Below are 57,671 nucleotides of genomic sequence, written 5' to 3' on the forward strand. Positions count from 1 at the left end.
AGCTCTTCTTTTAAATCCAGTGGGGCATCATTTTTCCTATCAACCATGTACAGAGCATACCCATTTTTATTGGCTTCATTTCACAGCTTTAGGTAAATGGAAGTTAGTGAGTAAGCCTGAGTATTTTCATTCAAATTCTTTTGAAAGATCTGTCAAACGATTAAATCAGTTTACGGTTCATATACCTAAATTTCATCGATTGACTTTTGAAGATAGAACTTATTCTTTATTACAACGCCTCATCTTAATGATGGATCAAGACGGAGAATCCGTACGTTGGAAGGAACAGTCTAATTTTCAAGATATCTTTCAACTGTTCAAAGAAATGGATGAAACGGTTATTAAATCAGCAGCAGGAATTATCGCAGAAAAAGCGGCTATGTATTTACGTGGAAATTACCAAAATCATATAAATTACTCAACTTTAGGTAAAGCTCTTCGCTATAACCCCACCTACATTTCTCGTTGCATGCAAAAGGTTTTTAACTGTACTCCACTTGAATACTTGACCGATTACAGAATTGAAAAAGCAAAATTATTACTAATCAACACGGATAAAACAGTCTCTCGAGTGGCTGAGGAAGTAGGGTTTAATAATATTTCTTACTTTATAAAGTGCTTTACGAATTATGAAAAGATAACTCCTAAGTTATTTACGGAGAAATACCGGTCTCTTACTACACATCGTTGGGATTTGAAGGAGATGGATTAACAACTACTTGAAGAGATACATGTCATGCGGGTTTTTTGTAACCTAACTATTAACACTATTTAGTAGAATGGATTTGTTACTAAACTCAGGAGCAATAAAAACAAAAATGCGACACCTCAAATGAACTGCCCCCTATCTGATAGAAAGGAATAAAAAAACAAATTTAAGCAGTCAAGTAAATAACCATTAAAAAATGGAAATCCATTGTTGCATCGTGGATTTCCAATTAGAAATTATACTGTGTCAATAAGAACGAATTGCAAAAAATTGAAAATAAATAAACACTACATATTTTTTGCTACAACTCTTAATCTTTTTGGTTGCTCTTCTTTGGATCTGCTTCTTTATTTGAAGCAATTTGTTTTCTTTTTGTTGTTTCATCAAGTGCTTGACCAACTTCACCTGTGAAATTTATTTTATGTTCTGGAATGCCTTGACTCTTCATTCATAAATCCCTCCCTTCCTCCCATTATTATCCTCGTCAATTCTTTGATGCATACATTACACTTTATTTTGAGATAAAAATAGGAGAAGGGCTGGTAATTGTTTTTAGGTCATAATCTTAAAAATTAAAATTATCAGGGTCTGGACCAATGCGTCGATCTTCATTAAGTGAATTGATTTTCTCTAGATCATCGTGAGTTAATTCAAAGTCAAAGATGTTTGCGTTTTCAATGATCCGGTGTTCTTTCACTGATTTAGGGATGGTCACGACCTCATTTTGTAAATCCCAGCGTAAAATGACTTGGGCTGCAGTTTTGTTGTATCTATCACCAATTTCCTTTAGTAGCGGATGATTGATAAGCTCTCCTTGCATTAGTGGAGACCATGCTTCTAATTGGATCTCATGTCTTTTACAATAATCACGAAGTTCAAGCTGGGATAAACGTGGATGGTATTCAACTTGATTGACCATTGGCTTGATTTCTGCATCAAGCATTATGTCCTCTAAATGATGAATTTGAAAGTTACTGACACCAATCGCACGAATACGGCCATCCTGATACAATTTTTCAATGGCTTTCCATGTTTCCTTATACTTCCCTTTTACAGGCCAATGTACCAAATATAAATCCAAATACGCTAAATCTAGCTTTTTTATGCTAGTTTCAAAGGCTTTTAGTGTAGATTCATATCCTTGGTCACTATTTTTTACCTTTGTTGTAATAAATAGCTCTTCGCGTGGAATGCCGGATTCCTTGATGGCCATTCCTACCCCTTCTTCATTACCGTAACCAGCTGCTGTATCAATGCTTCTGTAGCCCGCATTAATGGCCGCTTTTACAGCCGTTCTTACTTCTTGTCCCTCTTCTACTTTCCAAACGCCTAACCCAAACCAAGGCATTTTCACACCGTTATGTAGGACTGTAAAATCTTTTAAACTTTTGATCATTTCTCCCAATCCTCCTTTAGTTTTTACTTTTTCATTTTCTCATGGTTTCTGTCAAAATCAAACAATTTAGACTTGTGTAAATGTTGTTACAACGATAATGCAGATCTTATTAAATGAACATATTAAGTAAATAAAAGAAGGTTATCGCTTGGTTTGATCGAAAATAATAATTTAATGAAATAAGCAAATATAGTTAATCGTAATGGAGGAGCTAATGAAAAGTTTATTTGAGACAACTCTTCTGCATTTAAAGCTAGATAAAAAAGATGTAAAGTTCATTGGTGAAGGATTTGGGAGCCTTGTCTTGGAGGATCAGTATGGAATCATTATTAGAGTTGCCAAAAATTTAGACACAGCAAAACAATATGTAAAAGAATACAACATTCTTCCACAGCTCCAAGCCAAACTATTTCCTATTAACATTCCAATTCCAAAGTGGTATCACTATGATACTGAAAAAGTGCCATATGGTATCATTGCGTATGAAAAATTAGCTGGGCCGACACTTATTCCGAAAGTGATTTCGGAGGAAAATAAAAAAAGGATTGCCAAGCAATTAGCAGCATTTATAGCTCTAATCCACCAGACTCCTACAGATCATTTTAAGGATTACTGCCCTCAGGAAGAAAACGATCGAAATCAGCTTACCAATTTACGTGAAAACACATATGACGCATTGAGTACGAATTTATTAAAAAAAGAAATGCTGATGATGAATGATTGGTGGGAGGATATGTTGCAGGATCAAACATTTTATTCCCACAAATCTGTGCTTTGTCATGGAGATCTATGGTATGAAAATATTCTTGTGAATCATCAACAAACTGACATCACTGGGATCATCGACTTTAGTGAAGTGAAAATTGGTGACCCAGCCATTGACTTGGTTCCTCACCACTATATTGGAGAGGATTTTTATTCCTATGTTTTAAATGAATATAGAACTGCATTTCCTAATGATCCGACTATCGATGAGCGTGTAAAAAAACACAGATGCCTGCGGGAGCTGAATGGATTAGCATATGCGATCAAACATAATGTAGATGTTGAGATACAGGATTCTATCGCTAAAATTCGTGATGTCATTTTAGGAACACAAAAAAAAGAATTTAAGTAAGAAAAGCATCATTTGATAAAAGGGGAATAATGTCTAGAACCGTAAGTGCATGATACATATTCCCCTTTTACTATTGGTTGATTAGAACCCCTTCTTTGTTTACCTGGTCGGTAAGTATTTTACATAAATGGCTTGGGAAGAATTTACTGTCTTACAACCTTCTAGATCCTCTTCATGCAGTAATCCTAGTTGGATTGCTGATTTTATTTTTCCCTCATCTGGCTTTTTTTGTATAAGTTCGATCAGATTTAATTCTTCTAATCTTTTAACGGTTTGTTCTTGTTTGAATTTTACTGTATCTCTTATTTGTCTTTGTATTTTGTAATCCCTCAGGATCATTTCTCCTTTAGCATTTTTGCCCACCGACAAATCAAAATAATTATTAAAAACTTTCTTCAATTCCTCAAGTTCTGTTTCCACTTCTTTTTTCTTATGATTGAGTTCAAGGTAATGAGCAAGCATCTCTCTTGTGATTACAGTTTCATTCGTCACCCTTATCCCCTCATTTCACAGATGATATTTCATCATATTGTTAGATGAAGTGAGATATTCGTCAAAAGAACAAATGTTCTTGTGGTGTTCATTCTTAAAAAAAGCGACGTTTGACTCATTCGCTTAATAATCATGATTCATGAACACGTGGAAAATGCGTGTTATTTTTACTTTCAAAAAGTGCAGCATCATTTTTTGAAGAGTTGCCCGCAGATTTAATTTTGCTTTAAATGATCAATCCTCTGGTCCAGCCTTTCCAAACTTTCCAATGCACGTTTTATACTGAGAGTGCGGGTGTGATGTAAACCGCCTTCTTCTTCATCTTTTTCATCCGCTAATTTAATAACAGTTTGCAGAGGGGTTCGAATGACATTTCCTCCAGGTAAAAATGAATCCGTATGAAATAATATGGCGAGAGCGATTTCTTTTGCTTTGATGGGGTTTTCTCCAAGTCGAATTAATAATTTATGAGCTCGTTCAGCTCCTTTGATCGCATGAATATCATTCTGTTTATATAAGTCGTAGTTCCACTTACCATCCTTATACCAGGTGTAATGGCCAATGTCATGAAGAAAACCTGCCTTTGCTGCACTATCAACGTCCAATCCTCTTTCTTTCCCTAAACGAAAAGAGTGATAAGAAACAGCAATTGCATGAGATAAACCTGAACGGATTACATACTTTCGAGTAATATGATGATTAAAAATATCAACCAATTTTACATCACGCATTGAACTTCTCCCTTATATGCCTACTCATTTTTTACATTACTATATTTCCTTCTAGTCTGATTTGCCATACCTTCTTAAGGAAAAAGCCCACAAAAGGCAGCTTGGATCTTAAATGGACATACAGATCTTAAGTCAGCTGAAGTTTCAAAAATTATTTTACCGGTATTAAATTGAATTGAATGAGAGCAAGTAGTTATTTTGAATATGACATATTTCAGATTACCTTTTAATACCTTGTATTATCATAAACATAAAACGATGCAAATATAGGGAGAGGAAATTATGGCTATAAGCCCCCCATTGTTACAAAGAGGAGATACGATTGGATTGGTAGCACCCGGAAGTCCTCTTGATGCAAGTATTATCAATGCCAGAGTCCAATATTTGAGAGATTTAGGGTTTAATATCGTTTATGGCAGGCATGTTTATTCTTATGAGGGCATCACAGCTGCACCAGCTCAACAAAGAGCCGAAGATGTCATGAATATGTTCAGAAATCCGAGCGTCAAAGTGATCTTATCCACTAGAGGAGGGACAGGGGTTCAGACCATTCTTCCGTACCTCGATTTTGAAGTCATAAGAGCGAACCCTAAAATAATATCTGGTTATAGTGATATAACCGTACTGTTAAATAGCTTGTATCAATCTAGTGATATCATTACCTTCCACAGTCTAATGCTAATTGATTTTAGAGTAGAAACACCTGCTTATAATTTCAATCAATTCTTTGCAGCAACTTCTACATTGACTTCTCCTAGGACGATTCAAAATCCACCGAATATGCCCCAAATGAGTTTAGTACCAGGAAATGTAACTGGTCCAATCGTAGGTGGGAATTTGACTTCGTTAGTCAATACTCTTGGTACACCATATGAACTGAATACACAAGGGAAAATCCTTTTTTTAGAGGAGACCCATTCACCTAGTAATACGATTTTTCGGTATTTAACTCAATTAATGATGTCAGGTAAATTTAAAGATTGTCTTGGAATTATTATGGGGGAATGTACGAATTGCCTTGTATCTTATGGTAAAACATATAATGATTTGATTAATGATTTGCTAGTTCCCTTAGGTAAACCACTGATGATCAACCTTGCTACCGGGCATGGCTTTTATAAAGCTGCTATTCCTATAGGTGCTACTGTTAATCTCAATACGACAGATAATAGATTAACAGTACTTGAACCAACCGTTTCAAGGAAGTAATCGAATTTAAAGGAGAACAGCGATGAAAAAAACATGGCTATTAGGATTTGGGTTTTTTAGCATTAGTCTTGGATGGGCATTGTATAATGGATTTGTTCCATTCTTTCTTAACGATTATCTTGCAAGCACGGCATTAATTGGCTTCCTAATGACGATTGATAATTATTTCGCCTTATTTTTACAGCCATATATCGGAAATCTTAGTGATCGAACAAATACACGCTATGGTCGCCGTATGCCTTATTTGCTTTTTGGTATACCAATTGCTGCTTTATTTTTTGCGCTTATTCCATTTCACACTAGCTTACTTACATTAATCCTCTTTATGATATGTATGAATTTATCTATGGCCCTTTTTCGTTCTCCTACAATTGCTCTAATGCCTGATATTACACCAGAATCTAATCGTACAAAAGCGAACGGAGTTATTAATTTTATGGGTGGCTGTGGTGCAATATTAGCATTAAGTGTCGGTTCTATTTTATTCAGTATTGAAGAGTTTTTACCTTTTTTAGTGGTTTCAGTTATCTTTATAGTGTCATTATGGGTTATTTTTAAAAACATTAAAGAAAACCGTGATGCTATTCCTTATGCAAATACATCTGCACCTAAAATAAGCTATAAAAACGAATTAACTAAACAGACTGTTTTCCTCTTAGCTGCTATCTTTTTTTGGTTTATTGCAATTCAAGGGATGGAGGCATTATTTACACTATATGGAGTAAATGAGCTTGGCTTATCAAAAAGTTCTTCTGCATTTTCATTGGCCTTCTTTTCATTAAGCTTTGTACTATTCGCAATCCCAAGTGGAATATTAGGTGCAAAATATGGTAAGAAAAACATGATTGTGACCGGGATCTTAGGCCTGGTTTTCATTTTTTTACTATTAAATTGGGTAGAATCCGTTTTTTTCCTAAGATCAATTCTATTTGTTGGTGGAATATTTTGGGGGTTTATAAATATCAATGCTTACCCTTTTATTGTTTCAACTGGGAGTGAGCTTAGTTACGGAACTCGAACTGGTTTATATTATTTCGTTTCTTCATTAGCAGCGATCATTTCACCACCAACTTTAGGACTTTTAGTTGATTTTTTTGGCTTTGGACTATTATTTTTTGCAGCTGCAGGAAGTATGCTCCTTGCATTACTTTGTATGCTTAAGGTTAACAAAACAGAGACTTATTCTCCTTCGGTTCATAAACTGAATGGTTAAACTAAATAAAAATTTATATATATCTGTTTTTTGCTTAGAGTTCTATTCAAGCAGCCCAAGAGGTCTATGGACTCTAAAGCTGTTTATGAATAGTTTTTTAGAAAGGCTCTTTTCTAAGAGATTGTTGCTTTTAAAACAAAAACTATTAGGGTAAACAGTAGATAAAGTATTTCGTTATTATCATATAAACAGTCAATCTCTTAAGAAATATGTTTACTTAGGAAGGAGTAAAATAGAATGAAGAAAAAGATAATTGAAGATTTTAGAAGTGCAAGCGAAGTTCATGATGACGTAATAAAGAAGACGAAAGGTAAAAACGAAACGGTAATAAAGGAAGCAGAAAAATACTTAAAAGAAACAAAAAAGAACTAAGAGAGAAAACCGCTTAGTTCTATTGTTTATGCTTATTTGACCAGAACTTGCCATCGGCAGTAGGGACAACTTAATTGGACTGAACATAACTAATTGCCTGGTTAATAACATCATCATTTTTCTTTTTAATATTTTTTATCAAATCATCATGAAGAGAACGAGAGTTGCTTTTTATTTCATATACAACGACCTTTTTATTAACCATGTTAGCTCCCTCCCCCTACTTCTGCTTTTCTCATAAATTTAGTATATAATTCACAACAAATCCATAAAAGGTATTGTGCTACTTTTATGTTAATTTTACAATGCTCATTGGCTGGATTCCACTCATTTTGCTGTGATTTATCCATGATTAGGCTCTGTAGAACGGTCAGCAACATTTAACGCCCTCAAATAACTAGAAAGCTCGGTATTTAATTCTTCTAACTTATCCTCTATCTTTCTAATAGGTTCTAATGACATGTTTATTTTTCTATGTTTTTCTCTTCATTTACAACAAATGCACCAAACACAAAATAAAAAAGTACCTTATAAAGAAAGGTACTTTTCAAAAACAAACTTATTTTGATACTGGAGCGAGAGATGCTTCTGGTGATGTTACTTTGTCATAGAAATCTACATATTTATCACGATCGTCACTATCACGGTAGGCCATCGCAACACGTGGATGTTCATTTAATGCACCAGAGATCATGTATGGAATGATATAGCCCCACTCCCACTTTTGACGCATTTCAAGCATGTGCTTCTCAATAACGCCAAGAACTGGCTTCATTTCATAGCTTGCTTTTTGGATATAGGTTACGAGAAGCTCTGTGTGACAGTTTCCAGCCGCACGACCCATGCCATAAACAGATGAATCAAGGAAAGTAACTCCATTTCGCATCGCTGTTAAAGTATTCGCGAATGCGAGCTGCATGTTGTTATGCGTATGGATACCAAGCTGTTTATTAGGGAGCATTGCTTTAAACTTTTTCACTTGATGCTCAATATCAGTCGGAGATAAGCTACCAAAGGAGTCAACGATATAGACAACATCTACAGGGCTTTCTTTCACCATTTCAAACGCTTCAATTAGCTGTTGTTCAGGTACACTTGATAAAGCCATAATGTTAAGTGAAGTCTCATAACCCAAATCATGGAACATTTGGACAAGCTCCAAGCCCTTGTCCACTTCACGAATATAGCAAGCTATTCGAATCATATCTAGCACACTTTGCTCACGAGGTAGAATATCATTTGGGTCTACACGCCCAATATCTACTAGAGCAGACAGCTTTGTAAACTTTTTCTCAGTGATTACTTCTTCCTTGAGGAACTGATCATCAAGAAATCTCCAGTGATTAGGCTCTTTCGCATTAAGTAACTTTGCCGAATTTTTATAGCCTATCTCCATATATTCAACACCAGCCTCACTTAGGCCGTCATATAAATCTTGAACGAATTTCACACTGAAATCCCAATTGTTTACCAACCCGCCATCTCGAATAGTACAGTCAATTATATTGGTGCGATTTTCCATAGTCATTACTTCCTCCCGATTTATGTAAAATATCATTTAAATTTCTCATAAAGGTTGGTGAGTGTCAACCTATTTTGTAAAACTATTATGAATTGTTGGGAAATGGAGGTTATTGAAATAAGGATTATAATGTTTATAGGTGACTATTGGGACAGAAAGAGATATCAAATTTGTACTCATATTGATTTCCTCCCTAATAAAAACTCGCATCCAAATATAAGGGTGCAGCTTTACTAACTGCACCCTTAAATAAATGTAACAAATCAATCATTAACTTTTACTTTTGTTAAGGTACGAGGGTATACGTGGGTTCTTTTTGCCCATTCTTTCCATGTTCTCTTCATCTCTTCTACAAGAACTGGGTACTTATCTTTCAAGTTATGCGTTTCTGTTCGATCATTATTAATATTGTAAAGCTCCCAGTCTTTTTCTTTTACTTTTGATAGTTTCCATTCTCCTTGACGAATACCACAATGCTGTTCATGTTCAAAGCAAAATGTTCGTTGTGGAGTATTTTCCCCTAGAAAGGCTGTCAACAAGCTTTCACCTTCCATAGGCAGAATGCTATGGCCATTATAATTTTTAGGATACGTAGCTCCAGTAATATCCACAAAAGTCGCCATAAAGTCGATAAAATGTCCTGGACGATGATCAATTTCTCCCTTACGCTTCACCTGCTCTGGCCAATGGGCAATTAAAGGTGTACTTATTCCTCCTTCATGACCATAATGTTTATAAAACGTAAGTGGAGTACTACACGCGTTCGCCCATCCTGATCCGTAACTATGATAGGTATCAGGGCCGCCCATTTTATCTAAATCCTCTTTTAGATGTAAAAAATTAGAGGTTGTAATCCAGTTATCAAATCCCCATGGATCCCATTCGGCACAGGCGCCATTATCAGAGCAAAATAAAATCAACGTATTCTCAAGTTCCCCATTTTCACGGATATTATCAAGGACTCGACCAATGTTTTGGTCCATACGTTCAACCATTGCAGCATAGATGGCCATTCTTTTCACTAAATCCTTTTGACGATCGGGATCAATGGAATCCCATGGTGGATTGATCCCGTGAATATCCCTATCCCTATTCCAATATTCAGATCGTGGAGTTAATGGTGTATCCTCATCAACAATTTGTAACTTCTTCATCCGCTCTAGACGCTCTTCTCGAATCTTATCCCAGCCTTTTTCATATACCTTTTCATATTTTGCAAATTCCTCTTTCGGAGCTTGTAATGGAAAATGTGGGGCATTATAAGCAAGGTAAAGAAAATATGGATGATCATCCTCACGAGAATCCTTAATGAAATCCAATGCGTGGTCTGTAATGGCATCTGTTGCGTAAAATTCTCCTTCTGCGTAATTGTGTTCTGGTCGACCTTCAGGTAAACGAATATAATCTTTTTTATCCCAAAAGCTTGTAAAGCCTCCTAAAAGACCGTAAAAATCATCAAAGCCTCTCTCAATTGGTCCATGTTTTCCAACATGCCATTTACCAGATAAATACGTATGGTAACCATCCTCTTTTAAAACTTCAGCGAGAGTAACACACTGATCTTTTAAATACCCGCGATATCCTGGTGTTTCACGATCCTCAGTCATTTCACCTACGCCTGCTTGATGTGGATATAATCCACTTAACAGTGAAGCACGGCTTGGGCAGCAACGAGCAGAATTGTAAAATTGGGTAAAACGCAGTCCATCCATTGCAAGTTGATCTAGATTTGGAGTCAGAATCTCTCCGCCAAAACTTCCTAAATCTGAAAACCCTAAATCATCTGCCAATATCAATAAAATATTTGGTCGCTTTTTTGTCATCTCTATCCCTCCAACCTCTATTTATGTATTTCTCTTATTCTTATGATCTTAGAAACTAGTAGTGTGCTTATTCATGTAGGTTCAGAGTCCTTGTACTCTAATATCCTTTAAAAAATGTGATCCGATTTATTCCTTCCTTTAAATTCACTTTTTCTCAGCATTACCTTAAATCTTTAATAATAAAGGGTTAGAATATAATCTCATTTAATATATAAATATTTTGACACTAAATTTCTATTTTTTATTTCTACTTCTAATAAAGTAATAAAATATGAATTAACATTTAATTCTTTTGCTTTCTTATATATAATTATTAGGAAATCATTACTTATCCTTTGAATCATATTTATATCACTTCCCTCATTACAAGTTCATTTTGGTATTAATTGGAGACTTAAAAGCCTGTACTTACATTTACAAAGTTATATAAATGATCAAGTTAATAGGAAGGTAGATGTTTGCTCCTACCTTCCTATTCGTGTTCTTATTCGTTGCTATTCATTTTTTTCTCTATTGTTCTTACTAGTCTTAAAGCATCTGACTCCAGTACTTGCTTTATGTTTTCAGACAAACCACTATCTTTTTCTACTATTTTTCGAAAATCATTTAGATGTTTTATAGATTGTTCGAATTTTCCTTTATCTAAATGATGTGTTGACTGATTTAACTTGTTTGTTAATTTTTTATTCACACTATGAGCAACATCACCAGCTTCTGTCATCGTATCAAGATCATTTTTTATCGATGAATGAGTTGTCTCTATAGGATGTAGAACAAAATTATCAAATTTCGTGTAATTATAGTTTGATCTCAAGCCTACTTTTCCTTGGGTAAATGCTGTGCTACTGTTGTCTGTATAATCTATTTTTGGGATATCATCATCGCCAACAAATATCTTTATATTATTCCCCTTTGCAACAACTTTGAGATGTTGCCATGTATTTAATGGCTCACTTATTTCAGCACCTTTTAAGTATGTCCAATTATAATTAAATTTCCCTAAATGAACGCCTTCTTTATTGATATACGCTACATAACCTTGCATAAAATCAGGATTGTTTTGACCAAGCTCAATACCATTGGCTGGGTTATTCACTCTAAAAATTAAACCACCGTCACCTGTACCAGCTCCAATATTGATATCTGCTTCAACTGAATAATCCTTCCACTTGCTATCTCCGATTACCGATTTCGCAAATGTACCTGGTGATGTACTGTATTCCCCTTCAACTGCAGGTGGCTCTTTACCGTTCTCCAATGTAAAATCAATACTTCTAAAATCAAACTCACCTTTAACCATTTCGACCTTAACGGTATGCTTTCCAGCTGGTAAAGAGACATTTTCTTTTATGACACTTTCCCAGTTATCCCAGCCACCTGTTTTTGGGACATCAATTATTCCTGTTAAATCAACGGTATCATCAAGCCAAAGTCTAATTTGACTTCCTTCAAGTTCAGTAGCAACTTTTATATCTACTTGATAATTGTCCTCTTTTTCAATATCGATATTGTATTTTAACCATTCTCCTGCTTGATTCCAGCCAACATTATAGCCACCCTCTGGATTAACGCGGATATCAACAGAATCTCTCCTATATTTCCCACCAATATTTTCAGGAGTAAGATCATGATATCCAACACCTTCTCCACCTGTTAGATAATCGGCCGCCATTATTTTTCCTGGAAGCTTTTTATGATGATCAAACCTGTGAAGTGTTAGTCTAGAAAAATCAAATCCTCCCTCTAGTGTGACTAGCTTTATTGTGTGTTTTCCAGCTGGTAAGGAAACGTTTTGTAAAGAAATGGTTTGCCAGCTATTCCAATCACCTGTATTTGGTATGCTTATTTCTCCGGTTAAATCAATTTCGTCATCTAATAGAAGCTTTACTTTTCCGCCATCCTCGATTGCAGAAGTAAGGATATCAAGTCCATATGTACCTGCTTCCTCAATGTTTACGTCATATGCTAGCCATTCTCCTGTTTGATTCGACGTAACAGCGTACCCACCTTCTGGATTCACTCGAATATCGACAGAATCTTCACGGTATTTATCCCCGCTATTTCCCATTGTGCTGTCATGAAAGCCTACTCCTTCACCACCAAGATTGTATTCCTCAGCTTCAATGATTCCAGGCACTGGCTTATGAATATCAAACGATGTAAACTCAAGACCAGTAAAATCAAATTCTCCCTCGAAGATCTCCACTTTAATCGTGTGCTCACCCTCAGGCAATGTAATCCCTTTTTTAATAACAGGCTGCCAATTATTCCAATCCCCTGTGTTAGGAACCTCTAAAACATCAGTTAAATCTGTTTCATCATCTAGCCATAATCGAACCTTTGCATTGTTAAAGGTTGTTGCAGTATTTAATTGAACATTATAGAGGCCTGCTTCTTTAATGGATACATTGTATTTAAACCATTCTCCTGTTTGGTTCCATCCAACTGCAGTACCCCCTTTAGGATTATTACGGATATCAACAGCATCTCCTCTTAATACACCACCAATATTTTTAGCTGTTGTTTCATGGTAAGCTATCCCTTCACCACCAGTTATATAATAGGCAGCCCCAATTGAACCTGGTATTGGTTTATATGCATCAAAAGAGCTAGGTTTATTTGTTTTAACCGTCCAAAATCCCTCTATTTCTTCCCATCCATTACTCGTTCCATCATCAAAGTTTGAAGCTAATTCTTTTACTTGTTTATGTTCTTTGAATTCCATATTGGATAAATCAAATGTTCCATTTTCAACAACAACTTTTAACTTATGCTGACCCTTCGGTAATTCTATTCCCTCAATCGAGAGTGTTTTCCATTCATCTGTCTTTGGAATGTTTATTACACCTGTCAAATCAGTCGCTTCATCTAACACTAATTTCACTTGTGCATCCTCGCTTGATGCTGATACTCTTAGATCTACATTGTAAGTACCTGCTTCTGCAATATTGACATTGTAATTTAGCCATTCTCCGGTTTCATTCAAGCTTACGTTATATCCACCCTCGGAATTCACTTTAAAATCAACTGCATCACTTCTATATTTTCCACTAGAATTCTCAACAGTTGTATCATGATAGGCTACACCTTCACCGCCTGTATTATAATGCACAGCCTCAATGTTTCCTGGTAAAGGCTTGTATGCATCAAACACATTGCTTCCATTTACTTTATTGCTGAAAGCCGTATAGCCAAAAGCAGCATGAATATCAGATGTTGCGTATCCGATTTTCCCTCCATCTAGCTCTGGAATTTCACGTGATTGCTTTTGCATTCCATCTATAAAGATCTTAAAGGTTGATGAAGACTTTTCTACTCGTATTTGGTGAAGCTTAGAATAATCATAGCCTTCAGGTAAAGCTGTATCTTCCCTTTTTTGTTCAACTCCGTTCACGATAAAGAAGGTTTCTAATTGATTTTTTGTAGGATTTAATACTGCTAGGCCGTAGTTGCTTTCATCTTTATAGGAGAAAACAGCACCAAAGTATGGATTGCTACTTGAGCCTTGTTCAATTGTTTTCATATTGAATTCTGCCGTGTAATCTGAAGTTGTGGAATCCTTCGTCAGTTGCTTAAACATGTTCGTGTCATTTATTGTTGTTTGTTGAAGCCAGCCAGGCATTTCTGAAGCAATACTCCAGTTACCGCCGTTGATCGTTTCCCAATTCTTATCTGAGGATGAGTGAGAAAAGCGCTCACTGAAATCAGGTAGGTCTGGGTTAGGCTGTTCAGTTGTTGTTGGACCAAGTACAAGCATTTTATCACCATTCCAAGCAATTCGATCCAGATTCATATATCTGCCTGGATTTGCATGACTATGATAAACCATATATTCTGAATCAAGATCTGGTCCTCGGACGACTGAATTATGACCTAATCCTACATTCGATCCCTCTGTGTTTAGTAAGATTGGATTTTGTTCAAATTCATGTGAAAAATCAGCAATTGGTGAATCACTGTTTGCATAATCAACACGATATGCCTTATTCCACACGTGGTTTCCTGTATAGGTCATATAGTATTTACTATTTCTTTTCAGAATTGTTGGCCCTTCTGTCCAGCCATCCATTTCTGCGCCAGTGTTTGAAGCATGACCAAAAGTATAGGGATCTGACATTGGTCGTGCATCAATTCTTTGATTACCAGTACTATAAAAATACCATTTCCCGTCATCATCAATAAACACATGTCCATCGATTCCCATGCCTAGGTTATCTGTCTGTTTCACGAAGGGGCCAAGTGGGTCTGAGCTTTTGTACACATAATGCCCATTTCCGCCAGGTGATGTGTACATATAAAAATGGCCATTCCAATACACAACCTCAGGAGCATAGGCTGCCTTTGTAGTAGGCTCCTTCGTAACTAAACCACCGTACTCCCAATTCACCAAATCTTCTGACTTCCAAGCTTTTACTCCACTCTTATCATCCACTGTACTAACATAAAGATAATAAGTACCGTTGTGTTTTAAAATATAAGGATCTCCTTCACCATAAAATACTCCTGTATCCCACTTCCAAGATTCCGATAATTTAAAGGAGTTACTGTAAGCAAATGTTGATAATGGAAGGGATAAAACAAAGCTAAATGCAATGACAATTGAAAGTATCTTTTTCAGACAAATCGCCTCCTTCTTTTCTCCAAGCAATTAATTAGACATTCTATTAAGTACTAAGCTTATAAAGTTTTACAATCCCTCCTTTCCCGGCATGTAACCGCTCGTATTTTTTATACGAAAACATCTATCTTACTACCTGAATTTACTTTGATCGTAAGTTTATTAGATGCTTACCTATTTCTCTCGTAACTGAATCGTTGAAAAACTCGAAAAAAAAAATCAACCTATAACCAAAGGAAACGACGGAATCTTAATTTTCCTTTGGTTATATACTATTGATTTATGATTGGCCGATAGTGACTAGAATAGTAGGACTACTGATCGTCTTATTGATTTTGTAAATGATAGTTTCCCAGTTTTGATATGGATTTATTTTTCGCTAACGCGAGAAGCCCTGCAGATAAAAACATTAAGGATCCTAAAATATCCATAACGAAATAGGACGCTAACCCTAATAGGATAAACCAAATAGGTTTTTTCACTTCAGCTTTATCATCCTTTAATGATTTCGCCAATACGAAGTTCAAGATTCCTAGAATAACAAATAACATCCCAAAGGTAACGGCAAACATATATAAGCTTCCAAAAATAGACTGTGCTGCCTCAAGCTTGGCAATCGTTGGATATGAAGAATGTAATCCTTCATTTTTAATAAAAGATGCATAGACAAAAATAGTAAGCAGTCCTGAGACGATTTGCCATATTGAACCGATCATTATTAATCTTCTCTCTAGCTTTCTATTCACCATATAACCTCCTATTCTCTTACCCTTTAACCCCTGATGACAAGGAGAGTGATTCCATAAAGTATTTTTGTGTGAACAAATAGAGGATAAATGTTGGAACAATAGCAATCAGTGCCCCTGTTAAAGCATGAGCAACATCAAGTGCATACATCCCCTGAAGTAATTGTAATCCTGGTGTAATTGGCATTTTTTCAACTTCATTAAACACAATTGATGGCCATAGGAAGTCATTCCATGAACCTGTAAATGTAAACAACGCAACAACAGTTAAAACAGGTCTTATTAATGGCAATATTAACTTTGTGAAAATTTGAAAATCAGAAGCACCATCCACTCGTGCCGATTCATCAAAATCAATAGGAATCCCTTGCATGAATTGCCTTACAAGAAAGATATTAAAGACACCAGCTGCACCTGGAACAATCGCAGCCATATAATTATTTACCCATCCAAGTGTATCGATAATTTTATAGAGGGGAATAAGATTTACAACTGCTGGAAACATCATTGTTGCCATTAAAAAGATAAAAATGGCATCTCTTCCCTTGAATTTCATTCTTGAATACCCATAACCAGCTAATGATACAAGCACGATGACTAAAAACGTTTGTGATACTGAAATAATAAGTGAGTTCATAAACCATTTCGCCACTGGAGCACTTGTGTTCGCAAAAAGAACATCCTGGTAGTTACCAATGACCCAATTGATCGGTAAAATTGTAAAGGCGCTTGATTGAATATCAGCTTCACTTTTGAATGAAGATAAGATTGTATACAGTAATGGTACAATCCATATAAAAGCCATTATTAACAAGAAGATTAATGAAATTCCTTTAGTAATACGTTTTTTCTCCAAGGTAAGCACCTCCTAGTCACGTTGTCTTAAAAAGAAGAATTGAATGGCAGAAACAATCATAATGCAAATCCCAAGAATAACAGCCATTGCTGCTCCAATACCTGCAATCGAAATACCAGATCCAAATGCATTTTCTTGAATGTACATTAACAGTACGGTTGTCGAGCTTGTTGGTCCACCTTTTGTTAACATGAGAGGTTGCCCATATACATTGAATTGTGCAATAGTCGTGATGACAACGGTGTATAAGATTTGCGCTCTTATACTTGGAAGCGTGATTTTAAAGAATTTTTGAACACTATTCGCTCCATCGATAGACGCAGCCTCATATAAATCCTTTGAAATACCGTTCAGTGCTGCTTGATAAATGATCATATTTCCACCGATTGTCCACCAAACTGTTACGATGATTAATGTAAACCAGGCATAAGGCTGAGTAGATAGCCAGTTTGTATCAACATTTAAATAATGATTGATAGGTCCAAATGAAACACTAAATAACATAGCAAATACGATCATGACGGCAGAAACCGAGAACAATGTTGGCATGTAAAACAATGCTTGGAAAAATTTCAGCCCTTTTGGTTTCGTATTTAGACCTGCAGCTAAGAGTAAGGGAACAATAATACAAGCAGGTACTGTAAAAAGGACAAATTTAAATGTATTTCCTAAACCTATTCTTAGTTGATCGTAAAAGGTAGAATCTTTATTAACCAAAATTTCTGCATAGTTTGCCAGGCCAACAAATTCAGGCTCGCCAATTAGGTCCCAATTCGTAAAGGAAATGTAAATACCATATAAAGTTGGAAATAGAAAAAAGATACCAAATAAAATGAGATGTGGCCCAATATAAAGATATGGAGATAGATTTAACCGTTTTTTACGAGAATTTTTCATTATTGCTGTAGACATACTTAGTTCCTTATTCTCTCCAGTATTTATCATCGTTTTTAACTCCTATTCTTTCGTTATCGAATAGAGAGAGGTCTGACCCTTTTTAGAGTCAGCCTCTGGCAGTTTCTTTACTACCTGTGTTTAGAATTATTTATTATTGTTTGCGATTTTATCCTCAACTGCTTTTTGAGCATTTGCCAGTCCTTTATCAATCTCTAATTTTCCAAACATTGCATCTCCAACTAATTTATCAACCTCTTCAGCTACGAAGCCATTATACTTATAATCAAAGATTTTAAGTGACTCTTGTAATTTAGGGTCTTCCACTAAGAAGGATTGTGGGAGTTCTTTGAATTCTGGATTATCTAATGTTGATAATGCCGCAGGGTTTTGTCCTGCTTGAGCCCATGGTAGTGAATTTTCTCTAATATAATCAAGGAAATCTATCATCCCTTTTGTTTTCTCTTCAGAACGATTTTCGTCTTTAAACATGACGAATTGGTGGGAGGAAGTCCAGTTTACAATTTTGTCAGGAGAAACTTGTGCAAAGCTTGTAATGCCCCAATTTAATTTTTCCGCTTCATTTAAACTATTTTGCATCCAAATACCTTCAGGATAAAAAATCGCTTTATTAGATTTGAATAACTGGCCAGGGTCTTCTCCGTCTTTGTTAGAAATTTTATCATCAACTAATCCTTTTAATAATTCTAGTGCTTCTTTCGCTTCTGGCGTATCAAGAGTTGGTGTTTCACCATCACTAGTAATATCTCCACCTAGTTGATTGTAAATTGATAAGAAGATTGGTCGTGTCCAAGTTAATCCAATACCTGTAATACCGTCTTTTCGAGAAATTTCTCCTGCTTCTCTTATTTCATCAAATGTAATAACGTTATCATCAAGTGCATTTGGTGCATATTTTTCTAGTAAATCTTTGTTGTAATACATAACAAAGCTGTGAACATCTAACGGAACACTGTATCTACTACCATCAATATCTCCAATATTCCATCCTGCTGGTACATAGTTTTCTGCTTTGATTTCAGGATAGTCAGCCAATTTATCATCAAATGTAGTTAACAAATCATTACCGACAAACTGCTTAATTCTTTCGGCATGAACAATTGTCAGATCGGGAATTCCTTTTCCTGAGTTTACGACAGTTGGAATTTTTGTATACATATCATCCGCAGTGATTGATACATTCTTAATCTTGAATTCTGGATTTGTCTTATTGTATTCATCAACAATTTGCTTCATATTTTCGCCATCAGGACCTGTAAAAGGATTCCAATAAAGAATTTCTTTTTTAGTTGAACCAGAGCTAGATGAACTACTGCAACCTGATAAAGCCATTGCAAACACAATTAGGATTGAGAACATGAATACTATTTTTTTCTTCATTTGTGTTACCTCCCTTTAAAATAAAATCTTGTATATACCAATACATCAAAGTCGAATATTCTTTAATCCCCCTCCTTTTAAAGCGTTTTCATTAGATGAGAGACCCTTGCAGCAAGCACTTTTCTTTAGGCTGTTTTCGCAAACTTTGTTGCTTTTTAAATAGTAATGCGGTGTGGTTGATTGCAGCGAGAGTTGCTCGCTTTCCGCGGGGCGGGCCGTGAGCCTCCTCGGCGTAAACGCCTGCGGGGTCTCACCTGTCCCGCTGCTCCTGCAGGAGTCTCGCAATCCGCTCCAATCAACCTGAATTAGTTTTGTTTTAGAAGCAACAATCTTTTAGAAAAGAGCCTTTTTTTATGTAAATCACTTGAGGCTATCTCAAAAGGGAATGGTTTTATGATTTTGAGACAACCTCAAAAGAGATTTCACTTTAAATGGATTACTTTACTATATTCACATGCCACATATCATTTATTTTTCGAATTTTTTCCAAATCACACTTTGGTTTTCGATCATATGTTAATAAGCCATTAATCTCCTGTTCCACATCTGTTAATTGTGTATAACAATAACCATGCAATGAGTTGGAAGTGTATACTGCTTTCATCACTCTTTCATAATCTGCTAAATAATCCTCCGCATTGGTGACTGATGTATAGCCCCAACCACTTTCATCTCCCACTTTATAGCCTATACCACCAAACTCTGTTAAGAGAATTGGCTCACCACAGTGACTGAAGCCTTTAGTGTAGATTCTTCTTCCAGCTGGTTTTGAGTGAAGTAAATTTTCAGTCGTTGATAATGAACTTCGATACTCATTGTATTTATCGACTTCATCCTTATGGCCATGATTATAGTTATGGATTGCACAAATATCTGTTTTAGTTAATTCCCACCCATCATTTGAAATAACTAATCTCGTTTTATCAAGTGAATGGATTAAATGATACATTGCTAATGAATGGTGCTTTTGTTGGTCATCATTTGAAATCGCAGGAACTCCCCAGCTCTCATTAATAGGAACCCATGTTACAATACAAGGATGATTGTAATCACGCTCAATAATTTCAAACCATTCCTTTGTTAGACGTGCAACTGCATCCTCATTATAGGAAGGTGAAGCTGCACATTCTCCCCATACGAGAAATCCTAGCTTATCTGCCCAATGAAGAAAACGTGGATCTTCTACCTTTTGATGCTTCCTACAACCGTTAAATCCCATTTCTTTTGCTAATTCAATATCCTGCTTTAACGCTTGATCTGTTGGTGCAGTCAATAAACCTTCTGGCCAGTAGCCCTGGTCAAGCACAAGTTTTTGATAATAAGGTCTGTTGTTTAGATAGACCATCCCATTTTCGGTATGGACTTTTCTCATACCGAAGTATGAAGTGATTTCATCAAGTACTGAATCATCTTCTAGCAAGCGAATTTTCACATCGAATAAATTAGGATTTTCCGGTGACCAATTCCACCCAACATGATGGAACCCTGTTCTGAAAATTTTTAGATTATAGAGATTTATCGATCTTTTTAGATAATTTTCATGTATTTTTATCGTTTCATTTGCTACATGTTCATCTTTAAAGGTAATATCAATTTCAACCTTTTTATTTACATATTCACCTGCTATTTCAAAATCAATTGTTATATCTCCATTGTCAATATCAGGAGTAAATCTCACTTTTTTTATATGTGTTTTATTCACTGCCTCTAACCAAACCGTTTGCCATATTCCAGTTGTCCGTGTATACCATATCGCAGCAGATTTTTCTATCCAATACTGTTTTCCACGAGGAATCGTTTCATCTGTGGAAGGGTCTTCTACTCTAACGACAACTGATTGTGTTCCTTCTATTAAATAGTTTGTAATATCGAAAGAAAAAGCTGTGTGTCCCCCTTCATGAGAACCTACTAAATTCCCGTTAATGAAAACCATTGATCGATAGTCAACAGCACCAAAATGTAAGAGAATTTGCTTACCCACCATCGAATCGGGAATGTCGAATTCACGTCGATACCAGACCCAATCATGAAATGTAGGATCATTAATTCCACTAAGCTTTGTTTGGTAAGCAAATGGAACATTTATTTTTTGTTTATATTTTCTTTCATTCTCAAACCATTTTTCTTCTAATCCACTATTTTGATCATCAAAATCAAAATCCCATTCACCATTAAGATTAAGCCAGTCGTTTCTAATTAACTGTGGACGAGGGTATTCTTGTCGAAATGTCATAAACTTCTCCTTTAGCAATGTGGAATTATTTATTGTTTATTTCTCTAATTTTAGTTAAATCTATTTTTGGTGTTCGATCTTCATTTAGAAGACCATTAATCTCTTGCTGCACATCAGTAATTTGTGTATAACAAAATCCACTAATATATGGAGTATCTTTAATTCCTTGAGTAATAGATTCATAGCGAGATAGAAACTCTTTTTCACTCTTTACCTGATTACCATAGCCCCAACCCTTTTCAGAATTGAATGCAATTCCACCATACTCACTTATGATGATTGGTTGACCTTTATATTCATATCCAAGTGCCATTGCGTGCTTAGATTTATTGAATGCGATTTCATTATTAACGACCTTTTCCTTATCTTCATAACGCTTTAGGAATTCATCCCCATATTCGACATAATCATGTAGCGTAATAATGTCTGAAACTGTATGCTCCCAACCATCGTTGACAATAACAGGTCTCATGCTATCGATTGCTTTTGTAAGATGATAAATTCCTTCAGTGAATTTTTGTTGCTTACGGTCTGTATAAATATTTTTTACGCCCCATGATTCATTAAACGGTGTCCATGTAATGATGCATGGGTGATTATATTGTTGTTTGACAACCTCTATCCATTCCTCGGTAAAGTTTTGAACAGCCTCATCTGAAAATTCATATGTTGCCGCCATTTCAGACCAAACAAGAAGACCCTTTTTGTCTGCCCAATAGAGGTATCGTTGATCTTCAACCTTCATATGCTTCCTTACTCCGTTAAAGCCCATCTCTAATGTTTTATCAATATCCTCTAGTATTGCTTCCTCAGATGGTGGTGTTAAATGTGATTCTCCCCAATACCCTTGATCTAGCAGTAGCTTTTGATAGATTGGAATATTATTAAGTAATACATTTCCGTTTTCTATTGAAATCTTTCTCATCCCAAAATAGGACTTTACCTGATCGATCACTTCACCATTTTTATATAATGTGAATTCTACATCATATAAATTTGGAGAACCTGTACTCCATCTGACAACTCGCCAATGATGAAACTCACTTGCAATATTTGCAGTCACGGTTTGATTAGAGCGTCCAACGGTTAAATCAAATGTTTTAATTTGTTGACCATTAAAGGAAATCGATGTATTTAAGACGAGTGAGTGATCAATGTCACCTGAAACTTCAAATTCAAACTCAACTGATTCTGTATCGATATCTGGTGTCATTTTGACTGCTTGAATATGTGCTTCATTTAAAAACTCGAGCCATACCGTTTGCCAGATCCCAGTAGTTTGAACATACCAGCATTCGTAACTAGTATCTAACCACCTTTGTTTTCCTCGGGGCTGAAAGCAGCTTTCGCTATCCTCGCATTTCACGACAATATTTACTTCATTTGTTGTATCAAGCATGTAGTCAGTAATATTAAATGAGAAGGCGATCTGACCACCCTTTCGCTCACCTACGAATATTCCATTTATCCATAGCTTTGTTTTATAATCGGCTGCTTGGAAATGAAGCACAATTTCTTTTTGTTTAAACTCATTAGGGATCGTTACAGTTTTTTGATACCAAACATTAGGACAAAAAACTTCTTCCCCTATTCCGCTAGCTTTTGTTTCATATGTAAAAGGAACAATAATTTTTTTATCAAAAGTTGATTCTTCGTACCATTTTTCCTTTTCACCTTTATTTTCTTTATCAAATTTAAAGTTCCACTCACCATTTAAATTCACCCAATCAGCTCTTTCAAATTGTGGACGTGGGTATTCTTTTTTTGGAATATTTATATCTACCATTCTATCTATCTCCTTATCTTGAAACTAATTTAATTTACAATGTAAAACAAAGTATTCCTTACATAATCGTTCTAAAACAGAAAACAAGTAGTAGGCAATGCCATACGAATGATTAAACCCAATTATTTTTTCATTTATATCTCCTTTTTTGATTATTACAAGAAAATTGTATTATTACTGTTTTTCTGTAACTTTAATAAAAGAATACCCTTTCATTTGCTCTTTGTCAACAATATAATTACTTTTTCTGTTTAATTACAGTATTATTGTAATAATGGAGAAGGATGATCCAAAAACAAGGGGTCAAACCCCACTGTGACACATTCTATAGGATTTTTACATACTAAAGAAGCGCTATAAAATGTCGTTTGGGGGTTTGACCCTTATCGTTAATAGAATGATATTTTTAATTTTATATCTTGCGGATGGTCACCGAATTCGCTTCCAAATAAATTCATTCCACCTTTGTGAACAGCATCTTCTTTAATACCTATTCGAAAAGATAAATATTCACGATCTAATATCCCTAAATCCTGGATCGTTATATCTGAAAGGAAAACGTCATCTATTGTCGCCTTTTCCCCGGTAACTTTCCACGTTTTTAAGGAGCCGTATTGTGTTGAGGTTGATTCTATCCAAGCTTTAGAGTTAAGTTTTCCTGGTCTATCTCCGAAGTCCCCTGGGCTTGTCCATGTTCCTATATCAATTCCATTCAACCAAACTGTTATATCTGAAGGCCAATTATGATCATAGTTCGGGGCTTCTGAGCAGATTTCCGCAGAAAACTCAACAGCTTTAATTTTTGCTCCATGTGGGATGACAAGAGGAAACTTATAATCAAAATACCCTTTCCTTGTCCATATTAACTGCGCCTTTGAACGAACGGGATTATAAAAGTGAACCGGCTCATCTTCTGGTATGATAGCGCTCTCTCGATCTGCAATACCACATGTTGGTGAAACAAGGAAGTCGGTGTATTGACCTATCGGCATTTCAAGTTCATAGTGTTCATACGTGTCCTTGCTTAAAGGAACATTTAAAGTAATATGAATGTCGTCAAAATTTCGTGTGCAAACCTTCATAGCGCCTCTACTCGCAGGACGAAGCTCCGTTTGTATCAACCCAGCCTCTTCAAGAACCTTAATATGTGATGCTGCGGTAGAAACGGGAATATCTAACCTCTCTGCCAATTGATTTATGTTTACATTTCCTTTATTTAAAAGCTCAACGATTTTCAATCGAACCTCTGATGATAAAGCATGCGCTACGATCCGCAATTTCTCTGGATTTATAATCGATAATTCTAACAAGGTTCTTCCTCAACTCCTATTTGTCCCAATAATCTGTTGTAATGACTAATACAAACGAAATAATTGTATATACCCGTATTTTCTAATCAAAAAGAATGGATTAATCTAATTTTATTGTAATATTGAAACTACGTCAAGAATATGGGTAGATTAAAATCATTTCGTCCTATAGTCAGAACCACAATGACAGCCTTTTCTCTTTATGTAAAATCCTTAGTGCAAGACGAACAAAAGCGCAAGCGCCTGTATCAGCCTAAGGCAAATAAGATGATTTATAATAGAAGGTGTACTTTACCTTCAAATCTAAATTAGCTTATGACCTCGAGGGGCTAGGCGCTGGAGTTGGATGTCGTACGCTTATCCACAGTTCAAGAATTTTATAGTTTCCTAAACAAGAACAAATGCCCATCCGTGCTGATCGTTTGGATGGGCTTTGATGGTTTGAATCAAAAGGTGAGACATCACTTTAAGTTAACGAACATTCATGTCACTTGGATGCGGTCCTTTTCTTCGGTTGCGATTAAGTTGATTGATTTCCTCTATTTCAGTCTCAGTTAGTACGAAATCAAATACTTTAAAATTCTCTTCGATTCGTGATGGTGTGACTGATTTAGGAATGACAATTGTGTTATGTTGTAAATGCCAACGTAAGACAATCTGTGCTGGAGTTTTGCGATGTGACTTTGCAATCTTTTGAATGACTTCATCCTGTAACACTTCTCCTCCTTGATCAAGAGGACTCCATGCTTCGACAAAAATATTATGCTTTGCACAAAATTCTTTTATTTCATTTTGTGCAAGATATGGATGACACTCAATTTGATTTAAAACTGGAACGACTTCACATTCCTTTAAGAGACGCTCTAAATGTTCAATTTCAAAGTTACACACGCCGATCGCTTTCACGCGGCCATCATGGTAAAGCTTTTCTAACGCTTTATATGTATCTACATACTCATCAAATTGTGGTGTTGGCCAGTGAATTAAATAAAGATCTACATATTCAAGACCTAATTTCTCTAAGCTTTCATCAAAAGCACGTAATGTGTTCTCATAGCCTTGATCACTATTCCACACCTTAGTCGTAATAAATAATTCTGCGCGTGGGACAGATGCTTCTTTTATCGCTTTTCCTACGCCTATTTCATTTTGGTAGATCATCGCTGTGTCAATCGATGTGTACCCAGCCTCAATTGCTTTTGCAACGGCAGAAGTAGCTTCATCATCAGCAACCTGCCAAACACCAAATCCAAGCTGAGGCATTTTTAATCCATTATTTAAGATAACCCAATCCATTTTACATTTCTCCTTTTATCAAAAGTAAAACCAATCTAACCATACTAATATTTATTCATCTGGATGATTTCATTCATAAGCAAAAGTAGATTATTAAAAAGAAACAAGCAGATATTAATAAAAGTAAGGTTAAATTGTTTGGTAAATGTTTTTTAGAGTACGTAAACTATCTTGTAGCGTGTACTGTAATAGTAGACTTTCGAACTAATCCGTAATAAGATAAAAATGCCAAAAAGCTTGCTAAAAAGATAATGATTCCCATAGGTACTGCAGAATATTCTCCTGCTAATCCTACAAGTGGAGCCGTTAATGAGCCAAGGATAAATGGTAATACCCCTAATAGTGCTGAGGCGCTTCCGGCAATATGGCCTTGTGTCTCCATTGCTAATGAAAAAGATGTAGTAGAAATAATTGCAATAGATGAAACGAAAAAGAAGATCGGAATAGCAAATATAATTAGCGGTGCTTTTAATAGAATAGCGACCAGTAATAAAGCAGCAGATGAGTTTGCCAGAATTAAACCAAACTTTAAGAAAGTTTTCTCTGAAATGATATCTGAAAAGCGACCAACTGACTGGGTTCCTATGATTAAAGCAATCCCATTAACGCCAAATAATAAACTAAATCCCTGAGGTGACACACCATAAATATTCTGATAGACAAAAGAAATACCAGATACGTAGGCAAAGATTCCTGCAATGATAAAAGCTTGTGTAAGGGCATAGCCTGCAAATTGGCGATCTTTTAAGAGAATGCCAAAATTCTTGACGATCTGTGAAAAGTTACTAGGTATACGATTTTCCTGTGGTAAGGATTCTTCTAATTTCAATGAAACAGTTAACAATAACACCACGCCAATACAAGTCAAAACAATAAATACCCATTTCCAATCGGCAAAAGCAAGGATTCCAGCACCAGCAATAGGTGCAACAATTGGGCCGAGATTACCTACTAGCATCAATAAAGCGAAAAACTTTGTAAGTTCCCTTCCGCTATAGACATCTCGAACAATTGCGCGAGAAATTACAAGTCCACCAGCTGCAGCAAACCCTTGAACAAAGCGAGAAGCGATGAACGCATATATATTTGGTGCAAAAGCACATGTTAAAGAAGCTAGTAAATACAAACTTAGAAAAATAAGCAAAGGTTTACGTCTTCCTTGAACATCACTCATCGGACCAATAATCAATTGCCCCAATCCCAGTCCTAATAGGCATGTTGTTAAACTAATTTGTACGAGTGAAGCACTCGTTTGATACTCTTCTACAATCGTAGGAAATGAAGGCAAATACGTGTCGATCGTAAATGGACCTAAAAGTCCAAGTGAGCCTAAAAGTAAAGCCAGCTGCAATCGTTTCGTTCCTGTTAAATTATTCAAGTTTTCTCGCCTCTCTGTCAAAACAGACATTTTCTATTAAACTTTATTTCACTTTATCTATAATTTTTTGAATCGCATAACAAATTGAATTGTTCTTTGTTCTTCTTTCCAAATCAAGAACAAGTGTCAGATTAGACACCTGTTCTTGAAAAGGTTTTGTATGTGGGCTGTTAATTTCTTGGAAACCCAGGGACATACTGTTTAGGCAGATCTGATTCTTTACGTAATAAAGCCGCAGCTTCCAATGCCCAATATGGATTTCTTAACATACCTCTTCCAACAGCCACAAGGTCTGCCTCTTCATTTCCGATGACGGCATTTGCGAGTAAAGGTTCATCCAATCTACCAACCGCGATGACTGGAATATTCAGTTCTTGTTTTATTGCTCTTGCTAAAGGTACTTGATACGCAACATGTGTTCCAGGCTTTCCAGCAGCAGCAATCGGTCCCTCGCCCCCTGCACTCACATGAAATAGATCGACTCCAGCTTTTTGATAGACTCTAGAAAATTCGATTGCTTCATCGATCCCGTATCCGCCTTCGACGTATTCTTTTGCAGATATACGCATTATTAACGGCATCTCTGCAGGCATCTCGTTTTTAGCAGCTTGAATGATCTCTACGCCGAATTTGGTTAACTCTTTTCCATATTCATCTGTTCTTTTATTCGTAAAAGCTGAATGGAATTGATGAATCAAGTAGCCGTGTGCACCGTGAAGCTCGATTACATCAACCCCTGCTTTAACCGCTCGCCCAACAGCTAAACGGAACTTTTCTACCATTTCTTTTACTTCTTCTGTGGAAAGCTCTCTTGGTGTTTTTGACTTTTCATCAAAAGGAATCGCAGACGGTGCAACTGGCACATCCGCGTCCTCCGCTTTGCGCCCAGCATGAGCAATTTGAATACCCACTTTTGCGCCATGCTGGTGACAAGCTTCTACAATTCTTGCTAGTGCAGGGATTTGCTCATCTGACCACAAGCCTAAATCATAATCTGAAATACGGCCATCTGGCTCGACATCCGTCATTTCAATAATGATTAAGCTGGCACCGCCAATGGCACGGCTAACATAATGAATGTAGTGCCAATCTGTCGCGATTCCATCCTTATTTGTTACCGAGTATTGACACATTGGTGGCATCACCACGCGGTTTTTTAACTCAAGTCCTTTTATCTTAAAAGGGCTAAATAAATGTTCCATGATAAAGACTCCCTTTATTATTAGTATGTCGGGATGTAGTCAGCACCCTTGCTACTACATCAACTGTAAGTAAAATACTCGACTTTGACACATATCATTCATAGATTGTGTCCCTTTTTTCTTTCAGGTAAATTTGAAGGTTAACCGTGTAAATGTATGTGCATGCATAAAAATTAGCACATACATTTACACCTCGTCAAATAAAAAGCATCATCTAACAAAAATGGGGCGTATAACCGCCATTGTCAAATATATACAATAATAAAATGAAAGATTCGTAAATTTTTTAACTAGCCTCAAATTCTTGATCATTTTATTTGCCGAATTAAGCCTTGTAACTCCGCTCGAATGTCTTCTCTAGAAAAAGCATTTGCAAGGGTTTCATTGACTGTATCTTGAGCTTTTTTAAGCTTTTCCTCACCTTCGTTTGTCAATGACGTATAAATGGCTCTACGGTCATCTACGCAAATATGTCTTCTTAAGGCTCCACAGCCCTTTGCTTCAAATCTGCTGACAAGTCTTGACATAGCGCTCTGACTTAAACCAACCATACTCTGTAGTTGTTGTAGCTTTAATTTTTTCTCAGGAGTTTCTGATAAAAATAAAAGCACATAAAATTCTTTTAAAGATAGTTGATGGTTTTGTTGCAGGATGCTTTCTAATTCATCCGTAACTTTCATTTGTACATGTGTAAAAGATAACCAACTAGATATCAGTTGATTTTTTTGATTTAATTCCATGAGTACCACCTATTCTAGGGTTTCTTTTTTTACTTTATTATCACATTTGTGACATTGAACTTTTATATTTATCTTTTTATAGTAACAAGTCTTCATTTTACTAGTCAAACGTAAACAATTTCCGTATTGGCAAACTCTGCAGCGCATTACCAAAGATGACCCTATTAGAAGTTATCTAAAACATTTGATGGAGATTTGGTACAGAATGAAAAAAGACGCAATTAGCGTCTTATGGGTATATTATATTAGGGTAATATATAGAGTATCATTTTTAAGTGAAAAGGTAAATATTCCGAGACAATCACTACTATTCTCTCAATTCAGCTTTATACGTACTAAATTTATTCTCCCACACATTCAACTCACTGATCAAAACTTCTAATCGATGGGCTGATTTCATTCGCTGTTTTTCCGTTTCTTTCGGATTAGGCCCTCCCATGACAGAACGAACAACAATAAATTGATAAGGATCAATTGCCTTTTTATAGTGTTCCTCTGTTAGAGATAATTCAATATCAAATATTTCTTTTGCAATGTCCTTTATTAGCTCAGCATTACCATCATTCAAGCTTTTCCCAGTTTCATTTACCCTTTTTACGAACGTTTGAACAATTTGATGTGATTGACGAAACGAAAGCTTGTAATCTCTTACAAGGACGTCTGCTAATTCGGTGACAGTTGAGAATCCCTCTTGACAACGTTTTAATAGTTTTTCTTTATTTATCGTCATTTTACTAAGTATTTCTGTTAATAACTCGACAATCTGAAAAGAATGAGAAAATCCATGTTCGATAATTGGTTGAATATCATCACCTATATCAACAATATCACCAAAAGGTACACTATGAGTCATCAAAAATGCTGATTGCAATTCCCCTATTGTTCTACTAATTAGTGATCGTGTATGTTCTAAGGATGAAGGGTTTCGTTTTTGTGGCATAATACTTGAGGTTTGGACCAAGCTTTCATCCAATTTTAGAGCGTCCACCTCATTTGTTACCAAAAACATTAAGTCATAGACGAAACGAGACAATGTAGTTAAGGTGATTGATAATGTGCTGACGACCTCAAGCATGTAATCTGCAGCACTAATAGCATCATAGGAATTATCTAGAGGCTTATCAAAGGCTAATTTTTTGGAGATATAATGGCGATCAATTGGAAAGCCTGTCGTACCTAAAGCCGCAGCTCCCATTGGAGATTGGTTTATTCGCTGAAGTAAGCCAAATCCCCGATCAAGATCTCTTTCTAAATGGTTGTCGATCGCAAGAATATAATGAGCAAATGTCGTCGGCTGGGCTTGTTGGTTATGGGTATATGCTGGCATAACGGTCAATTCATGCTCCTTCGCTAGCTGTAGAAGGACTTTTTTCATGTCTTTAAGTAAACTCATCCAATGGACGAGCCTTTCTCGCCAAAACATCCGGTACATCGTTGCATCTAGATCGTTCCGACTTAAAGCAATATGCATATTACCAACTAATTCATCACCAATTTCATTTTTTAAATCTGCTTCTATCATAAAAAATAAATCTTCATATTCAGGGTTATACTCCTTTGTGAACCCTTTCACTAATAGCTGTTGATTGGCTAGAATTATTTTTTTCGCATCATGATCCTGTAAAATTTTTTTATGGGCTAACATAGCAGCATGAGCAATATTAATTTCTAACATAAAACTTAGAAAATGTTTTTTTGTAAAATTGTAGCCAGGCTCAAGAATATGCTGAATATAAAGACGAGATCTATCGGATGACATGCTTCCTGTTCACTCCAATCTCAATTGTTCTTAACTATCTATATTCTTTTACTTCTTGACTTGAGCCTGTAAACCGTATGTTCCTATAAAGGCAACTTTATTGTCCTCTTCGTTCTCCTATTCAAGATGAGGGATCCGTGCAACCTATTAATTTAAAAAGGATAGTAAATTGCGTTCTACTTCCTGTGTATGTAACCAGCTTGGTTTATTATTATATTCCCTTGCACAACAAACTTAAACTGAACTTGGACATAAGGAGGTCGAGGAAGAATCCCCTTTTCAAGCTAATCGCCCTGGTTAGTTCAACAAGAATCATTGATAAATTCATATAAAAAAATGACAAAATTCAAGAAGACTTTAGTAGCTTTCTAATAATTCGTAAATTCAAAAAAAGTATATAAAAAATCCAAGGATAACTTAAAAACGAATACCACAAACTCCATCCATTATGGTAAAAAAATTCTGTTTGTAAGTAGATCCATTCAAAACTTATACCTATTATTGAACATATCAAAATATAAAGTATTTGTTTGGATATGCTTTTAGTAAAAGGATAAAAGTTTAGAAATAATATATTTACTGCTGGAAATATAACAAGAAGTGCAGGAAGTGTAGCCCAATCCACTCCCTTGTTAAAATAACCGTATAGGTCATATTTTAAATCTAGGATAACATTGGCTAATAGTTCGAAATACAGTGCAAAAAAAGTGCTAGTATACATTTCCATTTTTGAAATGTGTTTTTTTGAAAAGATTACTATTAACCAGAACATTATTCCAGTTGAATAAGTAACTATATGCGTAAGTAACATTATAAAACTCCATAACATTTTTCCCATAGTTTTCTCAATAAATATATTTTTATGATTCATACTTATCTTCTACTAAAAACTGCACTGTTAGTTTAATGAAAATTAGGAGTCGCCACAATAACTCACTGTAAAACTAAAGCACCCGTAAGTCAACAAGTTTTTTTCCTCTATACACTCGACACTAATACTTTTTCTTTTAAAAATTGAAAACCATATAATAGCAATGCTTCAACAGTGAAAACATACATTAAATGAATTTTTTTCATTCTTACCAAAGATGCTATTCCGAATTTTGTTAAGTAATCCACCAAAATATAAGTAAGCATTAAATCCACGATTAAATTCAAAATCATATATCTAAAAAATTTTCCGTAAGTCCATTTTAAAATCCATATGGAACCAACCAAAAATGGTCCCCACATAAAAGGAATTACTCCAGATACTTTAGGATGGAGTGTTTCATACCACCACCACCATTTTCGTTTTTTTGCGATAAAATTAACAATCCTCACCACTATAGTAATAAATAAACCAGCTGGTAAAAAACGCTTAAAAGAAATCTTACCTAATATAGGAACAGTAAACCAAGGAAGAAGCATCATCATCATCAACAATACCTTAGAATACTTCATTATTTTCATCAAACAACCTCCTATTCAATCCATCAGGAATAATATCCCCCAGAATAGGAAAAATATAAAAAATAACAGCATCTATGAAATCTATCAAAAAAGAGACGAATTTTAATATTCGTCTCTTTTTTCATTACCTTCTTAATCTAAACTGCCTCGTTAGAATATTTACTTCAATTTTATTAGTTCCATTAACACTAGTGCAAGGAACATCCGTTTGTGGAGGAAAGTTAGCTGTTATAATGATGACTGGGTAATAATAAGTAAGTTACCGTTACCTATTAAAAAAGCAAGGCCCGATTGGCCCTGCTTGTTATTTAACTATTACTTTTCCAACCATTCCTTCCTTGAAATGGTACCGACATATCAGTTCATATGTACCGGGCTTTTTCGGTTTCACGGTAATGGTTTTTTCTTTTCCTGGCTGAACTTCGGCGTCTATTCTGAGCTTTTCCACTGTGAAGGTGTGCTCTTTCTTACCTTCGTTTTTCAATATCAACGTTGTTGTTCTTCCATTCGGAATAGTAATGACTTTCGGATTAAAGAAATCATCGTTCAACTCGACCTCAATCGCTTTCACCGTCTCAATAGGCTGTGTTACAACGCCGGATTCGGCAAATACGCTGAGTGAGCCTAGAGTTGTAACAACCACAATCATCGCAAGCAAAACGACCAGTCCTGTTAACCACTTTTTCACAGACATTCGCAATCCCTCCTTTCCTAAGCATTATTTTTATCCAATTCATAAAATATTATCACTATAAATTGGGTTCCAACGTGCTTTCAAATAGTAACCCTTTTTTCTAAAACAGTGACAAAGAAAAAAGATCGACACTAATGGCGATCTTCTGGAATCCATTCTTATTCAATTAACCTGCTTCGTAGTTCAGGAAAAAAGCTCTACTCCTTATTGAAGTAAAGCACCCATTAGCTGAAGAAAGAATTTTTAACTTTTATGTTTAATCCTTTTTTGGGATTTATTAATTGCAGGAACTGTATCCTTTTTACCTGAAAACTAATTGTTGGGCAGTTGGATGCCGTGCCAGCCGCTTACATCGCATTGGCCATATTCATTATCACCCACTGCAACCACCGTGCCGTCCGATTTAAGACCGACGGTATGGGCACAACCCGCCGCTATTGCCACAATATCGCGCCAATCACTTACATTACATTGGCCATACTCATTCCAACCCACAGCCGCCACAGTACCGTCCGATTTTAGGCAGATGGTATGTTTACTACCCGCCGCTATCGCCACAATGCCGCGCCAGCCGCTTACATCGCATTGGTCATGTTTATTTAATCCCACAGCCGTCACCGTACCGTCCGATTTAAGACCGATTGTATGAAGATAACCCGCCGCGACAGCCACTAAGTCGTTCCAGCCGCTTACATTGCATTGGCGATACCGGTTATTACCCACAGCTGCCACCGTGCCGTCCAATTTAAGACCGATGGTTTGCCAATCACCCGCCGCGACCGCCACAATATCATGCCAGCCGCTTACATTGCATTGGCCTTCATTATTTCGACCCACAGCCACCACCGTGCCATCCGATTTAAGCCCAATGGTACGACGCCAACCCGCCGCAACCGCTACAATATCGCGCCAGTCGATTACATCGCATTGGTCATGCTTATTCCAACCCACAGCCGCCACAGTACTGTCAGATTTAAGACCGATTGTATGAGCATTACCCGTGTTCGTCGCCATATGAACATTACCAGCCGCGACCGCCACAATATCGTGCCAGCCGCTTACATCACATTGGCCATATTTATTATCACCCACAGCCGTCACGGTACCGTCAGATTTAAGCCCAACAGTATGACAACGACCCGCCGCTATGGTATCTGTAGGCCACCGTTTCAACTTTAAAGCCGCTTCTTTCGGTGAAATGTAATCCATTTTTTACCTCCTTGAAAACAAGACCTATTTTTTTCATTGTATCACTTTTTCTTGTTATACTAACCTGCACCGTTACTAGAATAAGAAAAATCGATCCTTCCTTCTTGAAGCATCGCACCTGTTAGCTTAATATGGAAACCGTTTGAAATTTAACTCGGCAAACCTACTTCAGAATAAAAATAAGATAAATTGTGTGAAGAAAGTGCTTTTTTTATCAACTTTTCATCATATCCATTATGCATTATTGTGTTTAAAATTGATTTAATTCTATCTTGCCTTTGTCTTCTTAAATTTAATTCCAATTGTATCTCTAGTGGAACAGTGGGAATAGTGTATTCTCCAATTCTCACGTTTTTAAAGTTACTCCAAATATACTGTCCACCCTCCCATATTCCATCGCCTGTTATAGAGTCGGGGATTCCAGCTGAATCAGATATATGTACAACTTCAACATTGAAACCGTTAATCTTCCATCTGCCTTTTGTCCAAGTGAAACCCGATGGGAATGTTTGATTAAATACAGGTTCTTCTTTAGAAGATAACCAATCATTAACGTGCCGATTTTCACTTTTGGTAGGAAGGGAAAACTCATTTAGTAATTCAGCAAATTGTGAGACACCTTCTTTATGTTTAACATAAATATCTATATCACCTGGTTCCATTTTACAACCTTGCAGAACTGAACCCACTAATATCCAATCTATTTTTGTATTTGACTGAAAATAAATCTCACACACTTTAGACAATACACCTTTCCAACTTTTGTCCATTTATCTCACCTCAATTGATATAAATTCAATATAGATTCAAATTTCCCTACTTCAACTAAACTGCCCCATTAGTTGAATAACGATAAAAAAGCTAAAATTGATAACCACCCCTACCTATTTTAATATTCCATTATCGTTTTCCGCCCTTGTCCCATGCAAATTAATAAATAAATCATAGTGTAATAGTAAAGGGAAAATCATACCTTTTTATGGAAAAAACTATGAGAAGGGAGGTTACATGATGAATTGGGACAAATTAAAAAAACTTTGTCAAGAATTTGCTAGAATACTTGGTGGGAGTGGTAGCCTAGATGAAAATGGGGTTTGTTTAGTTCAAAAGTTTCGTAATATTGACTTTACAATTCTTGGACGTGAAACTAACTCTCCACTAGTTGTTCCTCAATTTTTCAGTTTTGAAAATTTAGATAGAAAAGGTAATGCCTTAAATTTAGGAGAAACCGTTCTATTACAAGAAGAAGTAAACCCCTTATTAACGGAACTTCGAAAACGAGACATTATCGTTACTGCTATTCATAATCACTGGTTATTTGAAGAACCTAGAGCAATGTACATGCACTTTGAATCAGTTGAACCACCTCTGCAATTTGCAAAAAAAGTAAGGGAAGCATTTAAAGTTTTAAGAGGCTAAATTTCACGGCACTATTTAAGGTAAGCATCGCCTTAATAGTGCTTTTTTCGTTTAGTATGACAGCAATAGAAAATTCCCTTGCAAGCATCATTAGCAAACACGTTTTGTAAACAAACCTGCACCTATACTTCAATAAGAAAAATGCGACACCTCGTTATTGAAGTATCGCTACCCATTTGCTTATTAACTAAACTATATTTTTTTGGCTATACAAAACATTTCGGCAAAATCATTTACAATAGTTTTTAAATCGTTTCTCATTCTTTCCAATTCTTCCGCATAATCTTTATCATTAATTAGAGTAAGTACGGAAATATCCCTATTCTCAGCGTATCTAATCCATTACCCTTATATTTTCCATCTTGTACTTGATTTTTAGATTGACTTCTAAATCTCTGGATGTAAGCTCGTTAAAAATAACATCTTTATTCCAATATCTTTTTACATCTTCATAATAAGCAGTTGGAAAGTAATGATATACCCACCATTTCGTTAGTTCTATATTTATAAAATATCTCACTAATTCTTTTTGCTAGGATTCCAGCTCTTCTGTATCTTCCGAATATAAATAATTTGACCGATGTGATATGCATTATGTGTCGTTACACACCCTAATACTTCCCACCAATTAGTATCAGAGAACCCTTGAACATCACTCTCTAGTTGTTCTTTCGTTAATATTTCTTGCCAATGTAAAAGAACTTCTAAAAGTTGTTTTTGAAGTTCATAGAATGTTTTATTTTTTGAAATGGTAAACGTACTGTCATTAGTTCCTACTGTCTGAACTGCATTAACACTAGATTCTTTATACCTTGTTTGCCAAGTTTCATTCCAATAAAGCAAATGTTGTACAATTTCGGCAATACTATTACTTTCTTCACCCACCTTCCAAAAAGCTTCTTCCTCTGTCAAATTTTTAACAGATTCTGAAAATGGTACGTACCAACTTTGCTCGTTTGCATTAGCTAACAATTGGTCAGACAAAACATCTTTTGGGTGAAACATACCTCATACCTCCTTTTAAGGATTATCAGAATTTATATGCTACTTTATCTACTTTTAATCATTCCCTTTCAAATGGTTATTCCCCTCTTTTATTAACTCTTTCTTCAACTAAACTGCTTACGTTAGTTGGACAACGAAAAAAGGCTACCTTAGCAACATCTATTCTTTTGTTTACACAGCTTAGATTAAGGTAACCATTCATAGATTACAATTAATTGTTGCCCCCTTTTATATCATTACTTGCCTTTTCAAAACATATATTAACTGTCCGTTCGTTTGAACGAGTCCGATGTATTGTATTAGCAGGTACAGTAAATATTTCACCTGACTTCAATGAAACTGTTTCATCGCTTTCTAAGTCTATAAAAAGTTCACCTTCTAATACATAAAATAATTCATCACAATCCTCGTGTTTATGCCAGTGAAATTCCCCATTTATCACAGCTACTCTAAGAGCGTGGTCATTTACCTCACTTACAATATAATTTGTGTAGTCACTTTGGTCCTTAATTAATTCATTTAGGTTAAAAACCTCTAATTGCCCTTTTTTCTTCATTCTCATTCTCCTTAACAAATCTAATCTTCTTTATTTGACTATATTCGTTAGTAGAACTAAATAACCTTTTTCTTGTTCAACCTGCCACTTTAGTTCAATAAGGTTTAATTAACTAAACAGGGGCTTTATGATATTTCAATAATCAATCTACTAAAAAAGTAATCATTACATCACATGTGTTAAAGTAAGCGTTTTCCATCCTTGTTAATAGCGAGTTTCTGACAGAATGATTGTAGACGTCATGCGAGTAAATATCATACCTTTGAAATGTAAAAAACATCCCAGTAAGAAATTTCAAAGGAGGCATTAGTGTGAGGGATACATGATTCAGTTAAAAATTAGCATAATGTACTACCTTTATTTGATAAGAAGGCTGAATGAAATATTCTATCAGCCGAAACACCCTTTTTTATTTTTTTAGTAATACACTGTCTTTATTTGCTTTGGTCCAATCGATTCCACCAAATCTGGCATGTAACATTACCAGCCATTCCTCCAGTCATTATATATTACGTCCAAACCTAATTATCAGATTATTTCAGTAAACTGAAATAAAACACAATTTAAATGGTAGCATGCTAGAGTATCAAAAGTTCTTTGAAAATTAAATAAACAATAGGAGGACTATTATGAAATTTAACAAGGCAATAATCTGGTTATTGGTTCTATCATTTCTTACTCCATCGATATTATTGGGTGAAAATAATGTAGCGAATGCGGCAGTTATTGATTCTATACCAAACACAACAAGAAATATTATGGACTACGACGATAGTTTTCTGTCAGTAACCGGTTTTGCGTCATTAGGGGTTAATGACCGAAGCAATTACATAGGAACCTCTTATTATCGTAAGGTTAAAACTGAAAGAGAGTTTTTACAGGCAATTTTGGATGCTAAAAGTGGCAGTGTGAAAGTAATTGAAGTGGCGAGAGATATAAACTTAGGGTGGGCAGAATTAAATCTAAGTTCAGAAGAAGCTAAAAAGTATAATTTTATTACAAAATATCGGGATCCAATGAACGGATTTACAAATCCAACGTTAGCTTCCTCAGGTGTTTCACAATTAAGTGTTTCTGACGTCGATGGCTTAACTATTTTTTCAAAAAAAGGCAACACAATTAGGCATGTTGAATTAAAATTACAAAGATCAAGTAATGATATTGTCATTAGGAATCTGAATTTTGATGGAATGTGGCAATGGGATGATACTGGAAAACATAAGGAAGTTGGCTGGACTTTTATTAAGGTAAATGGTGCAAATAATGTATGGATAGACCATAGTAAATTTTCCATTGCCGCAGATGGATTAATTGATACTGAGAATGGCGGCTCCAATATTACCATTTCCTGGTCAGAATTCGGATTACCTGCAAATGAGAATCCGACAGAAGATAGTGATATTTATCAATCGATTCAGTATATGGAAGAAAAATATGCTTCAAATGAACTGAATTCCGATAGTGTGTACTATAACATGCGCAATGGCGGTGCGACAAAAGAGCAGATAATGGCATATGCAGCATATCATAGCAAAGTGCATTTAACTGGTTCCGGAGATAAAGACTATGTGAATTATGTGTCTAGTAATGGAACTGAGATAAAAGATGGCAATCAAAGAATCCGGTTAACCCTTGCCTATAACCGTTATACCAATGTTGGGCAGAGAATTCCGATGATACGTCAAGGTAGTGGTCATTTATACAACTGTTATATTGACAACTCATCTCATTATGATGTTTTGGAAAATGTAAGCGCTATTGCTGAATTCGGAACCGATCAACTATCACGGGCACTGAATGCAAGGAATGGAGCTTCTATTGCAGCAGATTCCTGTGTATTCCATGATATTAACGAGCCAATCACAGGTGCTGAGATTCAAGGTCTGGATACAGCGAACATGGATGAACCTTGGGATAAGCTATTCCAAAGCGCTTATAACAATAATTTAATTGTAAACTCACAAATAACAAATAAATATGGAACTTATACAGGAAGTAGTTGGGACAATAATGGTGAAAATCTATTTACAAAAGGATTTACATGGTATGACAAATCAACCATAGGAAATTGGGCTTGGTCTTCACATATTGTGGGAAGTGAAAATATGAGTAAAACAAATCCACCGACTGATCCATTTACCTTCGAATATAATTATAATGAGAAGCTACCTTATACTTATAATGTACTTCCTTTGAACAGTGTTGTGTCAACTCTTACAAAATATGCTGGGGCCGGCAAAGTTAATATAAGTCCAGTAGATTGGTTAAAAATAGATTATAGTCCTAAGGAGATAACAGATATAATCGAAGAGTGATCTAGTTTTTTCTTAATAGAAGCTCTTATTCAAAAGAAGAATATTTAAATTTTGATTGAAGAGGCTTTGGAGAAGTATTTGAGGATAGGTAAAAAATTGTATTAAAAAATGCTCGGAGCGTTAATGCTTTGAGCATTTTTCTATTTATCGGCTTATTGAACTAAACCACCCGGTAGTTCAATAATTTTCAAGTTCAGATTCTAAATCTCTTAGGATTACATCTATATTAATTACTGTTGTTTCATCATCAGTTGGAAAAATAGATGGTTTTATTCCATCGTTTTTCATTCCAGTAAGCCATTTATCAATAAAATCTTCCAAGTCAATGGGTTTAGCCTTGCATTCTGACCATTCATTTTTAGCACAGATTTCGGCAAATTCCTCTTTTGGAAAAAATGGTATGATTGTATTTCCTTCCTCATCCTGTGCTGTTACCCAACCATCATAATACAAACCCCAAACCTCTTCATAATCTACAACTTTTTTTATGAAATACTCGTATCTAATATTTGCTGGTTGTTTGATTACTGCTTCCAACTCTTTTTTATTCATTAACGTTATTCCTTTTCTAATTAATAAAGAATCTTTTTCTTTAATCTATCACTACTTCTTATTCACTAAACGTTAGTACAATAAAAGATGATGAGCACTAAACTTAAAAAAATGAACATCGTAAAGGGTGCTCCTGATGAGTACTTATTCTTCAGTTACGGTATTCCCCATTGCAATAGAAATTCTATTCCAGCTGTTGATTTGATTAATTATTAGAACAAGGTCAACATATTGTTTCTCATTATAATGTTCACGTACTCGCTTATATAGGTCATAAGGAACTCTTTTAGTAGGGATTAGAGTGACATGTTCGGACAGTTCAAGAGCTACTTTCTCTTCAGGAGAATAAAAATCACATTCATTCCAAGCACTTAAACAGTATATACGTTTTTCAGTTTCACCCATTTTACGAGCATCAGATGTATGCATATTTAAGCAATATGCACACCCATTTATTTGAGAGACTCTTATTTTTATAAGCTCTCTTAGCTTTCTATCGATTGAAGATTTCTTGGTGTATTTCTCCATTTGCATCATAATATCCATACCATCAGGTGCAACATTGTAGTAGTCTAATCTTTTCAGAGTTAATCACTCCCTATTTTTTATTAACATAATTATAAATGAATTCGAACATACGTGCTAATAATAAGGTTTATTTTGTTGGGGGTAATGCTAAATCCACTTATGTTCAATTTTCCTCGATATAGCCTTGGAGCGTTCAATTTTATTTCTTGATCTGTAAGTCCTATAGGAAGCGGAACCTTTTCCTCTTTGAAGATATCGGTTACTACTTCAATATGTTTCTTTGCTAGATCCAAACCATACTCCAAAACAGAACGAATATCTGGATCTTCAACATTCTTTAAGAAATAAGAAATCGTACAAATCCCTAAAGCATTAACAGTTATAAAAATTGACTAGTATCTATCCTAGTCGAACTTTTTCCTTTAACCTGCTTTAACGTCGCTACTATAAGAAAGCTAACAATCACTAATAAGAGCCATGAACTCACCTTTCCTAGATGAACGAGACTCCATGCATCAGTTTGATTTGGATATTCCCAAGCTCCAAAGAACGTTGCGATATTTTCGGCTATCCATATAAAAAATCCGATGAGCACAAAAGAAAGTGCGAGTGGCATACGGTAACGAGTTCCATCAACCTCGTATGTAACCCATGATTGCCAAAAGACGACCATTACAAGTCCAGATAACCAAAAGCGGACGTCAATCCAATAATGGTGTGTGAAAAAATTCAAATAAATCGCTGCTGCAAGAGGTGCAACTACCAAAAACGGTGGCCACTTAACTAGTTCAACCTTAAACCTCCTCCACGCCTGGCAAAGATAACTCGCTACACTTGCGTACATGAATCCGCTATACAAAGGCACTCCAAAAATTTTAAAAATACCTTCCTCTGGATAAGTCCAAGAACCCATGTGTACCTTGAAAAGTTCAAGAGCAAGTCCAATAAGGTGGAACAAGGTAATAACCTTTAGTTCATCCCGTGTCTCAAGCCCAGAATACACCATCCACCACTGCATCAGAAGGCAGATGATGAGCAGCCAGTCATACCGTGGTAGGAAGGGAAATGGCAAGATTTGTGTAAAAGCCAAAGAGGCAAAAATAACGACAGGAAACAAACATGATTGGGCCTGCTCCCAACCAAAAAGAACGAGTTTTTTTAGTGATCTCATGATTTGTCCCTCCAAAGGTTTTCTTCAACTAAAATCCCTACTTTATTATTCTTGAGTGTCTTCGTCACTTTTGTATTCTAAAATATCTCCTGGCTGACATTCTAAAGCCTTACAAATCGCCTCTAAAGTTGATAATCGAATCGCTTTTGCCTTTCCATTTTTCAATATAGAAAGGTTAGCCATTGTTATTCCAACCCTCTCAGAAAGTTCTGTAACACTCATTTTCCTTTTAGCCAACATCACATCAATATTGATTATAATTGCCATGTTATTCACCTCAGACTATTAAGTCATTTTCTGATTTTATATCGATGGCTTCTTGCAAAAGTCTTTGGAGAACAGCAGCAAAGACTGCGATAACCATTGGAGCAAAAATAAAGAGCATTCCAATCAATATGACACCTGGGGCGTCGTCTAACTCTGCGAAAATATAGATAAATGGCATACCAACCACATATAAGCCACTGATTGTGATTGCACAATATTTTATATTTTTTAAAGCTTTTACAGATATTTCTGAGAACGCTTTGCTTTTGTCAATATAACTTAAAAGTTTAAAAGCCTGATACAATGCAACGAAAAACGGTATCGCCGATACATACATAACGATTAAAATGCCATATAGTACATAAGCGAACTCCGAATTACTTTCCGCTGCTTCTTTAGCTAATTTAGGCAACCCCAATATACATAAAGCAAGAACTGGAGTTCCAATAAGAAAAACAGCTATTTTTAAAAAGATTGTTGAACTTTGTTTCATAAAAAGCACCTCACCTATTTATTGTTAATTGGATTTTAACATATATTTTTATCGATTTACAATAAAATATTATTGAAATTTATTATATTATTGTTGATAAGAAATATCCTTTTTATTTTTTAAAAAATAAAAAAGCATTCCTCAATACAAAGAAATGCTCTATAACATAAAGTGAAGTTATACAGTAGCTTATTTCAACCGAATTAAGCATGATATCATACATTTTCCGTTCCGCTAGAATTATTACCTTTTAGATTAATTACTTCCCCTAACTTCTCAGCTTGTTTATTTTCATCAGGTGGGGTCATCCCAGATTTCTTTTCGAAATAAATTGCAATACCACCAATAATAACGACAGGTATCAGAAAATATAACCAAATCATAATAACATCTCCATAATACGACTTATAATTATCACATCATTTATTTTTACAATTAATTATTAAATTAATCTGCACCGTTAGCTGAATTAGATTTTGTGTTATTAACATCTCTTTACTATAGTATTGACAAAATAATTTATTTATGCTATAATTTACAGTTATCATTTTACTGAGTATAATAAGGTTCCTGGCAGGGGGAATCTTATTCTTTTATATTGGAGGAAAATGGTATGAATCAAAATGAGTCCAGTTTAACTTCCTTAGTATCGGCTTTTGGTAGAGCTTATCACAGTAAATATGACACACCAAAAATTTTTGATGATTTTATTGTTAAGGATTTAATTTCCCAAGAAGAGTTTTCAGCTATCAGCAAGAATATGATTAAAGGAATACAGTTTTTCAACAGAGATATTGGGCAAAGGTTTAAAGATGATCCTGAAGAAATTTTAAAATGGATTACACAAGTCCAGCTTTCCCCGACAACCTTAGCACGTTCTGCATATTGCGAAAAAGTATTACTTAATGAAGTTAAGTTAGGAGTAAAACAGTATGTTATACTTGGAGCTGGGTTAGATACTTTCGTTTTCCGACATCCAGAATTGAAAAACAGCTTAAAAATAGTTGAAATTGATTATCCAGCTACACAAGAATTTAAAAAGAAAAAGTTAGAAAATGCTAAATTTAATACCCCGAATAATCTTCATTTTGTTTCTATGGACTTTACTACTAAGTTTTCTCATCAAGATTTAATAGATGAAGGGTTTGATAACAAAAAATCTTTCTTTAGCCTCTTGGGTGTTTCATATTATTTAACTAAAGAGGAAAATGCAAACTTGATCAATCATTTATTTGCTAATGTTCCATCAGGTAGCTCTATTGTTTTTGATTTTGCAGACGAAAAACTCTTTGAAGAAAAAGGAATGTCTAATAGAGTTGAAAATATGGTAAAATTGGCTTCGGTAAGTGGAGAACCAATGAAATCGAGTTTCACTTATAATGAAATTGAGACAATGTTAGAAAAATCAGGTTTACTTATTTATGAACATTTAACACCAACTACGATAAATGAGCTTTTCTTTAGTAATAGGACGGATTATTTGTCTGCATTCGAGACAATTCATTTTATCCACGCTGTAAAGAAGTAATTTTCTAATTCTAAATCCTCTCAATCATTATAATGATCGAGAGGATTTTTATAGTTCATATGACATATCAATGAATATCTCTTATTAAACTATTCTGCCACGTTAGTACAATAACTTTAACGCTACCCGTTACTTTAAAAGGATTATTTTTGAACTGAACTGCAATGTCCTGAAATACCTTTTAATTCATTTTTGTCCATCTACCAAACATGTGTATAGCACATTTCATCTTCAATTGGTTCTCCACCAACAGTTCCTTTTAGCATAGCTCGTGTTATTGTAACAGCACAACTTTCTAATGAAAGCACCCTTTGGTCCAAACATTTAATATCGGTAAAATTCAATAACCCTGAACGAAGGGCCTCTATATCGGTTTCCTTCGTCAATATTTGCCCAAAATAATTTACAAAAGTAAGGTCATCATTAATAAGTTGAAATACAGTATCTACATATATTCGCTTGTTGAAAATTAACCACGATCCTGTTTATCAATGACAACCTCTTCATCTAATACAATCCTTCCATAAGCTATATGCCATACCATTCATTGTTTTCTTATTTAATTATTTAGCTATCTCAATTGAACATGCAATTAGTTTTTCTCTGATACAGATCCTTGTTTTGATACGGGGGCATTTTTGCCTAATATAACAGAAAAGACAACAATTACTGCTATTATAAGAGTGAAAAATGTGATGGATTCATCGAGGAAAACTGTTGCAAATAGTATCATCAAAAATGGTTGTAAGTATTGAATCTGACTAACTCTTGCGATTCCTCCCATCGCCATTCCGCTATACCAAGCAACATATGCTAGAAATTGACTAACAACCGCGAGATATATAAAACTGATCCAAGCTTGTAAAGGCGCATCGAGTATTTCTGTTGTAAGGTTTACCCCAACTGGAATAATGAAAAATGGGGCACCGATCATAATCGCCCAAGCAATTACTTGCCAGCTACCTAATTCTTTTGCTAATTTCCCCCCTTCTGCATAACTAAGTCCAAGTATAATCACTGCTGCTAGTAAAGCTAAATCGGCAAATTGTAATTGACCGAACCCTAGATGAAGTGCATACACAATAACAGCTAAAGATCCGATTATACTTGAAATCCAGAATTTAAGAGAAGGGACTTCACCAGCTCTAAATATTGCAAATCCGGCTGTGGCTAATGGTAACAAAGCTAATTCCACAGCTCCATGAGAAACAGGCAGGGATTCCATTGCCCTAGTAGTGAGGAGAGGAAATCCTAAAACTGCACCAAAAGCAACAACAAGTAGACTTTTGAATTGGCGAGGAGATGGGAGTTTTTCTTTTCGAACAATTAATACAACAGCAACTAAAAAAGCGGCAACAACTGTTCTTCCTAAACCGACGACCGTGGTCCCAAAATACTCTACTGCAATACTTGTAGAAGGAAGCGTTAAGCTAAAACAAATGACACCTACTAATCCCAACAATAATCCGAATTTCTCTCTGGTTTCTCTCTGCATCTTATCCTACCTACCTTTTTACTTCGTATTATATCTGTACCATTTTCTGCTTTTCTTAAGGTTGTTTTCGCAAACTTAGTTGCTATTTACCAAGTAATGCGGTGTGGTTGATTTCACTCCAGATGCTCGCTTTCCGCGGGGCGGGCGGTGAGCCTCCTCGGCGTAAACGCCTGCATGAGTCTCACCTGTCCCGCTGCTCCCGCAGGAGTCTCGAAATAAGTTCCAATCAACCTTAAATAGTTTTCGTTTTAAAAGCAACAATCTCTTAGAAAAGAGCCTTTCTTAAAAAACAGTTCTGATATAATTAACATATTAATAGGTACACACAATAAAAATAAATCATTTTTTTACTCATCTGTACCGGTACAGATGAAGGAGGATAAATGTATGAGTTCAAAATATATCGAGATAATGGAAGAAATTAAGCTTCGGCTAGCAGATGGCTCGCTTATTGCAAGAAGTAAACTCCCTTCTGTTCGTCAGCTATCTGGGCATTTTTCATGTAGCAAAAATACGGTCATTAAAGCATACGAAGAACTAGAAAAAGAGCATTTAATTTATTCTATTCCTAAAAGTGGCTACTTTGTTGTGAATGAATTTCAAAATGCGACGAATGAAAATGACGTGATTGATTTCTTGTCAGCTGGTCCAGATAAAAACGTTATGCCTTATGTTGAATTTCAACATTGTATGAATCAAGCAATTGAACAATATAAAGAAGAGCTTTTTTCATACTCAGATCAACAAGGGCTATACTCATTACGAGTACAGTTAGTGAAATATTTGCAGAATCTACAGGTGTTCACTCAACCCGAAAGAGTTGTCGTTGTTTCTGGCTCGCAGCAAGCCCTTCATTTATTAGTTTCTATGCCGTTTCCAAATGGAAAAAACAATATTCTAATTGAACAGCCTACTTATTTCGGATTCATTGAGTCCATCAATCTACAACAAGCTACTACTTTTGGAATTGAGTTATCGATGGAAGGAATTGATCTTGATCGTCTAGAATACATTTTTCGAAATAATGATATAAAATTTTTCTATATTATCCCGAGATTTCACAATCCACTTGGACATTGTTACTCGAATAGCGAAAAGAAAAAAATCGTTGAGTTTGCTGAAAAATACGATGTATATATAGTGGAGGATGATTTTTTAGGAGACCTTGACCCAAATGCAAAATCAGATCCTATATTTTCTTTTGATCCTTCCGGGAGAGTAATTTATATTAAAAGCTTTTCGAAAATTTTCCTCCCAGGGTTAAGGATTGCTACTGTCGTTCTTCCTACATTAATGATTAACAATTTTTTACGATACAAATTTAGTTCAGATTTTAATAGTTCAGCACTTTCTCAAGGTGCACTAGAAATCTATTTAAAAAGTGGTATGTTTAATAGCCATCTCAAAAAAATAAAAGAGGTATACCGTACTAAAATGCTAATCCTTCAAGAAGCATGTGAATTATTGCTACCAGCTAATACTCATTTTTCAAAACCGACTTCAGGATTCTATCTAACCATCAGTTTGCCCGGGAATGTGACAGCAAAACAGGTAGTTCATATGCTAAACGAGCAGCAAATATATGTTGATGATGCCTCTAGAATGTTTTTACCAGAATATAAAAAGGATAATCTCCTTCGATTAAGCATCTCTCAGGTGAACGAGAATCAAATTAAACTAGGGGTAGAGCGATTGGCTCATTGTATTGCATTACTTAACAGTAGAAAAAATCGTATTAGTCCCAATAACTTTATACTCTTTTAGTATGGGTGAGTTTATATTAGGGTACATCAGGATTATGCAGTTTTCCAACGCTAAGAAAATATACTCAAAACGGTTGTTTATGTCACTTAGAATTTGAGCAATCATCATATTTCCTCTCCAAATCTCCAAACTTTTAAATAAAATAAAACCCTCTCAAAACGATGATTTGAGAGGGTTCTTCAATAAATTTGCCTTCTACTCGGATATATATTTCACTAATTAACCGCCCTTAATTTTGCAAGTCGGCAAAATCCCAGTGATTCGATGGTTATATTTAAATACCTATTTCTTCTTCCTTCCTACTTGATAACCAACATAAAAAATCAAAAGTGTATAACCAATAATGATAAAAAAAGGCATAGGAACGGATTTGAAAATAGTTATAATAGCTGATGACAGTTTAACTAGTTGTTTAAGTAATAGATCTTCAGTAGATAGATAGTATATATACACAATAAGTAATCCAATCGTTATAAAAAATAAAGCTCTTATCATGAGTGGTAAGGGAGTTTCTTTTCTGTGACCACGCTTGGATTTGCTTTGAGTGTTTTGGGTAGTATCCACCTTATTTACTCCTTCCTGTTTAATTTTATATAAGTGTTATAGGGAATTTAAAATTAACTGTCAATCTGTTTCCTAAAAACACATAGTTTAAGCTAACAATTACATATATATTTTTATTCTATTTTTTCCCCTAGTACTCCTCCCTATTTCCAGATAATGTGTAACCATTTACCTCTTATATTATTAGACAAATAGAGCCATTTGATGATTTCTTGTCAAAACCAACAAAGACTAAAGGGCTGGATATATCAGGATAACATCAAGTCATTCTATCAATTTCCCGCTATAAGGACTTTAATCTATACCATAGAGACCAACCATCCCTCATTGTTAAATCCTATTTTTTACTAAAATGGCCGTTCTTCAATCCCTCGTAATCTCTATGTAAACAAATTGTAATACTATTCAATTTTATTTTTTCATAGGTATAGACATAGATAAGAGTTTCCCAACAACAATCCAACTAGGAGGAATCTATTTTGAAAAAATTAATTTTTGCACTTGCATTGCTAGCATCTCTTATTTTTGCTGCACCTGCTTTTGCCTATACTGTTGAAAAAGGAGATACAATGACGAACATCGCACGGGAAAATGGCCTTACTTTACAAGAATTAGCAAAGGCTAACCCGCAAATTAATAATTTAGATCTTATTTATGTCGGTCAGCACATCAATACGAATAAAATCAACCACTCTCCCTTACCCTCTCGCAAAGCAACAAGCGAAAAAAAACGTTCAAATAAATTAAGTATCTCGGATGATGAAATAGATTTATTAGCAAGACTTGTTAGAGCTGAAGCACAAACAGAATCTTTCGAAGGAAAAGCTGCGGTAGCATCTGTTGTCTTAAATCGAGTCGAAAGCCCTCAATTTCCTGATTCCATTAAAAAAGTTATTTATGAGCCAGGTCAATTTCAACCTGTGTCAAATGGTGAAATAAATCAACCCGCTGACAAAGAATCCATCAAAGCAGTACATGCGGTACTATCTGATCTGAGAAATATCGCTAAAGATTCATTATTCTTTTACAATCCAGACATTGCTACAAATCGTTGGCTAGATTCACGAGAGACAACGGTTGTTATTGGACAACATGTATTTAAAAATTAATTCGATTATACACACTCTTTGAAATCTGCTGGAGACAAGCTCTTCATAACGAACATCACCATTTTGGTAATTAATGGGTACTTCTATAAAATCATTGAAAACTCGATTTTTACGCACCCAAAGAAAAAAGACACTGTTAAGTGTCTTTTTCACCTGGTATGTTGTTAACACTTATAACCGTAGACCGTTGCACCGATAATAATTAATAAGATAAACAGCACGACGACGAGTGCAAAAGTATTTCCTCCTCGATGAGGAGCACAATATCCATAAGCAGGAGCCGCATAACTGTAAGGCATCATTGGTTGGTGAGGAGCATTTGCAACATTCGCACCAGCAACATGTGGAGAGTTTTCGTAACCGTACATATACATCTCTTCCCTTCGTTTGTAATCATCTAAGACAATATAGTATATACGATTATCGAAATTTGGAGCCCGTCTAGTTATAATAGGGCTTGGGCAAAATAATTTCATTGAATAAATACTGAAATAACGCCATTTACATTCAATCTGAGAATTTCACTCCTAAACCAATATCCACCACCCCTGGAAGGTCAAGTAAAGTTGACAGGTTGTGAGTTAGAGTGGTGTCTATACTCATATCTTACTGAGGTTTTCAAAGTGGAAAAATAAAAGAACTACAGGAATGCTAAAGGAGCAATAAAGTTTAATAAGAAACAATTGAGTAAAGTCACTGCGTAATAAAAAATGTTGTAAGTAATAGTTACATATGTTAGTATTGCTAAGGAAAAATTTATATGTATAACCTCAATAATATGGTTTGAGGGTCTCTACCAGGAACCGATAAATCCTGATTACAAAATTCTACTTTCATTTTGTAATCAGGATTTTTTGTGTTCACTTTAACCCTGTACAAAATGAAAGTAAAAATGTACAGAAAGGTTGATATTTATGAACTGGAGAGTTTTTATATTGGCTGCGTCTACATTCGCAGTAGGATTAGTTGAGTTGATTGTTGGAGGCATTTTACCAAATATCGCAGATGATTTAAATATATCATTAGCTAAAGCAGGTCAACTTATTACAGTGTTTGCCCTTGTATATGCAATATCTGCGCCCTTGCTTTTATCTTTAACAGCAAAAATAGAAAGGAAACGCCTTTACCTTACTGCTTTGTTAATATTTACTTTAGGGAATATCATCACTTATTTTAGTACTACATTTCTTCTTGTGATGGTTGCAAGAATTATTACGGCGATGAGTACAGCATTGGTGATTGTTTTATCTCTCACTATAACTTCAAAAATAGTTGAGCCACATCATCGAGCAAAAGCTTTAGGACTAATTTTTATAGGAGTAAGTTCTTCACTAGTAGTAGGAGTTCCGATAGGTATATTTGTTACTGAGGTTTTTGGATGGCGCTCAGTATTTCTAGGCATAGGAATTCTTTCTACTCTATCTATGGTACTTGTTTTTAACGTACTAGAAAAAATGCCTGTCGAAGAGGTAACACCTTTGAACATCCAGATTAAATCATTAGGAAGTCCTAAAATTTACCTCGCACATCTTATTACCTTGTTTATGCTCGCTGGTCATTATATGCTCTATGCATATTTTACACCTTTTTTAATAGAAGCATTTAATATGGACTCACTATTGATTAGCTTGTGTTATTTAATTTTTGGAATAGCATCTGTAACTGGGAATGCCATTGGGGGATGGTTGAGTGATTGGATAGGGTCAAGCAAGTCTATTTTACTTGTCACTTCTTCATTTGCTATTGTATTATTCCTCATTCCCTATACAACAGTAAATTTACCACTATTTCTTTTAATGATTGTTTTGTGGGGAGCACTTAGTTGGGCTTTGACACCTGCTCTACAAACTTATCTGATACAAACCGATCCAAAAACGTCTGATATTCAACAAAGCTTAAATACTTCTGCCTTACAAATCGGAATATCAATTGGTTCTGGTGTTGGGGCAGTCATTTTTACAATGTCAGGTTCTGTCATGAATTTAGCAAGTTTTGGGTCTGTTTTGGTATTAATAGCATTAGGATGTGCCATTATTTCGTTAAAAAAACCATCCCTGTATTAGAATACTTAATAAATGACATAAGAAATGACGTATGAATTGGCATATGTCATTTCTTGTTATATTAAGGTTTATTAACCTTTTCCACCTTGGATAATACTTGTTGCACAATATTACAGTGTCAAATTTATTGTCATTTAGGAGGTCATTATGCAATTTATTGAACCTAAAAAGAGAGTGGAGAAAAAAGCCGAATGGCGTGTATCAGAAAACACTAAATTAAATTGTAAATACACCCAGTATGCTATAACCATTCTAAGAACTTATTTCAACTTTTGTATGCCATATAAGACTTTTGGTGAATTGGAAACGCCGGCACAAAGAATTTGAATCGCAGATAAGGTGTTTGATTGGGAAGAAATCATCCATTTAATGTTAGTCGTAAAACAAAATTAACAGCGATCTGCAACACTTAATCGCTTTTTTTATTGTTATCGCTTCAATTAAACACTTCTGTTTCTTAATACTTCCCTGTCTACGTTTTGAGGTGGTTGTTCCATCCACCTGTTTTCAATCATTAATTTTACCCCATCACTTGCATATTGAAGTACTTCAGCCACTAGTCTTGTATAATGTCCACTTAAATCCTTTCTAAGGCTAGCTCCGATGGCAGCACCATAACCAGCGACGCTAATTTCAGTTAGGCTATTGGTTTGAAACATCATTAACTTATCCGAAAAAGGTGCATCAATGGATTGAGAAATGGTTGAATCCCAGGTACTTGGCAGCGGCACTCCATCTTCTATTAAAACCTGTCTAAACACTGTTTCATGCTTTGCAGCCATCTGCGTACCTCTCTCCATATATTTTCTAACTTCAGGTGATTTAGCAGTTTGGGAAAAGCCAGAGACAAATGTTCTACCAATGGAGTTTGTTTCCGTATTCTTCGAAATATGAGCTAGTTCAATGGCAGTTAACGGACGATGCTTTCCGATTAATCCTGATAAAAATGATTCACTTTGAAGGTATTCAGCTTTTTCCATTGGTGCAATAGTAGGAGAACGTACAAAAGCTCCCTTCTTAAGAAGTAAATCACAAGCATTATTGTAAAGGTTCATAAACATTTGGGATGTTTTCGAAAAAAAATCTCTTACATCGTTTCGCGCCAATACTTCAAGTAAAGCTGCGGCGGCGACTGTTCCAGCAGCAGCCATATATTTTATGTATCTCAAGGTAAACAGGTCTGAATATAATCGACCAGCTTTTAAATTTATATCTTCTTGTGTGAATCCAATGGGTAGACCATGATTTTCTTTTTTAAAAATTAGTTTGACTTCATTTACAACATATGAGCAATTTGTTAGAGCGGTTTGAATAAGATCTGTACAGTCAGGATCTTCATTTACATTAGCAAAATGCTGAACTATACAAAAAGCCATTGAATTCTGCATATAGGCACTCCACAATGCTGCAACTTCTGAAGAAACAAGTTTCGGGTTATGCTCCATTTTTAAATCAAAACTCCTTTATTTTTTATTTTAATATGCACAAAAATGATTGGATTATTTCTAAGAGAAGGAAAAAGTGCCAGATGGTGAATTCACTTTAAGGTAAAAACGGATAGACATTGTAGTTTTAATTTTATTTTGTGTGATTTTACGCATTCATTTGCGCTGTAGAAATACAAGGGGCTCTTGTTTATGTCATGTTTAGACGCCTAAAATTAGGTCAGGTGAATACTTTGCAATTCTTGATTTAATTGATTTACATCAATTTGTAGATTATTTTGGGTCATTAGTTTCCTCTCCATTAATCTTTGAAATAAATTACTTCTATATATTCGTTTCGTTTTATTATTAAAATAATCTTCCAAGAATAACAACTTCTTTCTTGACTTCTATATTCTACATGTTTTTCGCTTTGGGTGGGAATAGTACAAATATCTAAAAAGTAAGGAGACAATTTTTTATGGATTATAAAATGTTTAAAGCTATAAATCGGCCAGGTCAGTATTCTCTAATGGATATGCTGATGATATTGATTTCAAAAAAGGCTCGTTATGTGTTTATTTTTGTTTTAGGTATAATATGGTTTAGAAGCGATTCCGATAAAAAAGTGGTTTTAAATGCAGTGAAATCTACAGTATTTACTTTGTTAATTGACACTTTAATTAAATTGTTCTATTTTAAGCCTCGTCCGTTTATGAAACGACGTGTCGGCATACTTATTCCCTCGAAGATGGACTCTTCATTTCCAAGTAAACACACTTTACTTGCGTTTGCTGTATCTACTTCATTTATTCTTCGTGTACGTGTCCTTGGATTGTTCATGATGGGACTATCTGTGTTAACGGGATTATCACGTATTTGGGTAGGACATCATTATCCTTCTGATATTATTGGAAGTGCCTTTATTGGTAGCATAACGAGCGTCGTGATTGACAAAACTTCACGTTACTTTAATTCTTTTGTTCGTCTATAAATGGTATAAAATTACTATTCTTACGGTACTTAGCAACAAAGATTATGGAAAAAAACTTAGCATATGTGGAGATAGTATTTTGGAAATCAGAGTAATAACGTTTAACATTCATCACGGTAAGGGAATTGATAAACAAGTGGATCTTTACAGAATAGCTGAAGTAATCGAAATTAGTGATGCTGATATTATTGGTCTCAATGAGGTTGATAAACATTTTTCTAAGCGAAGCCTCTATAAAAATCAGATTAGCTGGCTTGCAAAACAATTAAAATTAGAGCATGCTTTCAGTCCGTCTCTCTCAATAAATTCTAAAAATCTAAAAATCCAACAACGGTACGGCAGTATGGAAATGCACCTCGCTTCCCAATAGTAACAAAAAAGAGCCATTCTTTTAATTATGTATCCAGACTAAATGAAGGAAGGTCTTTGCTTGACGCAATAATTCAAATAAACAATAAGTTATATCAAATCATGGTCACTCATTTAAGTTTTAATCCGTTGGGTAATTTCCCCTCCCCCATAAAGAAGATGTTTAACAATAAAGTCTGCACTTGCTAATGGATCTATTTTTTTCTGAAATTCCCTTGTACTATTATATAAAAACTCCATCTCTTGGGAAGAAAAGAGCAATTTTTCGAGTATATTATTGATGTTTTCGACGTCATCAATTTTAACAGCCAAATGATTGTTTACTAAAAAGTCACAATTTTTTTCTTCATGTCCTGGTATTGGTTGATAGATATACAAAGCCAGGCCTTTTGCTAATGCTTCGTAACAGGTTAAGCCACCCGGTTTTGTAATGAGTAAATCAGTGGCTTCCATCCATTCATCAATAAGATCAACAAACCCTAGTATATGAATATGGGGATGATGAAACCTTTCATCTCTTAAAAAGGAACTTCTTAGTGATTCGTTGTTCCCAGTACAAATGATAACCTGAATATTTTCTTTCCATTTTAAAAGAGCATTGGCGAGTTTCTGAATTCCCCCTAATCCCAATCCCCCTCCCATGAGCATTAGGGTAGGGATATCTTTTAAATTTAATTTTTTTCGCATTTCCTGTTTATTTTTTCGAACCCAAAAATTTGATCTTATAGGTATACCAGTAATGGCAATACGTTTCTCTGGTATTCCCATATCTATTAATTGGTTATATACATCCATATTTGAAACCATATAAAAATCTACTTCAGGTTGAGCCCATGCTCCATGAACATGAAAATCTGTTACTACCGTGCAAAGAGTAAACGTATAACCCTTTTTCTTTAACCGAGATGCTGTTGAACTGGTAAATGGGTGCGTACAGACGATAAGGTGAGGTTTTTCATTTTCAAGAAGAACTTCAATTTGTCTGTGAATCAGCTGGTGAATGACGTACTTTTTCCAATTGGAAAGAGGCTTGTTATGTTTATATTGATAAATTTTTCTCCATAATGATGGAGAATGTTCGATCATTTTTAGATAGGAGTCAACGATTAGCTTAGTGCTTAAAGGACGAAGTATCTGTCCTAACTCTAGAATTTGTGTTTGGGCAGATGGAGCAAGATGAGAAATTCCTTGCATCAACGCTTCTGCTACTTTTGTATGCCCGTTACCAACAGCTTCTGATAGTATTAAGACTTGTTTTTTCATGATTTACACCCTTATTTTTCTTTTTAAAATTTAGGATTCAAATATAATTAAAGATAAGAGCAATTGGAATAAATACAGGTTTTATAAAGTAATGCTTTTGAATTATGGATTTCAAAATAATGAGAATAAGGGCTAACTCTTTCTTGAGATAGCCCCATTGAAAAAGAATATCTATTGATTATTATTCTTATTAAGGATTTTAGGTGTTACTTCTTCAGCAAATTCATTAGCAAAATTTACTTGATTTTTTACAGGAATTCTCGTGTTATTTCGAAGGTTGTTATATCCTTCTTGGATTTTTTGTACCCATCTTGTAATTCGTCTTCCGATCACTCCAAGTGTCGTTAAACCAAGTAATAACCATAAAATAATGCCGCCGTTATTCGTTCTACTATTTCCAAACATGTTAAAGAAGCGTTGATCTCTTCTTCCTCTTATTAATGAAAAAAGAGTGTATAAATTGTTCATTCTGATTACCAACTATTTTTGCTTTTTGAGGAGACAATTTTATTCTTCATTAAATCTACAGAAAATAGTGTTGGTAATTTCTATTATATTGTTTTATGTGATGTGTTAAAAATCGGGTCGGTTTTTTTTCTAAATTAAAGACAGAATCCAATCTTTTAAATCCAAAATACGTAAATTTTTCGGTTTTGTATCAGTTCCGGTTACAATCATGGGAATAAGTGAATCTTGTTCATGCAATCCTCCGTGGCTGGCACCCCCAACATGCGTAGGGGATCCTTCGGCTATAAACTCATGTCCTGGTTTGGCACTAACAACTAGATAATCCCCCTCATGTGAAAAAAACGTTGAATAAAGTCTTGCCAATGCATCTGGATAAGATCCATAACTGACTTTATTTTTATTTATTGAAAGATCTAATATTTCTAGTTCACCTTCTATAAACCAAGATTGTCCATATTCATCAATAAAATCTCCTTCAGGTCGAAAAATTAGTTGTCCATCCTGAATGCCAGAAGTTACTATAATTGAATTTTCTTTTTCCCAAGCAATAACATCGATCCTATCATCTCTTTGTAAAATTTTTGCAAGTTCTTTTTGAGGTATAGTCTTAGAATCAAGTGTATAAATAAAACACATTCTTTCATTCGCACAAAGAATAACTTGATCTGAAGAGGAAACACCATCTTTTAATTTTGGAATTTGATATGTGTGCAACAGTTTTCTAAGATCTATCAATGCAAGGTTACGATCATTATCAATCCATGCTTGGCCATTATCACCTAGAATAATCCATATATTATTCGATAATGCTTCTTCCCATGAAGGATAAGTGTTAAGGATGCTTTGAAGTTGCCTGTCTACTTTTTCAATTCCTTTTATATCCATCCTACCTTTTTTATGTATGCGTTGATCTAAATCAGGAAAGTAAGCAATTGTAAGTGCAGGAAGCATATCTTGTTCGATGAGATATTTCAATTCATTTGCTGTAAATTTGTCATTAAACCCATATTTCTGCCAAAAATAGGAGTGCCTTTTTGATGGATTCATTTTTGTCATTGCCCCGTATGAAAACACATTTGGCGCGTATGCGAATATTTTCCTTCTCATTCCTGTAATCAATGACATAAGAAAAGGAAAAGTTATTTGTACAGACTGGTTTCCCCTATATAATAACGTATTAATGGATGCAGTTTGGATATCTTGATCCATAAGGATTTCATGTATCGTCTTAAGTTTTTTACTCAAATGGTTATGATTCAAATTGTAAAAAATATCTTCCATGGACTGTTTTAACCCTAATTTTTTGAGTTCTCTAACATGACCTCCATAATTAATAATTCGATTTTCTTTTTTGTTAAACCAAACTAACCCCGGGACTTTATGTTGATCACTGTAGACACCTGTTAATAATGTACTATCAACATTGACGGACATTGTTGGAAATGGACTTACGACATTTGGAATGTTATAACCATTATCGATAAAAAATTGAAATGCAGGTGCTTTTTTATTCTTGATCGCTTCTTGTAAAGTTGGATTCATTAATGTATCTACGAACAGCATAATAATCTGCTTCTTCTCTGACGGATCTAAAGTCATTGGTAACTCTTCCTTTCGCAATAAAAACATTCCTACTATGTTACTAAAAAAATCATCAAGAATAGGAAAAAGGTATAGATGTAACACTGAGTGACGGAACATTGATAAAGAAGAAAAATGAAAAATTGGTAAAAATACATTTCCTAAAAATTTGATTGATTAAATCTCCCAAAGAAAAAATTGAACTTGTTCTTGCTAAAACACCTGCTTTTTCTATTGCCTTTTGGCAAGCTTCCTCTATCAGTACTTTTTGAGCATTTTTCAAAGGAGTCTTGTCGTAACCAGATATCTTCATATAATAGATTAAAATCTACTGAGATATTCCCTCTTGCTTCAAATGGTCCGCATACTGTTCCAATTGAAACAATAACCTGTTCATTGTGAAACAAACACGTTTGATATCCAGATAACATTACATACAGATACAACTATCAAAATCAACATGATGTAGGTAATCATCATTTTGCTATTTTTCATTTGAAATACCTCATTCTTCATTTGAAAAAAAGGTTGGTTCAAGACCAACCTCTTGGTAATCATTATTGCTGTTTGTATTGCGGTTCTTCC

The 57,671-nt window shown here is 35.1% G+C and carries 59 protein-coding genes, 1 pseudogene and 1 riboswitch (2 of these 61 cut by a window edge); of the genes and pseudogenes, 14 read left to right on the forward strand and 46 right to left on the reverse strand.

The features are described 5' to 3' along the window. Positions 1-712: the 3' portion of a response regulator transcription factor gene (locus I7822_RS21180; protein WP_207981064.1), read on the forward strand. 185 nt of this gene lie to the left of the window's left edge; 712 of the gene's 897 nt are visible here — the last part of the coding sequence; its start codon lies off the left edge, out of view; it ends in the stop codon at positions 710-712. A gap of 307 nt (positions 713-1,019) precedes the next feature. On the opposite strand, the gene I7822_RS21185 is transcribed toward I7822_RS21180, so the two are convergent. Together I7822_RS21185 and I7822_RS21190 are read right to left on the reverse strand one after the other, a co-directional pair. After that, entirely contained in the window at positions 1,020-1,157 is a 138-nt protein-coding gene (locus tag I7822_RS21185; RefSeq protein WP_207981065.1) for a hypothetical protein, read from the reverse strand. A 117-nt stretch (positions 1,158-1,274) separates the two neighbouring features. Beyond that, positions 1,275-2,105, reverse strand: coding sequence for an aldo/keto reductase (locus I7822_RS21190; protein ID WP_207981066.1), 831 nt, complete (start codon positions 2,103-2,105; stop codon positions 1,275-1,277). A 214-nt stretch (positions 2,106-2,319) separates the two neighbouring features. Here I7822_RS21190 and I7822_RS21195 point away from each other — a divergent pair, with 214 nt between their 5' ends. Next, positions 2,320-3,222, forward strand: a complete 903-nt coding sequence (locus I7822_RS21195) for a phosphotransferase family protein (protein ID WP_207981067.1) — start codon at positions 2,320-2,322, stop codon at positions 3,220-3,222. A gap of 99 nt (positions 3,223-3,321) precedes the next feature. Here the strand turns inward: I7822_RS21195 and I7822_RS21200 are convergent, their stop codons facing one another. Both I7822_RS21200 and I7822_RS21205 read right to left on the reverse strand, forming a co-directional pair. Beyond that, complete coding sequence (locus tag I7822_RS21200; protein WP_307847835.1) at positions 3,322-3,714, reverse strand: hypothetical protein; 393 nt, start codon at positions 3,712-3,714, stop codon at positions 3,322-3,324. Positions 3,715-3,929: 215 nt separating this feature from the next. Further along, the gene (locus tag I7822_RS21205) at positions 3,930-4,445 is read right to left on the reverse strand and encodes an HD domain-containing protein (protein ID WP_207981068.1); all 516 of its coding nucleotides are present in this window, start codon (positions 4,443-4,445) and stop codon (positions 3,930-3,932) included. A gap of 282 nt (positions 4,446-4,727) precedes the next feature. Between I7822_RS21205 and I7822_RS21210 the strand changes: the two genes are divergently transcribed. The 3 genes from I7822_RS21210 to I7822_RS30300 all read left to right on the forward strand — a co-directional run bounded on the left by I7822_RS21210 (position 4,728) and on the right by I7822_RS30300 (position 7,239). Continuing rightward, positions 4,728-5,654 carry a S66 peptidase family protein gene (locus tag I7822_RS21210; protein ID WP_207981069.1) on the forward strand — a complete coding sequence of 309 codons (927 nt, stop codon included), beginning with the start codon at positions 4,728-4,730 and terminating at the stop codon, positions 5,652-5,654. A 22-nt stretch (positions 5,655-5,676) separates the two neighbouring features. Continuing rightward, positions 5,677-6,867, forward strand: a complete 1,191-nt coding sequence (locus I7822_RS21215) for an SLC45 family MFS transporter (RefSeq protein WP_207981070.1) — start codon at positions 5,677-5,679, stop codon at positions 6,865-6,867. 237 nt (positions 6,868-7,104) lie between these two features. Beyond that, the gene (locus I7822_RS30300; RefSeq protein ID WP_279382005.1) at positions 7,105-7,239 is read left to right on the forward strand and encodes a hypothetical protein; all 135 of its coding nucleotides are present in this window, start codon (positions 7,105-7,107) and stop codon (positions 7,237-7,239) included. A 70-nt stretch (positions 7,240-7,309) separates the two neighbouring features. On the opposite strand, the gene I7822_RS30305 is transcribed toward I7822_RS30300, so the two are convergent. The 22 genes from I7822_RS30305 to I7822_RS21315 all read right to left on the reverse strand — a co-directional run bounded on the left by I7822_RS30305 (position 7,310) and on the right by I7822_RS21315 (position 34,928). Beyond that, the gene (locus I7822_RS30305; protein WP_279382006.1) at positions 7,310-7,444 is read right to left on the reverse strand and encodes a hypothetical protein; all 135 of its coding nucleotides are present in this window, start codon (positions 7,442-7,444) and stop codon (positions 7,310-7,312) included. Between the two features lie 354 nt (positions 7,445-7,798). Then, a complete protein-coding gene (locus I7822_RS21220; protein ID WP_207981123.1) occupies positions 7,799-8,761 on the reverse strand; it encodes an aldolase catalytic domain-containing protein in 963 nt (320 codons plus the stop codon). 263 nt (positions 8,762-9,024) lie between these two features. Then, entirely contained in the window at positions 9,025-10,584 is a 1,560-nt protein-coding gene (locus tag I7822_RS21225) for an arylsulfatase (protein WP_207981071.1), read from the reverse strand. Positions 10,585-10,784: 200 nt separating this feature from the next. Next, a complete protein-coding gene (gene sda, locus I7822_RS30310) occupies positions 10,785-10,928 on the reverse strand; it encodes a sporulation histidine kinase inhibitor Sda (protein ID WP_279382007.1) in 144 nt (47 codons plus the stop codon). 140 nt (positions 10,929-11,068) lie between these two features. Then, the gene (locus I7822_RS21235) at positions 11,069-15,232 is read right to left on the reverse strand and encodes a carbohydrate-binding protein (protein ID WP_243459600.1); all 4,164 of its coding nucleotides are present in this window, start codon (positions 15,230-15,232) and stop codon (positions 11,069-11,071) included. Between the two features lie 296 nt (positions 15,233-15,528). Beyond that, positions 15,529-15,951, reverse strand: a complete 423-nt coding sequence (locus I7822_RS21240; protein ID WP_207981072.1) for a hypothetical protein — start codon at positions 15,949-15,951, stop codon at positions 15,529-15,531. 16 nt (positions 15,952-15,967) lie between these two features. Then, positions 15,968-16,804, reverse strand: a complete 837-nt coding sequence (locus tag I7822_RS21245) for a carbohydrate ABC transporter permease (protein WP_243459601.1) — start codon at positions 16,802-16,804, stop codon at positions 15,968-15,970. A gap of 12 nt (positions 16,805-16,816) precedes the next feature. Further along, positions 16,817-17,749, reverse strand: a complete 933-nt coding sequence (locus I7822_RS21250) for a carbohydrate ABC transporter permease (RefSeq protein WP_207981073.1) — start codon at positions 17,747-17,749, stop codon at positions 16,817-16,819. A 96-nt stretch (positions 17,750-17,845) separates the two neighbouring features. Next, on the reverse strand, positions 17,846-19,099 hold the full coding sequence (locus I7822_RS21255) for an extracellular solute-binding protein (RefSeq protein WP_207981074.1): 1,254 nt from the start codon (positions 19,097-19,099) through the stop codon (positions 17,846-17,848). A 436-nt stretch (positions 19,100-19,535) separates the two neighbouring features. Next, complete coding sequence (locus I7822_RS21260) at positions 19,536-21,332, reverse strand: glycoside hydrolase family 2 protein (protein WP_207981075.1); 1,797 nt, start codon at positions 21,330-21,332, stop codon at positions 19,536-19,538. A gap of 25 nt (positions 21,333-21,357) precedes the next feature. Further along, complete coding sequence (locus I7822_RS21265; RefSeq protein WP_207981076.1) at positions 21,358-23,118, reverse strand: glycoside hydrolase family 2 protein; 1,761 nt, start codon at positions 23,116-23,118, stop codon at positions 21,358-21,360. A gap of 389 nt (positions 23,119-23,507) precedes the next feature. Further along, positions 23,508-24,428, reverse strand: a complete 921-nt coding sequence (locus I7822_RS21270; protein ID WP_207981077.1) for an ArsR/SmtB family transcription factor — start codon at positions 24,426-24,428, stop codon at positions 23,508-23,510. Positions 24,429-24,899: 471 nt separating this feature from the next. Continuing rightward, positions 24,900-25,724 carry an aldo/keto reductase gene (locus I7822_RS21275; protein WP_207981078.1) on the reverse strand — a complete coding sequence of 275 codons (825 nt, stop codon included), beginning with the start codon at positions 25,722-25,724 and terminating at the stop codon, positions 24,900-24,902. 166 nt (positions 25,725-25,890) lie between these two features. Beyond that, positions 25,891-27,102, reverse strand: coding sequence for a multidrug effflux MFS transporter (locus I7822_RS21280; protein WP_207981079.1), 1,212 nt, complete (start codon positions 27,100-27,102; stop codon positions 25,891-25,893). A gap of 170 nt (positions 27,103-27,272) precedes the next feature. Then, complete coding sequence (locus I7822_RS21285; RefSeq protein ID WP_207981080.1) at positions 27,273-28,304, reverse strand: NADH:flavin oxidoreductase/NADH oxidase; 1,032 nt, start codon at positions 28,302-28,304, stop codon at positions 27,273-27,275. A 308-nt stretch (positions 28,305-28,612) separates the two neighbouring features. Further along, positions 28,613-29,044, reverse strand: coding sequence for a MarR family winged helix-turn-helix transcriptional regulator (locus I7822_RS21290; protein WP_207981081.1), 432 nt, complete (start codon positions 29,042-29,044; stop codon positions 28,613-28,615). Positions 29,045-29,351: 307 nt separating this feature from the next. Then, positions 29,352-30,803, reverse strand: coding sequence for an argininosuccinate lyase (gene argH / locus I7822_RS21295; protein ID WP_207981082.1), 1,452 nt, complete (start codon positions 30,801-30,803; stop codon positions 29,352-29,354). 346 nt (positions 30,804-31,149) lie between these two features. Continuing rightward, positions 31,150-31,674 carry a CBO0543 family protein gene (locus I7822_RS30730; protein WP_372442197.1) on the reverse strand — a complete coding sequence of 175 codons (525 nt, stop codon included), beginning with the start codon at positions 31,672-31,674 and terminating at the stop codon, positions 31,150-31,152. Positions 31,675-31,781: 107 nt separating this feature from the next. Next, on the reverse strand, positions 31,782-32,255 hold the full coding sequence (locus tag I7822_RS21300; RefSeq protein ID WP_207981083.1) for a hypothetical protein: 474 nt from the start codon (positions 32,253-32,255) through the stop codon (positions 31,782-31,784). A gap of 304 nt (positions 32,256-32,559) precedes the next feature. Next, positions 32,560-32,949, reverse strand: coding sequence for a cupredoxin domain-containing protein (locus I7822_RS21305; RefSeq protein WP_207981084.1), 390 nt, complete (start codon positions 32,947-32,949; stop codon positions 32,560-32,562). 312 nt (positions 32,950-33,261) lie between these two features. After that, positions 33,262-34,158, reverse strand: coding sequence for an RCC1 domain-containing protein (locus I7822_RS21310; protein ID WP_207981085.1), 897 nt, complete (start codon positions 34,156-34,158; stop codon positions 33,262-33,264). Positions 34,159-34,307: 149 nt separating this feature from the next. Beyond that, positions 34,308-34,928: a nucleotidyltransferase family protein gene (locus I7822_RS21315; RefSeq protein ID WP_207981086.1), complete on the reverse strand. Its 621-nt coding sequence runs from the start codon at positions 34,926-34,928 to the stop codon at positions 34,308-34,310. A 241-nt stretch (positions 34,929-35,169) separates the two neighbouring features. Between I7822_RS21315 and I7822_RS21320 the strand changes: the two genes are divergently transcribed. Next, positions 35,170-35,577, forward strand: coding sequence for a DUF1259 domain-containing protein (locus I7822_RS21320; RefSeq protein WP_207981127.1), 408 nt, complete (start codon positions 35,170-35,172; stop codon positions 35,575-35,577). 519 nt (positions 35,578-36,096) lie between these two features. Here the strand turns inward: I7822_RS21320 and I7822_RS21325 are convergent. After that, entirely contained in the window at positions 36,097-36,582 is a 486-nt protein-coding gene (locus I7822_RS21325; RefSeq protein ID WP_207981087.1) for a DinB family protein, read from the reverse strand. Positions 36,583-36,793: 211 nt separating this feature from the next. After that, on the reverse strand, positions 36,794-37,138 hold the full coding sequence (locus I7822_RS21330; RefSeq protein WP_207981088.1) for a cupin domain-containing protein: 345 nt from the start codon (positions 37,136-37,138) through the stop codon (positions 36,794-36,796). A gap of 629 nt (positions 37,139-37,767) precedes the next feature. On the opposite strand from I7822_RS21330, the gene I7822_RS21335 reads away from it, so the two are divergent. Next, the gene (locus I7822_RS21335) at positions 37,768-39,453 is read left to right on the forward strand and encodes a pectate lyase family protein (RefSeq protein ID WP_207981089.1); all 1,686 of its coding nucleotides are present in this window, start codon (positions 37,768-37,770) and stop codon (positions 39,451-39,453) included. Between the two features lie 177 nt (positions 39,454-39,630). Here I7822_RS21335 and I7822_RS21340 read toward each other — a convergent pair whose 3' ends face one another. The 7 genes from I7822_RS21340 to I7822_RS21370 form a co-directional block, all read right to left on the reverse strand. Continuing rightward, positions 39,631-40,005: a DUF2750 domain-containing protein gene (locus tag I7822_RS21340; protein WP_207981090.1), complete on the reverse strand. Its 375-nt coding sequence runs from the start codon at positions 40,003-40,005 to the stop codon at positions 39,631-39,633. A gap of 144 nt (positions 40,006-40,149) precedes the next feature. Continuing rightward, positions 40,150-40,551, reverse strand: a complete 402-nt coding sequence (locus tag I7822_RS21345; protein WP_207981091.1) for a carboxymuconolactone decarboxylase family protein — start codon at positions 40,549-40,551, stop codon at positions 40,150-40,152. A gap of 71 nt (positions 40,552-40,622) precedes the next feature. After that, positions 40,623-40,922: a DUF3231 family protein gene (locus I7822_RS30735; RefSeq protein ID WP_207981128.1), complete on the reverse strand. Its 300-nt coding sequence runs from the start codon at positions 40,920-40,922 to the stop codon at positions 40,623-40,625. Next, positions 40,913-41,704 (reverse strand): DUF817 domain-containing protein, encoded by a 792-nt coding sequence (locus I7822_RS21355; protein WP_207981092.1) that lies wholly within the window; start codon positions 41,702-41,704, stop codon positions 40,913-40,915. The genes I7822_RS30735 and I7822_RS21355 overlap by 10 nt, the downstream gene beginning before the upstream one ends. A gap of 45 nt (positions 41,705-41,749) precedes the next feature. After that, positions 41,750-41,971 carry a helix-turn-helix domain-containing protein gene (locus tag I7822_RS21360; protein WP_111617101.1) on the reverse strand — a complete coding sequence of 74 codons (222 nt, stop codon included), beginning with the start codon at positions 41,969-41,971 and terminating at the stop codon, positions 41,750-41,752. Positions 41,972-41,981: 10 nt separating this feature from the next. Continuing rightward, a complete protein-coding gene (locus I7822_RS21365) occupies positions 41,982-42,464 on the reverse strand; it encodes a DUF2975 domain-containing protein (protein ID WP_207981093.1) in 483 nt (160 codons plus the stop codon). 215 nt (positions 42,465-42,679) lie between these two features. Continuing rightward, a complete protein-coding gene (locus I7822_RS21370; RefSeq protein ID WP_207981094.1) occupies positions 42,680-42,847 on the reverse strand; it encodes a hypothetical protein in 168 nt (55 codons plus the stop codon). Between the two features lie 230 nt (positions 42,848-43,077). Here I7822_RS21370 and I7822_RS21375 point away from each other — a divergent pair, with 230 nt between their 5' ends. Continuing rightward, complete coding sequence (locus I7822_RS21375; RefSeq protein ID WP_207981095.1) at positions 43,078-43,992, forward strand: class I SAM-dependent methyltransferase; 915 nt, start codon at positions 43,078-43,080, stop codon at positions 43,990-43,992. A 200-nt stretch (positions 43,993-44,192) separates the two neighbouring features. Here the strand turns inward: I7822_RS21375 and I7822_RS21380 are convergent, their stop codons facing one another. Both I7822_RS21380 and I7822_RS21385 read right to left on the reverse strand, forming a co-directional pair. After that, a complete protein-coding gene (locus tag I7822_RS21380; protein WP_307847838.1) occupies positions 44,193-44,462 on the reverse strand; it encodes a nuclear transport factor 2 family protein in 270 nt (89 codons plus the stop codon). 122 nt (positions 44,463-44,584) lie between these two features. After that, a complete protein-coding gene (locus I7822_RS21385; RefSeq protein WP_207981096.1) occupies positions 44,585-45,487 on the reverse strand; it encodes a DMT family transporter in 903 nt (300 codons plus the stop codon). A 387-nt stretch (positions 45,488-45,874) separates the two neighbouring features. On the opposite strand from I7822_RS21385, the gene I7822_RS21390 reads away from it, so the two are divergent. Beyond that, complete coding sequence (locus tag I7822_RS21390; RefSeq protein WP_207981097.1) at positions 45,875-47,251, forward strand: aminotransferase-like domain-containing protein; 1,377 nt, start codon at positions 45,875-45,877, stop codon at positions 47,249-47,251. A 282-nt stretch (positions 47,252-47,533) separates the two neighbouring features. On the opposite strand, the gene I7822_RS21395 is transcribed toward I7822_RS21390, so the two are convergent. Then, on the reverse strand, positions 47,534-47,815 hold the full coding sequence (locus I7822_RS21395; protein ID WP_207981098.1) for a hypothetical protein: 282 nt from the start codon (positions 47,813-47,815) through the stop codon (positions 47,534-47,536). Positions 47,816-48,294: 479 nt separating this feature from the next. On the opposite strand from I7822_RS21395, the gene I7822_RS21400 reads away from it, so the two are divergent. Then, positions 48,295-48,924 (forward strand): cell wall hydrolase, encoded by a 630-nt coding sequence (locus I7822_RS21400; protein WP_207981099.1) that lies wholly within the window; start codon positions 48,295-48,297, stop codon positions 48,922-48,924. A gap of 164 nt (positions 48,925-49,088) precedes the next feature. Here the strand turns inward: I7822_RS21400 and I7822_RS21405 are convergent, their stop codons facing one another. Then, positions 49,089-49,292: a YjcZ family sporulation protein gene (locus tag I7822_RS21405; protein WP_279382008.1), complete on the reverse strand. Its 204-nt coding sequence runs from the start codon at positions 49,290-49,292 to the stop codon at positions 49,089-49,091. 372 nt (positions 49,293-49,664) lie between these two features. Continuing rightward, a riboswitch (purine riboswitch) is annotated at positions 49,665-49,764 on the forward strand. A 74-nt stretch (positions 49,765-49,838) separates the two neighbouring features. Here I7822_RS21405 and I7822_RS21410 point away from each other — a divergent pair. Continuing rightward, positions 49,839-50,987, forward strand: a complete 1,149-nt coding sequence (locus tag I7822_RS21410; protein ID WP_207981100.1) for an MFS transporter — start codon at positions 49,839-49,841, stop codon at positions 50,985-50,987. Positions 50,988-51,134: 147 nt separating this feature from the next. Next, on the forward strand, positions 51,135-51,314 hold the full coding sequence (locus I7822_RS21415) for a hypothetical protein (RefSeq protein WP_207981101.1): 180 nt from the start codon (positions 51,135-51,137) through the stop codon (positions 51,312-51,314). Positions 51,315-51,427: 113 nt separating this feature from the next. Here the strand turns inward: I7822_RS21415 and I7822_RS21420 are convergent, their stop codons facing one another. Next, entirely contained in the window at positions 51,428-52,432 is a 1,005-nt protein-coding gene (locus I7822_RS21420) for a DUF3231 family protein (RefSeq protein WP_207981102.1), read from the reverse strand. 460 nt (positions 52,433-52,892) lie between these two features. Here I7822_RS21420 and I7822_RS21425 point away from each other — a divergent pair, with 460 nt between their 5' ends. Together I7822_RS21425 and I7822_RS21430 are read left to right on the forward strand one after the other, a co-directional pair. Continuing rightward, on the forward strand, positions 52,893-53,405 hold the full coding sequence (locus I7822_RS21425) for an undecaprenyl-diphosphatase (RefSeq protein WP_207981103.1): 513 nt from the start codon (positions 52,893-52,895) through the stop codon (positions 53,403-53,405). 79 nt (positions 53,406-53,484) lie between these two features. Beyond that, positions 53,485-53,775, forward strand: a complete 291-nt coding sequence (locus I7822_RS21430) for an endonuclease/exonuclease/phosphatase family protein (RefSeq protein WP_207981104.1) — start codon at positions 53,485-53,487, stop codon at positions 53,773-53,775. Between the two features lie 113 nt (positions 53,776-53,888). Here I7822_RS21430 and I7822_RS21435 read toward each other — a convergent pair whose 3' ends face one another. The 6 genes and pseudogenes from I7822_RS21435 to I7822_RS21455 all read right to left on the reverse strand — a co-directional run. Beyond that, entirely contained in the window at positions 53,889-55,037 is a 1,149-nt protein-coding gene (locus I7822_RS21435) for an MGDG synthase family glycosyltransferase (RefSeq protein WP_207981105.1), read from the reverse strand. A 171-nt stretch (positions 55,038-55,208) separates the two neighbouring features. Next, entirely contained in the window at positions 55,209-55,505 is a 297-nt protein-coding gene (locus tag I7822_RS21440) for a hypothetical protein (protein ID WP_207981106.1), read from the reverse strand. 129 nt (positions 55,506-55,634) lie between these two features. After that, positions 55,635-57,104, reverse strand: coding sequence for an alkaline phosphatase family protein (locus I7822_RS21445; RefSeq protein ID WP_207981107.1), 1,470 nt, complete (start codon positions 57,102-57,104; stop codon positions 55,635-55,637). 55 nt (positions 57,105-57,159) lie between these two features. Continuing rightward, a complete protein-coding gene (locus tag I7822_RS29980; protein ID WP_307847839.1) occupies positions 57,160-57,321 on the reverse strand; it encodes a hypothetical protein in 162 nt (53 codons plus the stop codon). Further along, positions 57,248-57,517 carry a hypothetical protein gene (locus I7822_RS30495; RefSeq protein ID WP_307847840.1) on the reverse strand — a complete coding sequence of 90 codons (270 nt, stop codon included), beginning with the start codon at positions 57,515-57,517 and terminating at the stop codon, positions 57,248-57,250. Before I7822_RS30495 ends, I7822_RS29980 begins: the two co-directional genes overlap by 74 nt. Positions 57,518-57,643: 126 nt before the next feature. Further along, positions 57,644-57,671 (reverse strand): annotated as a pseudogene (locus tag I7822_RS21455) (DUF1657 domain-containing protein) (it continues 178 nt past the right edge of the window).

Origin of the sequence: Metabacillus bambusae (genome assembly GCF_017497975.1) — a bacterium.
Taxonomy (GTDB): Bacteria; Bacillota; Bacilli; order Bacillales; family Bacillaceae; genus Metabacillus; species Metabacillus bambusae.

Bases quoted from the DNA above. Each gene is read 5' to 3' on its own strand.
- I7822_RS21185 (WP_207981065.1), bottom strand. From the start codon at position 1,157: ATGAAGAGTCAAGGCATTCCAGAACATAAAATAAATTTCACAGGTGAA.
- I7822_RS21190 (WP_207981066.1), bottom strand. From the start codon at position 2,105: ATGATCAAAAGTTTAAAAGATTTTACAGTCCTACATAACGGTGTGAAA.
- I7822_RS21195 (WP_207981067.1), top strand. From the start codon at position 2,320: ATGAAAAGTTTATTTGAGACAACTCTTCTGCATTTAAAGCTAGATAAA.
- I7822_RS21205 (WP_207981068.1), bottom strand. From the start codon at position 4,445: ATGCGTGATGTAAAATTGGTTGATATTTTTAATCATCATATTACTCGA.
- I7822_RS21210 (WP_207981069.1), top strand. From the start codon at position 4,728: ATGGCTATAAGCCCCCCATTGTTACAAAGAGGAGATACGATTGGATTG.
- I7822_RS21215 (WP_207981070.1), top strand. From the start codon at position 5,677: ATGAAAAAAACATGGCTATTAGGATTTGGGTTTTTTAGCATTAGTCTT.
- I7822_RS30300 (WP_279382005.1), top strand. From the start codon at position 7,105: ATGAAGAAAAAGATAATTGAAGATTTTAGAAGTGCAAGCGAAGTTCAT.
- I7822_RS30305 (WP_279382006.1), bottom strand. From the start codon at position 7,444: ATGGTTAATAAAAAGGTCGTTGTATATGAAATAAAAAGCAACTCTCGT.
- I7822_RS21220 (WP_207981123.1), bottom strand. From the start codon at position 8,761: ATGGAAAATCGCACCAATATAATTGACTGTACTATTCGAGATGGCGGG.
- I7822_RS21225 (WP_207981071.1), bottom strand. From the start codon at position 10,584: ATGACAAAAAAGCGACCAAATATTTTATTGATATTGGCAGATGATTTA.
- sda (WP_279382007.1), bottom strand. From the start codon at position 10,928: ATGATTCAAAGGATAAGTAATGATTTCCTAATAATTATATATAAGAAA.
- I7822_RS21240 (WP_207981072.1), bottom strand. From the start codon at position 15,951: ATGGTGAATAGAAAGCTAGAGAGAAGATTAATAATGATCGGTTCAATA.
- I7822_RS21250 (WP_207981073.1), bottom strand. From the start codon at position 17,749: ATGATAAATACTGGAGAGAATAAGGAACTAAGTATGTCTACAGCAATA.
- I7822_RS21255 (WP_207981074.1), bottom strand. From the start codon at position 19,099: ATGAAGAAAAAAATAGTATTCATGTTCTCAATCCTAATTGTGTTTGCA.
- I7822_RS21260 (WP_207981075.1), bottom strand. From the start codon at position 21,332: ATGACATTTCGACAAGAATACCCTCGTCCACAGTTAATTAGAAACGAC.
- I7822_RS21265 (WP_207981076.1), bottom strand. From the start codon at position 23,118: ATGGTAGATATAAATATTCCAAAAAAAGAATACCCACGTCCACAATTT.
- I7822_RS21275 (WP_207981078.1), bottom strand. From the start codon at position 25,724: ATGGATTGGGTTATCTTAAATAATGGATTAAAAATGCCTCAGCTTGGA.
- I7822_RS21285 (WP_207981080.1), bottom strand. From the start codon at position 28,304: ATGGAACATTTATTTAGCCCTTTTAAGATAAAAGGACTTGAGTTAAAA.
- I7822_RS21290 (WP_207981081.1), bottom strand. From the start codon at position 29,044: ATGGAATTAAATCAAAAAAATCAACTGATATCTAGTTGGTTATCTTTT.
- argH (WP_207981082.1), bottom strand. From the start codon at position 30,803: ATGTCATCCGATAGATCTCGTCTTTATATTCAGCATATTCTTGAGCCT.
- I7822_RS30730 (WP_372442197.1), bottom strand. From the start codon at position 31,674: ATGAATCATAAAAATATATTTATTGAGAAAACTATGGGAAAAATGTTA.
- I7822_RS21300 (WP_207981083.1), bottom strand. From the start codon at position 32,255: ATGAAAATAATGAAGTATTCTAAGGTATTGTTGATGATGATGATGCTT.
- I7822_RS21305 (WP_207981084.1), bottom strand. From the start codon at position 32,949: ATGTCTGTGAAAAAGTGGTTAACAGGACTGGTCGTTTTGCTTGCGATG.
- I7822_RS21310 (WP_207981085.1), bottom strand. From the start codon at position 34,158: ATGGATTACATTTCACCGAAAGAAGCGGCTTTAAAGTTGAAACGGTGG.
- I7822_RS21315 (WP_207981086.1), bottom strand. From the start codon at position 34,928: ATGGACAAAAGTTGGAAAGGTGTATTGTCTAAAGTGTGTGAGATTTAT.
- I7822_RS21320 (WP_207981127.1), top strand. From the start codon at position 35,170: ATGAATTGGGACAAATTAAAAAAACTTTGTCAAGAATTTGCTAGAATA.
- I7822_RS21325 (WP_207981087.1), bottom strand. From the start codon at position 36,582: ATGTTTCACCCAAAAGATGTTTTGTCTGACCAATTGTTAGCTAATGCA.
- I7822_RS21330 (WP_207981088.1), bottom strand. From the start codon at position 37,138: ATGAAGAAAAAAGGGCAATTAGAGGTTTTTAACCTAAATGAATTAATT.
- I7822_RS21335 (WP_207981089.1), top strand. From the start codon at position 37,768: ATGAAATTTAACAAGGCAATAATCTGGTTATTGGTTCTATCATTTCTT.
- I7822_RS21340 (WP_207981090.1), bottom strand. From the start codon at position 40,005: ATGAATAAAAAAGAGTTGGAAGCAGTAATCAAACAACCAGCAAATATT.
- I7822_RS21345 (WP_207981091.1), bottom strand. From the start codon at position 40,551: ATGGATATTATGATGCAAATGGAGAAATACACCAAGAAATCTTCAATC.
- I7822_RS21355 (WP_207981092.1), bottom strand. From the start codon at position 41,704: ATGAGATCACTAAAAAAACTCGTTCTTTTTGGTTGGGAGCAGGCCCAA.
- I7822_RS21360 (WP_111617101.1), bottom strand. From the start codon at position 41,971: ATGGCAATTATAATCAATATTGATGTGATGTTGGCTAAAAGGAAAATG.
- I7822_RS21365 (WP_207981093.1), bottom strand. From the start codon at position 42,464: ATGAAACAAAGTTCAACAATCTTTTTAAAAATAGCTGTTTTTCTTATT.
- I7822_RS21370 (WP_207981094.1), bottom strand. From the start codon at position 42,847: ATGATTTGGTTATATTTTCTGATACCTGTCGTTATTATTGGTGGTATT.
- I7822_RS21375 (WP_207981095.1), top strand. From the start codon at position 43,078: ATGAATCAAAATGAGTCCAGTTTAACTTCCTTAGTATCGGCTTTTGGT.
- I7822_RS21385 (WP_207981096.1), bottom strand. From the start codon at position 45,487: ATGCAGAGAGAAACCAGAGAGAAATTCGGATTATTGTTGGGATTAGTA.
- I7822_RS21390 (WP_207981097.1), top strand. From the start codon at position 45,875: ATGAGTTCAAAATATATCGAGATAATGGAAGAAATTAAGCTTCGGCTA.
- I7822_RS21405 (WP_279382008.1), bottom strand. From the start codon at position 49,292: ATGTACGGTTACGAAAACTCTCCACATGTTGCTGGTGCGAATGTTGCA.
- I7822_RS21410 (WP_207981100.1), top strand. From the start codon at position 49,839: ATGAACTGGAGAGTTTTTATATTGGCTGCGTCTACATTCGCAGTAGGA.
- I7822_RS21415 (WP_207981101.1), top strand. From the start codon at position 51,135: ATGCAATTTATTGAACCTAAAAAGAGAGTGGAGAAAAAAGCCGAATGG.
- I7822_RS21420 (WP_207981102.1), bottom strand. From the start codon at position 52,432: ATGGAGCATAACCCGAAACTTGTTTCTTCAGAAGTTGCAGCATTGTGG.
- I7822_RS21425 (WP_207981103.1), top strand. From the start codon at position 52,893: ATGGATTATAAAATGTTTAAAGCTATAAATCGGCCAGGTCAGTATTCT.
- I7822_RS21435 (WP_207981105.1), bottom strand. From the start codon at position 55,037: ATGAAAAAACAAGTCTTAATACTATCAGAAGCTGTTGGTAACGGGCAT.
- I7822_RS21440 (WP_207981106.1), bottom strand. From the start codon at position 55,505: ATGAACAATTTATACACTCTTTTTTCATTAATAAGAGGAAGAAGAGAT.
- I7822_RS21445 (WP_207981107.1), bottom strand. From the start codon at position 57,104: ATGACTTTAGATCCGTCAGAGAAGAAGCAGATTATTATGCTGTTCGTA.
- I7822_RS30495 (WP_307847840.1), bottom strand. From the start codon at position 57,517: ATGTTATCTGGATATCAAACGTGTTTGTTTCACAATGAACAGGTTATT.